47 protein-coding genes and 2 tRNA genes (1 of these 49 only partly in view) are annotated in these 57,671 nt (G+C 35.6%); 27 read left to right on the forward strand and 22 right to left on the reverse strand.

Features of this window, described 5'->3' with window-relative positions; translation table 11 throughout:
• Positions 1–40 precede the first annotated feature (40 nt).
• Entirely contained in the window at positions 41–379 is a 339-nt protein-coding gene (locus KO502_RS02955) for a YggL family protein (RefSeq protein WP_216021065.1), read from the reverse strand.
• 196 nt (positions 380–575) lie between these two features.
• Here KO502_RS02955 and mutY point away from each other — a divergent pair, with 196 nt between their 5' ends.
• The 8 genes from mutY to KO502_RS02995 all read left to right on the forward strand — a co-directional run bounded on the left by mutY (position 576) and on the right by KO502_RS02995 (position 8,594).
• Complete coding sequence (gene mutY, locus KO502_RS02960; RefSeq protein ID WP_216021066.1) at positions 576–1,676, forward strand: A/G-specific adenine glycosylase; 1,101 nt, start codon at positions 576–578, stop codon at positions 1,674–1,676.
• Positions 1,677–1,771: 95 nt separating this feature from the next.
• On the forward strand, positions 1,772–2,044 hold the full coding sequence (locus tag KO502_RS02965) for an oxidative damage protection protein (RefSeq protein ID WP_216021067.1): 273 nt from the start codon (positions 1,772–1,774) through the stop codon (positions 2,042–2,044).
• A 235-nt stretch (positions 2,045–2,279) separates the two neighbouring features.
• Positions 2,280–2,355, forward strand: a tRNA-Phe gene (locus KO502_RS02970).
• Positions 2,356–2,464: 109 nt separating this feature from the next.
• A tRNA-Thr gene (locus tag KO502_RS02975) sits at positions 2,465–2,540 on the forward strand.
• 166 nt (positions 2,541–2,706) lie between these two features.
• A complete protein-coding gene (locus KO502_RS02980; RefSeq protein ID WP_216021068.1) occupies positions 2,707–3,726 on the forward strand; it encodes a nucleoid-associated protein in 1,020 nt (339 codons plus the stop codon).
• A complete protein-coding gene (locus tag KO502_RS02985) occupies positions 3,726–4,901 on the forward strand; it encodes a hypothetical protein (RefSeq protein WP_216021069.1) in 1,176 nt (391 codons plus the stop codon). Before KO502_RS02980 ends, KO502_RS02985 begins: the two co-directional genes overlap by 1 nt.
• Positions 4,902–4,917: 16 nt before the next feature.
• Positions 4,918–5,823, forward strand: coding sequence for a restriction endonuclease (locus KO502_RS02990; protein ID WP_216021070.1), 906 nt, complete (start codon positions 4,918–4,920; stop codon positions 5,821–5,823).
• A gap of 14 nt (positions 5,824–5,837) precedes the next feature.
• Positions 5,838–8,594: an AAA domain-containing protein gene (locus KO502_RS02995; RefSeq protein ID WP_216021071.1), complete on the forward strand. Its 2,757-nt coding sequence runs from the start codon at positions 5,838–5,840 to the stop codon at positions 8,592–8,594.
• 505 nt (positions 8,595–9,099) lie between these two features.
• On the opposite strand, the gene KO502_RS03000 is transcribed toward KO502_RS02995, so the two are convergent.
• The 3 genes from KO502_RS03000 to KO502_RS03010 form a co-directional block, all read right to left on the reverse strand.
• On the reverse strand, positions 9,100–10,401 hold the full coding sequence (locus KO502_RS03000; RefSeq protein ID WP_216021072.1) for an FAD-dependent oxidoreductase: 1,302 nt from the start codon (positions 10,399–10,401) through the stop codon (positions 9,100–9,102).
• Between the two features lie 83 nt (positions 10,402–10,484).
• Positions 10,485–10,790, reverse strand: a complete 306-nt coding sequence (locus KO502_RS03005; protein ID WP_216021073.1) for a hypothetical protein — start codon at positions 10,788–10,790, stop codon at positions 10,485–10,487.
• Positions 10,790–11,839, reverse strand: coding sequence for a YHYH protein (locus tag KO502_RS03010; RefSeq protein WP_216021074.1), 1,050 nt, complete (start codon positions 11,837–11,839; stop codon positions 10,790–10,792). Before KO502_RS03010 ends, KO502_RS03005 begins: the two co-directional genes overlap by 1 nt.
• Before the next feature lie 655 nt (positions 11,840–12,494).
• On the opposite strand from KO502_RS03010, the gene KO502_RS03015 reads away from it, so the two are divergent.
• Complete coding sequence (locus KO502_RS03015; RefSeq protein ID WP_216021127.1) at positions 12,495–13,379, forward strand: LysR family transcriptional regulator; 885 nt, start codon at positions 12,495–12,497, stop codon at positions 13,377–13,379.
• A gap of 123 nt (positions 13,380–13,502) precedes the next feature.
• Here the strand turns inward: KO502_RS03015 and KO502_RS03020 are convergent, their stop codons facing one another.
• The gene (locus KO502_RS03020; protein ID WP_252730473.1) at positions 13,503–14,567 is read right to left on the reverse strand and encodes a DUF2955 domain-containing protein; all 1,065 of its coding nucleotides are present in this window, start codon (positions 14,565–14,567) and stop codon (positions 13,503–13,505) included.
• Positions 14,557–15,723, reverse strand: a complete 1,167-nt coding sequence (locus KO502_RS03025; RefSeq protein ID WP_216021075.1) for an HlyD family secretion protein — start codon at positions 15,721–15,723, stop codon at positions 14,557–14,559. Before KO502_RS03025 ends, KO502_RS03020 begins: the two co-directional genes overlap by 11 nt.
• 337 nt (positions 15,724–16,060) lie before the next feature.
• Between KO502_RS03025 and KO502_RS03030 the strand changes: the two genes are divergently transcribed.
• Complete coding sequence (locus KO502_RS03030; protein WP_216021076.1) at positions 16,061–18,223, forward strand: cation:dicarboxylase symporter family transporter; 2,163 nt, start codon at positions 16,061–16,063, stop codon at positions 18,221–18,223.
• Between the two features lie 139 nt (positions 18,224–18,362).
• Here the strand turns inward: KO502_RS03030 and KO502_RS03035 are convergent, their stop codons facing one another.
• Positions 18,363–19,211: an N-formylglutamate amidohydrolase gene (locus KO502_RS03035; RefSeq protein ID WP_216021077.1), complete on the reverse strand. Its 849-nt coding sequence runs from the start codon at positions 19,209–19,211 to the stop codon at positions 18,363–18,365.
• A gap of 299 nt (positions 19,212–19,510) precedes the next feature.
• Between KO502_RS03035 and KO502_RS03040 the strand changes: the two genes are divergently transcribed.
• Positions 19,511–20,236, forward strand: a complete 726-nt coding sequence (locus KO502_RS03040; protein WP_216021078.1) for a YebC/PmpR family DNA-binding transcriptional regulator — start codon at positions 19,511–19,513, stop codon at positions 20,234–20,236.
• Between the two features lie 185 nt (positions 20,237–20,421).
• Here KO502_RS03040 and parC read toward each other — a convergent pair whose 3' ends face one another.
• The 10 genes from parC to KO502_RS03090 all read right to left on the reverse strand — a co-directional run bounded on the left by parC (position 20,422) and on the right by KO502_RS03090 (position 33,248).
• Complete coding sequence (gene parC, locus KO502_RS03045) at positions 20,422–22,725, reverse strand: DNA topoisomerase IV subunit A (RefSeq protein WP_216021079.1); 2,304 nt, start codon at positions 22,723–22,725, stop codon at positions 20,422–20,424.
• 341 nt (positions 22,726–23,066) lie between these two features.
• Complete coding sequence (locus KO502_RS03050; RefSeq protein WP_216021080.1) at positions 23,067–24,413, reverse strand: GGDEF domain-containing protein; 1,347 nt, start codon at positions 24,411–24,413, stop codon at positions 23,067–23,069.
• Positions 24,410–26,323: a tetratricopeptide repeat-containing diguanylate cyclase gene (locus KO502_RS03055; RefSeq protein WP_252730474.1), complete on the reverse strand. Its 1,914-nt coding sequence runs from the start codon at positions 26,321–26,323 to the stop codon at positions 24,410–24,412. The genes KO502_RS03050 and KO502_RS03055 overlap by 4 nt, the downstream gene beginning before the upstream one ends.
• 321 nt (positions 26,324–26,644) lie before the next feature.
• The gene (locus tag KO502_RS03060) at positions 26,645–27,886 is read right to left on the reverse strand and encodes a biotin/lipoyl-binding protein (RefSeq protein ID WP_216021081.1); all 1,242 of its coding nucleotides are present in this window, start codon (positions 27,884–27,886) and stop codon (positions 26,645–26,647) included.
• The gene (locus KO502_RS03065) at positions 27,886–28,350 is read right to left on the reverse strand and encodes a hypothetical protein (RefSeq protein WP_252730475.1); all 465 of its coding nucleotides are present in this window, start codon (positions 28,348–28,350) and stop codon (positions 27,886–27,888) included. The genes KO502_RS03060 and KO502_RS03065 overlap by 1 nt, the downstream gene beginning before the upstream one ends.
• Positions 28,351–28,491: 141 nt before the next feature.
• Complete coding sequence (gene parE / locus KO502_RS03070; protein WP_216021082.1) at positions 28,492–30,384, reverse strand: DNA topoisomerase IV subunit B; 1,893 nt, start codon at positions 30,382–30,384, stop codon at positions 28,492–28,494.
• Positions 30,385–30,446: 62 nt separating this feature from the next.
• Positions 30,447–31,076 carry a YqiA/YcfP family alpha/beta fold hydrolase gene (locus tag KO502_RS03075; RefSeq protein WP_216021083.1) on the reverse strand — a complete coding sequence of 210 codons (630 nt, stop codon included), beginning with the start codon at positions 31,074–31,076 and terminating at the stop codon, positions 30,447–30,449.
• Positions 31,077–31,163: 87 nt separating this feature from the next.
• Positions 31,164–31,979 (reverse strand): metallophosphoesterase, encoded by an 816-nt coding sequence (locus KO502_RS03080; RefSeq protein ID WP_216021084.1) that lies wholly within the window; start codon positions 31,977–31,979, stop codon positions 31,164–31,166.
• A gap of 53 nt (positions 31,980–32,032) precedes the next feature.
• Positions 32,033–32,533 carry a DUF1249 domain-containing protein gene (locus KO502_RS03085; RefSeq protein WP_216021085.1) on the reverse strand — a complete coding sequence of 167 codons (501 nt, stop codon included), beginning with the start codon at positions 32,531–32,533 and terminating at the stop codon, positions 32,033–32,035.
• A gap of 70 nt (positions 32,534–32,603) precedes the next feature.
• Complete coding sequence (locus KO502_RS03090) at positions 32,604–33,248, reverse strand: NUDIX domain-containing protein (RefSeq protein WP_216021086.1); 645 nt, start codon at positions 33,246–33,248, stop codon at positions 32,604–32,606.
• A gap of 145 nt (positions 33,249–33,393) precedes the next feature.
• On the opposite strand from KO502_RS03090, the gene tolC reads away from it, so the two are divergent.
• Positions 33,394–34,746: an outer membrane channel protein TolC gene (tolC, locus tag KO502_RS03095; RefSeq protein ID WP_216021087.1), complete on the forward strand. Its 1,353-nt coding sequence runs from the start codon at positions 33,394–33,396 to the stop codon at positions 34,744–34,746.
• A gap of 147 nt (positions 34,747–34,893) precedes the next feature.
• On the opposite strand, the gene KO502_RS03100 is transcribed toward tolC, so the two are convergent.
• The gene (locus KO502_RS03100; protein WP_216021088.1) at positions 34,894–35,988 is read right to left on the reverse strand and encodes a glycosyltransferase family 4 protein; all 1,095 of its coding nucleotides are present in this window, start codon (positions 35,986–35,988) and stop codon (positions 34,894–34,896) included.
• 186 nt (positions 35,989–36,174) lie between these two features.
• Here KO502_RS03100 and lpxL point away from each other — a divergent pair, with 186 nt between their 5' ends.
• From lpxL to KO502_RS03150, 10 genes are all read left to right on the forward strand, one after another.
• Complete coding sequence (gene lpxL, locus KO502_RS03105) at positions 36,175–37,113, forward strand: LpxL/LpxP family Kdo(2)-lipid IV(A) lauroyl/palmitoleoyl acyltransferase (protein WP_216021089.1); 939 nt, start codon at positions 36,175–36,177, stop codon at positions 37,111–37,113.
• 328 nt (positions 37,114–37,441) lie between these two features.
• On the forward strand, positions 37,442–38,143 hold the full coding sequence (locus tag KO502_RS03110; protein ID WP_216021090.1) for a TcpQ domain-containing protein: 702 nt from the start codon (positions 37,442–37,444) through the stop codon (positions 38,141–38,143).
• Positions 38,144–38,898: 755 nt separating this feature from the next.
• Entirely contained in the window at positions 38,899–39,891 is a 993-nt protein-coding gene (locus KO502_RS03115; RefSeq protein WP_216021091.1) for a hypothetical protein, read from the forward strand.
• Between the two features lie 24 nt (positions 39,892–39,915).
• Positions 39,916–40,830: a DUF350 domain-containing protein gene (locus KO502_RS03120; RefSeq protein ID WP_216021092.1), complete on the forward strand. Its 915-nt coding sequence runs from the start codon at positions 39,916–39,918 to the stop codon at positions 40,828–40,830.
• 202 nt (positions 40,831–41,032) lie between these two features.
• Positions 41,033–42,724 (forward strand): polyamine aminopropyltransferase, encoded by a 1,692-nt coding sequence (locus KO502_RS03125; RefSeq protein WP_252730476.1) that lies wholly within the window; start codon positions 41,033–41,035, stop codon positions 42,722–42,724.
• Between the two features lie 268 nt (positions 42,725–42,992).
• Positions 42,993–43,406 carry a DUF2170 family protein gene (locus KO502_RS03130; RefSeq protein WP_216021094.1) on the forward strand — a complete coding sequence of 138 codons (414 nt, stop codon included), beginning with the start codon at positions 42,993–42,995 and terminating at the stop codon, positions 43,404–43,406.
• A 61-nt stretch (positions 43,407–43,467) separates the two neighbouring features.
• Positions 43,468–44,163: a PspA/IM30 family protein gene (locus tag KO502_RS03135; RefSeq protein ID WP_216021095.1), complete on the forward strand. Its 696-nt coding sequence runs from the start codon at positions 43,468–43,470 to the stop codon at positions 44,161–44,163.
• 113 nt (positions 44,164–44,276) lie between these two features.
• The gene (locus KO502_RS03140) at positions 44,277–44,918 is read left to right on the forward strand and encodes a hypothetical protein (protein ID WP_216021096.1); all 642 of its coding nucleotides are present in this window, start codon (positions 44,277–44,279) and stop codon (positions 44,916–44,918) included.
• A 106-nt stretch (positions 44,919–45,024) separates the two neighbouring features.
• Positions 45,025–45,345, forward strand: coding sequence for a hypothetical protein (locus tag KO502_RS03145; RefSeq protein ID WP_216021097.1), 321 nt, complete (start codon positions 45,025–45,027; stop codon positions 45,343–45,345).
• Between the two features lie 372 nt (positions 45,346–45,717).
• Positions 45,718–45,975, forward strand: coding sequence for an Lpp/OprI family alanine-zipper lipoprotein (locus KO502_RS03150; protein ID WP_216021098.1), 258 nt, complete (start codon positions 45,718–45,720; stop codon positions 45,973–45,975).
• A gap of 85 nt (positions 45,976–46,060) precedes the next feature.
• Here KO502_RS03150 and KO502_RS03155 read toward each other — a convergent pair whose 3' ends face one another.
• Together KO502_RS03155 and KO502_RS03160 are read right to left on the reverse strand one after the other, a co-directional pair.
• Positions 46,061–46,984 (reverse strand): L,D-transpeptidase family protein, encoded by a 924-nt coding sequence (locus KO502_RS03155; protein WP_216021099.1) that lies wholly within the window; start codon positions 46,982–46,984, stop codon positions 46,061–46,063.
• Positions 46,985–47,063: 79 nt separating this feature from the next.
• Positions 47,064–48,797 (reverse strand): CYTH domain-containing protein, encoded by a 1,734-nt coding sequence (locus tag KO502_RS03160; RefSeq protein ID WP_216021100.1) that lies wholly within the window; start codon positions 48,795–48,797, stop codon positions 47,064–47,066.
• Positions 48,798–49,057: 260 nt separating this feature from the next.
• On the opposite strand from KO502_RS03160, the gene KO502_RS03165 reads away from it, so the two are divergent.
• The gene (locus KO502_RS03165) at positions 49,058–49,666 is read left to right on the forward strand and encodes a TIGR04211 family SH3 domain-containing protein (protein ID WP_216021101.1); all 609 of its coding nucleotides are present in this window, start codon (positions 49,058–49,060) and stop codon (positions 49,664–49,666) included.
• 129 nt (positions 49,667–49,795) lie between these two features.
• On the opposite strand, the gene KO502_RS03170 is transcribed toward KO502_RS03165, so the two are convergent.
• Both KO502_RS03170 and KO502_RS03175 read right to left on the reverse strand, forming a co-directional pair.
• Positions 49,796–50,902, reverse strand: coding sequence for a glycosyltransferase (locus KO502_RS03170; RefSeq protein ID WP_252730477.1), 1,107 nt, complete (start codon positions 50,900–50,902; stop codon positions 49,796–49,798).
• Positions 50,903–50,920: 18 nt separating this feature from the next.
• Complete coding sequence (locus tag KO502_RS03175) at positions 50,921–51,985, reverse strand: hypothetical protein (protein WP_216021102.1); 1,065 nt, start codon at positions 51,983–51,985, stop codon at positions 50,921–50,923.
• A gap of 360 nt (positions 51,986–52,345) precedes the next feature.
• Here KO502_RS03175 and KO502_RS03180 point away from each other — a divergent pair, with 360 nt between their 5' ends.
• The 4 genes from KO502_RS03180 to leuC all read left to right on the forward strand — a co-directional run.
• Complete coding sequence (locus tag KO502_RS03180) at positions 52,346–53,896, forward strand: capsule assembly Wzi family protein (RefSeq protein ID WP_216021103.1); 1,551 nt, start codon at positions 52,346–52,348, stop codon at positions 53,894–53,896.
• 455 nt (positions 53,897–54,351) lie between these two features.
• Positions 54,352–56,019, forward strand: coding sequence for a 2-isopropylmalate synthase (gene leuA / locus KO502_RS03185; RefSeq protein WP_252730478.1), 1,668 nt, complete (start codon positions 54,352–54,354; stop codon positions 56,017–56,019).
• Positions 56,020–56,100: 81 nt separating this feature from the next.
• Complete coding sequence (leuB, locus tag KO502_RS03190) at positions 56,101–57,189, forward strand: 3-isopropylmalate dehydrogenase (protein WP_216021104.1); 1,089 nt, start codon at positions 56,101–56,103, stop codon at positions 57,187–57,189.
• Positions 57,190–57,291: 102 nt separating this feature from the next.
• Positions 57,292–57,671, forward strand: the start of a protein-coding gene (gene leuC / locus KO502_RS03195; RefSeq protein ID WP_216021105.1) for a 3-isopropylmalate dehydratase large subunit. It continues 1,036 nt past the right edge of the window; only the first 380 of its 1,416 coding nucleotides appear in the window; its start codon is at positions 57,292–57,294; the stop codon falls past the right edge of the window.

The following is a 57,671-nucleotide window of genomic DNA, read 5'->3' on the forward strand; positions in this document are numbered from 1 at the left end:
TTACTTAACGCAGTAAAAATGATTATAAAACGCTCAAAAGTTATTCAGCCCACCATACATCGTATAATTCGCTCACTGCTACTGACGTTGCACCGTTGTCAGTCAACCATTTCTCAACCGCTGCTCTATGCTCTTCAGTACATGAGCCTAATGCTTGCGTACAAATAAGACCGTGCCATAAAGTATCGCCTTCACCACCAAAACCTAACTTATTTGGTTGAATAACTTCTTCAAAAAATTTACTGATAAAAGCATCAAGCTCTTCACCATCAATACCATCTTTTAATTTCCAAGCTACATCAAAACCTAGCTCTTGAAACTCATCAACACGTAATTTTTTACGTAAACGGGTGCTACGATTCTTTGCATCTATTTTCATGGTAAAGCCTTATATTTTCTTAATGTCGCATGTAAATATGAAGCAACATTGAGTGAAGCGAATTTTAAAGGCGATATTATATACTTGTTCCCGTTTAAAAGGTAGTTTTGAAAAAGTAGAACTTACTACGCATTCTCCCTGTAAATAATAATATAGTTAATTGAGCTACCCCTTTAATTTAGTTACACTGCGCGCTATGAATGATTCTATAGTAATATCAGCCAACTCGGCTAAAAAATTTGGTCAGCAAGTAGTAAGCTGGTATCACCAACAAGGTAGAAAACATCTACCTTGGCAACAAAATAAAACACCTTATCGCGTGTGGATATCTGAGATCATGTTACAGCAAACTCAAGTTGCAACGGTTATCCCTTATTATCAACGTTTTATGGAAAGCTTTCCGACCATTACTGACTTAGCAAATGCTGATGAAGACGTGGTATTACACCATTGGACTGGTCTAGGTTATTACGCAAGAGCTCGCAACTTACATAAAGCTGCAAAAATAATGGCTGAAAACTATGCGGGTAATTTTCCGGTAGATATAGATGAAGTTATTGCATTACCAGGTATTGGCCGCTCAACCGCTGGGGCTATTTTAAGTTTATCACTCAAGCAACATCACCCAATTTTAGACGGTAACGTAAAACGTGTATTAGCACGTAGCTATCTAGTTGAAGGTTATAACGGCTTAAGTAAATTTGATAAAGCCTTATGGAGTTTAAGCGAACAATTAACACCGGTGATTGAAACTGATAGTTTTAATCAAGCAATGATGGATTTAGGCGCAACCGTTTGTACCCGTAGTAAACCTACTTGTAACTTATGCCCTGTTGAAAAAAGCTGTTTAGCACAAGCAAGCGATCAACAAATGAATTTTCCGCAGAAGAAACCAAAAAAGAAAATTCCTGAAAAGAAAACCATTATGGTGATCCCGCGTATTAGTAATGAAAAAGCCAAGAAAGTTCTAATGGAAAAAAGACCACCTGCTGGTATTTGGGGCGGATTATGGTGTTTTCATGAAGTTGACAATGAAGATGAGATAGACAGCTTAATGACCAAGTTGTCACTTAAAGCTCTTTCTTTAGAGCAGCATGAAGAATTTAGACATACCTTTAGTCATTTTCATTTAGACATCACCCCTGTTGTCGTTGATTGTAGAGAACTAGAGCATGCAGAAGTAGACACAACAAAAATAAACGAACCCAATCAACATAAATGGTATGATTTACATTTAGGTGAAAGTGTCGGCTTAGCCGCTTCTACGCAAAAGCTAATTGCCTTATTGAGTGATTAACATAGAGTAGTGATATATCTATTAACGAATACTAAAATTTACAAATATTAAACTTACGAATACTAAACTTACGAATACTAAACAGAGAAATAATTATGAGTCGCACTGTATTTTGTCAACATTTAAACAAAGAAGCCGAAGGCTTAGGTTTTCAACTTTATCCTGGTGAAGTAGGAAAACGTATTTTTGATAATATTTCTAAAGAAGCATGGACAATCTGGCAAAAAAAACAAACCATGATCATTAACGAAAAGAAAATGAACATGATGAACCCAGACGATCGTGCTTTTTTAGAATCAGCCATGGTTGATTTCTTATTTGAAGGTAAAGAGCCAGAAATTGAAGGTTACGTACCACCAAGTAAATAATTATTTTACGCAAAGTGAACATTTGACAGATTTAGGCCTCTGTTCACTTTATAACTCGTTAATGCTTACAAAATCTGCATAAAAAACAGATGTGCTGTAAAAAACAGCAAACAAACACTTTTTATTAAAAAGATTTAAAAAAAGTGTTGACGAGTTAACAGAAAAACAGTTTAATACCGCCCGTCTTAACGAGGCAGCGAAATCGCCCAAGTATTAATACTTAGTTAAGCAAGTTGCCCCGATAGCTCAGTTGGTAGAGCAGAGGATTGAAAATCCTCGTGTCCCTGGTTCAAATCCGGGTCGGGGCACCATTTAAAGAAGTGGTGCTCATATATTGTTAATTAATAATATTAAGTATTACTTCGGTGCCAGAGTATTGAATAGTAAATAACTTTTTAATACTGCACACGTTCTTCGTGTGCCGACTTAGCTCAGTTGGTAGAGCAACTGACTTGTAATCAGTAGGTCGCCAGTTCGATTCCGGCAGTCGGCACCATTTATTCTCTTATGAGAAGAAACGAAACCTTAACAGAAATGTTAAGGTTTTTTTTCGTCTGGATTTTATTGAAATAACTATTCTAATTATTTGATTTTAACTTATATAGTTTTTAGCCTGCGGCTGTTATATTAACTTCAAAATAATATGAAAAAGGAATTTATCTATGCAGATTCTAAATGCAATAGTCCATGAAGTAAAAAAAGAAGAGGACTCTACCGCAGTTGAAGTAATATTTAGACAAGATGAGAATGAAATTGACTCTCATGCAGTTGATTTGAGTAAGCAATTAACAGGTTTATTTAAAAAAACAGGCCTAAACTCTGGTGGTTTTACCCAACCAAAAGAAGATGAGCAACAACCGCAATTTGTAAACCTATTAAATATATACCTTAATAAGCTATCCTTTACTGATTTTGTTAAATTTACACAATCCGCAACAAAAGAATTTCAACAACAATTATTTAAAGCGCCTACAGCAAAAGGAGGATGTCTTTGGTTTAATCATTATGAACATAATGAAGAACACTTTTTATCTGTGGTTTTATTGAGAAAAAAAGCAGGTTTAGCATTATCTGAAAACCTTACACTTGCTCAAATAGAGCAGATTGACCTTGATAAACTTCACATGGCTTCAAGAATAAATTTATCAAGTTGGAGCGAAGGAAACTCTAATAGATATATTTCATTTAGAATTGGCAAAAATGCTAAAGACGTAACTGATTATTTTGCTAAGTTTATTGGGTGTAAAGAATTTACAAGAGCTAGAATCGATACTCAAAATCTAGTAGCCGTTACAAAAGAATATTGTCAAACTAACGATTTCGATGATACTGCTACGGAAAATATCAAACAGTTTGTTTTCGACAGATGTATAGAATGGTTAGCAAATGATGAAGCTATATTACTAGAAAATATTTCTACTGCTCTAGATGCATGTTTTCTACCTGAAAATAAAGGTACATTTCTCGAAATTTCACAAAATGAACCATACAGCTTAAATAATGAAATGTCCGTAGAAAAAGCAGCACTAAGATCACTCACTAGATATATTGGCAAAAGTAAAGACCTATCCATCAGTTTCTCTAGTGATTTACTAAATGTTTCTGTTTTTTATGATCCAAAAAATAAGTCACTTAAAATTACAGATATACCACAGTCTTTGATTGATCAGTTGCCAAGCTAATGTCTGCCGAAATATACCTTTCATTACAACAACTCTCTGAAAAGTACCCACTAGAGATTGACGGCCAGTTTTTATCAATTGAACTTGAAGTAACAGACGACTGTTGGACAAAACTACCTGAGAGTTTAAAAATTGATTCGGTTAAAGTTAATAATCTATATATTGATCTAAGTGAACTTCAAAAACACAAAGGTAAAATTGCTTTAATAAAGTTTGTTAAGCCCCAAGGAATATTTCACTCATGGAAAGAATTCCTAGATTTTAAGCCAAATTTAATTAAATGCCCCGAGACTTTCTTTTTGTTAGATGACAATGTCATATACCCTACAAATGTCATTGAAGGTGAAACAAAACATTATCTAAGTATTATAAAATTAGTAGAGATATTAATAGAGCATGCAGATCATACTGAGAATTTATCTGATCTTGTTGTCGACAAGGTAACTTATTTGCATAAGTCCAGAATTGATATTCAAATGCTATTTGATAAACATGACTTAGTTGATTCACTAGATGGCATAACTGCGATTTGTTCATATTTCGATGATAATAGCCATAAAGAGCAAAAAATAAGTATTTTAAAAGAAGCTTTGTTTGGGCTAGGTATAGCTAATAACTCAGAAAATAAGCTGTCATATTTGATTAAAAACTTCGGAGAATTTTCGAAAAGGTTTATAGAAAATTATAATTTATTTGTAAGTGAGTTTTCGTTCGATGAAGTAAGAAAAGAGTATGAAGAGAAAAAGCGGGACTATTTTATAAAGTTAGACGAAATATTCTCTTCAGTCCAATCTAAAATGCTAGGCATCCCAATTTCATTGGCTTTAGCATCATTTAAATTAAGTACTATTGTCGATGAAAAATCATTTTGGGCCAATTTATTTCTGAGCATTTCTATCATTGTGTACTCGGCAATGATGATAATGTTGATTAAGAATCAAAAACACTCTTTGAAAGCATTGAAATCAGAATTCACTAGTCAAATGAACCGATTAAAACATCAATACAGTGAGCAGTATGAAAAAATTCAAGACATGATAACCGACTTAGATAATAGGCATGATTATCAAAAATCATGTTTAAATTGGTTTTATGTCATGTGCTGCACCTTATTTATAATTGTAATCGCTCTTTTTCTTTGGCACTTACCATGGAAGTTAATTTTAGGAATTTAGTAGGAGCAGTTGTAACGTGCCTAAAAGAACTAACGAATATCAAAAGCTTGTACTTGCTATCAATAAGCACTTAGCATCATCTAATGCAATTGTTACAGAGTCAAAAATGTTGTATGACCCTGTTTCCGAGCAAGACCGAGAAATAGACATATTAATTGAAGATAACTCAGGACTTTATAAACTTACAATCGGTATAGAATGCACGGCTAAATCACGCCCAATTGGTGTGCCAGTAATTGAACAGTTAATTACTAAACATAAAAATGTCGGGATCCAAAAAATAGTAATTGTTTCAAAATCAGGATTTACTATATCTGCACAAAAATTTGCAAAAAAAATGCAAATTGACGCTATATCTTTTGGTCAAGCATTAAGCCAGTCATGGCCATCATTCTTAAATAAAGCTAGAGATGTGAGGTTAATACTCAATTCAATAACAATTGACGATATAGACTTCAATGTAACCTTTCTAGAAGATACTGAAAAAGTTGAATATACGCTAGAAACCACAGTTTTAACTTATACAAATGAGAGATTGTTAATTTCAGATTTTGTTTATGATTTAATTTCATCACCTTCAACCCAAAATATTAAAGAAAGCAACGTAGTTGATGTTGAAGTGACAAATGATGGCTCTAAACATAATAGTGAATGGACATTTGAGCATGAAATAATAATTACCGATAAGAACGGAGTAAAAGCTAAATGCACTAAGATGTCAGCCAACTATACTGTTGTGCGTTCTTTATCACCAGAGCAGCTGAGCTATGAAGATTTTAATAATAAACCTATAATATACGGTTCAAGTGATAACTTAGGAGCTAAGAAAGATATTAATATAACTGTTACAGCAACAGGTAATAATGAAGGGGTTTCTATGGCTTTTAATATCAGTTCTCGTTCAGGATTAAATTTAAGGTAATATTTTAACTAATCATGGATGAGATCAAATTTTTAATATTAATATTCCAATCGAACAGCTGGCTGGATAAAACAAAAGAAATTTCTTCAATTGTCGAAAATGGAAATAAATACGAAGTTTATTTTGGCAAAAGCGATAAGATGTACGCTTATAATAAAGATAAAGTACAATATTTTGATCAACCTAAAACAATTGAACTGAATAAAGATCTCGTCCGTATTAAGAGTAAAGGTACCTCTAAGTGGAGTTTTGCACTCTATTTTGGAGTTTATGTGTGTTTATTTAGTGATAAAGAGAAAAGAATAGAACTAACAGAAAACATCGAATTAATCCCCAATATTGCAGAACATGAAGATACAAAAAAATTAATTGATTACTACTACTTTTTAGCTAAATCACTTGAAAATAAAACACCACATTTAAATTTATTTTACGATAAAAAATTAGGTGCCATTCAACCTGAATGTGTCATTAGTAATTTTGTTATGCTGACGCCACCCAAGCATGAAAAAATCACAACCTATCCCATATTTCCTTTCGGTATAAATCCTTCACAACAAAGAGCAGTTATTAATGCCTTGGAAAGTCAAATTAGCCTGATACAAGGCCCTCCCGGCACAGGAAAAACGCAAACTATTCTCAACATAATTACCAACATAATCATGCAAGGAAAAAATGTTGCTGTGGTGGCAGGTAACAATTCCGCAATTGATAATGTTTTTGAGAAATTAGAGAAAGAGCAAATAAGCTTTATCTCTGCAAGGCTAGGTAATAAGGGCTCACAAAAGCAATTTTTTAGTGTTAAAGGAGAGCTACCTGAACTTAAAGGTTGGTCAATGAACAGCAACACTGTTTATCTCCTTAGAAATCAATTAAACCAAATAAGTAGTCAAATAACTCAGTTACTAGAAGCTAACAATGCATTGGCAGTTCTTAAAGAAACTCTAGTTCGACTAGATATAGAAAAACAATATTTCGATAAACATTTTGATATTCGACCTTTAAACATCAAACGTTTTTCATTTATGACTAAATGGAATACCCCTAATCTTTTAAATTTTTTAGCAGATTTTAAGTATCACTCTCAATTTGTAAAATTAAGCTGGTTAACAAAATTTAAATGGTTATATAGATATAAAATCTACAAATTTGATGATTTGAGACTATTAAACGAAAATATCTTTAAAGGCATCATTAGCGAATATTATCAACGCAAAGCAATTGAACTAAATCAAGAAATAAATGGCTTAGAGCAGCTTCTTATTAATGACAATTTTGAAAGCCTTTTACAAAAGCAAACACAACTATCTAACACCTTATTAAAATCGTTTATCGCACAAAAATACCAGTCTATCAAAGATACCAATTTTGACGAAAAATCTTATAAAAGAAGCCAAGAAGCATTTGAAGAATTTGTTAATCGATACCCTGTTGTGCTTAGTACAACAGATTCAATTATTAATAACAAAAGTGAATCCGAGTTATTTGATTATTTGATTGTTGATGAAGCATCGCAGGTAGATTTATTAACTGGCTTTTTATCGATGTCATGTGCCAAAAATATTGTCGTTGTTGGTGATTTACAACAACTTCCACATATTCCAGATGGCTCATTAAATGACTCAATAGATCAACAGTTCAATGTAATGAATGGCTATAGTTACTTTCACGAAAGTTTATTGTCTTCGCTAGATAAACTGTTCCCTTTGGCACCTAAGACACTTTTAAAAGAACATTATCGTTGCCACCCTAGAATTATTGATTTTTGTAATCAAAAGTATTACGACGGTCAGTTAATTACAATGACATCTTCATCGACTGACCCTTTCAAAGTCATCAAAACGGAAAAAGGTAACCACGCGAGAAAGCCACCTTCCGGTAGTGGTTTTATTAATATTAGAGAGTTAGATGTTATCAATAATGAAGTTTTAAGTAATGAATTAAAATTGTCAGAGGTTAATGAAATAGGTTTTATTTCTCCTTATAGGGCACAGGCAGATCAAGCTTCATCACGGCTTGCAATAGCAAATATTGCAGCCGATACAGTACATAAATTTCAAGGTAGAGAAAAGGAAAGTATAATTTTTAGTGCTACAGCAAACACATTAACTGCATATATGGATAAACCAAACCTTTTAAATGTAGCTGTTTCTAGAGCTAAAAAACGATTCACCTTGGTAACCTCTCAAAACGTACTTAAAAAACAAGGTTCGAATATCGGTGACTTGCTGCGACATATTGAGTATCAATCATTATCACCCTGCATTTTTGAAAGTAAAACTATTTCTATTTTCGACTGTTTATACAAAGAATATTCAAATGCTTTAACTGCATTTAGACACAAAGTAAAAAGTAATTCTGACTATCTATCTGAAGATCTTATGTCCTCCTTGTTAGATGAAATTTTAAACCAAAACCTATATAGATCCTTTTCATATCGGAGAAATTACACGTTAGGCTTATTAATTAGTAATTTTTCAATATTCGACACAGAAGAGAGAAAGTTTGCTAAACACCCGAATACCCACATTGATTTCTTATTATTCAATAAACTCGATATGCAACCAATATTAGCAATAGAAGTTGATGGCTATAGATTTCATGAGCTTAATGAAAAACAAAAAGTTAGGGACAACCACAAAAACAATATATTAAACAAAATATCGCTTCCACTGCTACGTTTATCGACTATTGAAAGTGGTGAGCGAGCAAAAATTGAATCCACACTCAATATTATACTTGAAATACCTATTGATGAAGCGGAGTATTAACAGGAGCATACGATTTAATAAGAAAAACCCCAAGTTATTGAGCTAGGGTAAATTTTGAATAATCATCGATATTTTGATCAACAGGTCGAATTATCAAAACCACTAAAAATGCAGCGCGCTAATTTTGTTGATGAATTTCAAAAAACTTAAGCACAACTTTTTATTTAGTTTGAACTGGAAAACACACATTAATCATACAATTAGTGTAATAAACAGGGGTTGAAAACAGATAGGGCTATTATTCTATTTTAACATATTATTCATAGTGTTAACCTGCATAAATAGTGACTCCTTATATACCAAGCCGATAACTTGTAATCAGCCAAGCAGTTCGATCGGGCAGTCGGCACCATTCATTTTCTCTAAAAGAGATGAAGAAACGAAACCTTAACAGCAATGTTAAGGTTTTTTTTTCGTCTGGAGTTTATTGAAGCCACATATGAGATTAAATAAACTAGAAGGCGAAATTGACAAGGTTGACGATTAAAGTTCAACACCAAAATCGCTACACTTCAAAATGATTAGAAGTTTTATCAATAAATGGCTCTAATGAAATATTTCTGGTACTTTTATAGTTCTCAAGTTTATGACCTACAGACTTAAAAATTTGTTTTACGAGATGCTCTGACGTTGCCCGATAAACCGTTAATTTACCGCCATACAAAGCAAAATATCCGGGGTATTGTGTAGATGCCAAAATACGTGTTTCTCTAGATAAACTATTGGTATCTCCCTCGCCGCGAAGCAAGGTTCGCACGCCGGAAAACACCTCAACTATGTTATCTTGGCTAATGTTTTTACTAGGAAAGTAACACTGTACAAAACGTAGTAAATAAGCAATTTCTTCATCAGATGCCGCACAACTGCTTGCGCTAGCAGTTAATATCGTTTCAGTAGTACCAATAAGGGTTTTCCCTTGCCAAGGTAATATAAATACAGCGCGACCATCATCAGGTGATTCACCGTAATAACACGACTCTGAAATTCGACAATCCACCACAATATGCACACCTTGCACTAACTCAATAGCTAACATTTCTACTGCAGGTATAAATAATCTTGAGAGTTGATTAACCCAAGGACCTGCAGCATTAACAAGTGACTTAGCATAAAAGGCTTCTAAGTTTTCAGTCGTGTTATTTTGAAGCTTGCTATTTTTTTGATTATCAATATTCTGCTTTTTAGCGACAGTAACTTTATATTCACCGTTAGCGAAGTTTATCGAACGTACTTGCACGTCAAAGTGAAATTGTGCGCCAAGCTGTTGTGCCGACTTTGAAATCGCTTTCGTTAAATATTGATCGTGCGTTTGCGAGTCTTGATAATAAAAGACTGCTTTTAAATTGTCTGTATTAAGAGCATCTAAACTTTGCCAATTGGCTTTTTTGATACAGCCAACACTACGCCCTAGCCAATCACCATCTAACAATGCGTATAAACGTAACCCACAATAAACCATTAAACGTGAGCGTTTTGAGGTTTTATAAATAGGGATATAAAAGCGGTTAACATGAACTAAACTTGGGGCGTTTTTTAATAACAGACGGCGCTCTTTTAAGCACTCTTTAACGAGCGAAAAACTAAAGGTTTCTAAATAACGCAAGCCGCCATGAATCAGCTTAGTGCTGTTACTTGAAGTTTCTAAACCTGGCGCTGCATTACTTTCTAACACTTGAACACTTAAACCGTTATGCGCTGTAGCTTGTGCAATGCCACAACCTTGTACGCCAGCACCAATAACAATAACATCGCTGCAATTATTTTCTATTATATTACTTCTGTGACAGTTACTAGCGGCATTATTCAATGCTTTACTCACAAACAAGAAAGGAATAAATAAAGCATTGCACAATTAAATTATTTAGCCACTTACTAAGTACATTGATTAACTTAATGATGAATGGCAGCAGTACCACTACTTTCGACTTTTAATGTTTGAGATTTAGGTTGTCCTTTAAACTGAGGTTTAGCATAAACAATAGGTTGATTTCTCACACACATTAACGACTCACTAAACACTTGGCAGCTACCTCTAAATAAGTCACCATTGCCATTTTCATATGAACATTGTGCAGCTTTATTTTTCGTTTCACAGGCCTGCCAAGGAGCGCTATGCGTATGAGAATCGTGAGCAAACGCTGTAAAATTAATTACAATACCAGCTAGGAATATGATTAATATTTTACAAAACATCATTATTGGGCAACCTCACCAGAAAAGCAGCCAATAAATAAGTTTTCACCTGCGCCCGCAGAATGATAATGATAGCCACAAACATCGTCAGTATGGCCTCGACAACTATCTAAGTCTGTCGCTTCTTCATTATTTTCATCTAACATACTGTAAATAGCATAACCATCCATAGCATAACCAAATGCGCCGCCATGACCATCAGCCTCAAAAGCGATTGCTGGGCATGTTCCTTCACCATGGTTAGCACCATGATAATGATAACCTGCAAATGGGTTTACATGGCCAACACAATCGTCAAATGCGGCAATAGTGTAAGCCCCTAAAATAGCTTCGGTAGGTGCTGCGGCATCTAAGGTTACGCCATTAAAAGCCACGCCAACATTACCTCGGCCTACAGAGCCTGCACTAGTACGCGGTACAGGTATTGTAGGAATTAAATAGGTAGACGAGATCCCTTCTCCTGTACTGCCACTGTAGTAACTAATTTCACATTGCACACAGAAATTATTATATTGCGCATCAATATTAGGTCTAGCGGCTGCTTCACAAGCTACTTGTGTGTCAGTAATGTTAACTTCACCTGTAGTTTTGTCGTAAAGATTCCACGTACTGTCACCATAAAAAAGCCCTAAATTGGTAATGAACTCCCCAGTTAAATCATATAGCACGCCATCATCAAACCATTTACCTGCATCAACTGCGGTTGTCGACGTTGTTTGTGGACAAAAAGGGCCAAGCTCCGTTCGGTCTGACGGAAATCCACTAATAGTAACTGAGTAACATGTTGAGGCTTGACCATTAGATAAAGTACAAGCCACTTCTGATACGGAGCCTGAAGTACCTAAGTCAAATTTTGATGAGTCTACTGCATAACTGTTGCTTTCGTTAACTTCTGTAATGTTCGTATTGTCTTGAGTGTCTACATCACTCTCTAAACCGCTTGATGTTTCATCGCTAACATTACAACTACAAAGCATCAATAACGCTAACACAGGAGTTACCTTAATGACCTGAGTATAACGTTTAGCTATTTGGGGTATAGCAGATTTCATTTTATATTCTCGCTTTAAATATGACTTTATTTTGATAACTTACTGCAGTGCTTGAAATACAAAAAAGTAACAAGGTTAAGTCTAATGTAAAATTGTGCAAGAACTGTGGAAACAATAAGTAAATAATATAAACAAGATAATTTCATCCATTGGGTTAAATTATCTCGTTTGCCGAACCTTTCGCAAAAACTTATGATAGCTTTGTTCCTTGAATCTCCCCGATTCTTATTGTAACGCTTAATGTATTGTTATTTATTTTGACAGGACATCTTACGGTGTCCTTTTTTTTATATACATTTTAATCAGTGGGCTTTCACACAACTAATACAAGTCCGTTAAATTATTGAATACCTGTACGGCTTAACATAAGTAAATCCTGCGCTGCTCAATCAAGCACCTTGTCTTTAAATATTTTTATTGCATGCAGCTAGGCCAGAAACTTATCGGAATTAGTATAAGGATAAAATATAATCTTTTAAAAACATGCTTCAATACATACAAACAAACCAAAATAGTGCAAACAAGCCAAAATAGTGCAAAAACAGCAAGGTAACCAATCACCAATACAACTTAATAATTTAAAATCAATAACTTACTTGGTGGCGCAAGTTTTGCTTAATACCTTACTTTACTCTTATCTTAATTATCTATGCCTATTCAAACACCTATACGCGGCCTACGCTCATTTTGCGTTGCATCAAAATGTCTCAGCTTTAAACATGCAGCTGCACAATTATTTTTAACACCTTCAGCCGTTAGTCATCAAATTAAACAACTTGAAGCACAATTAGGTTTTCCTTTGTTTAAAAGAAATGTTCGATCTATTGAATTAACCAGCTCTGGCAAACAGTTTTATCAATCTGTACAGCCTATAATTCATCAATTAGAAGCAACCATCAGTGAGTTTACTCACAACCAACAGAACAAAACGATTGTTATCAGTTTGCCTGAGTTTTTTGCCAGTGAGTTATTTGTGCCTCATTTAAACGAGTGGTGTGAACAAAACCCTAGCATTAACCTTCAACTTGAGACTGTAAAGTCAGGTAGTGAGCCATCAAATATTGCCGATTTATCTATTGTATTAGCTAATGGCAAGCCCAACGCAAGTATTATCGAAGAACTATTTCAAGTGCGATACGTTGCCGCGTGTAATAAAAAGCTCTATATAAAGTTGAAAAATTCTGGCTTAAAAGCTTTAAATAATACGCCACTTATTTTACATAGAGCTCGACCTTGGTCTTGGCACCAATGGGCTGAAAAATCTGGCGTTGATGATTTTGATCCGAAGCAAATTATACAATTTGATAGCATGTTTGGTGTAGCTCGCGCCGCACAACAAGGCATGGGAATAGCGCTAGTACCACTACCTATGAGCAAGACTTGGTTTAGCGAACGTTTATTAGTTAAATTATTTGATGAAGAGCTGTATACCAACGATAGATATTACTTAATTCAGCATGAAAATATGGAAAGCAAAACAGAGTTAACTTTATTTGCTAATTGGGTAAAAGAAACTTTTGTAGGTGATCGCCATCTATAACGCACAATAACGTCCTGTTCTCTGGTTTTAATTACAAAGCAGAGCCTGTGATATGTAATTGGTTACTTGAATAGGCGATAACGCCGTATAAATTTATTGTTACGTACTGTTTAAATAGAATAACTATTTCGGCTCGCTACTTTGTGACTTGAAGAAATAGCATTCTAATATCTTTAATACGCTAACGATGTAAAGAATAGCGGCTGATATCAATAGAATACGCTGTAAGAAAATGGCGTTAAAGTTAGAGTCGGCAGCCATCGCACTATTAATGATCACCAATAACGCAATAAAGCCTGAGCTATAATATTTTGCCATGGCAGATCCCGAAAATATATTTTTTGCAAAAAATAGCGTTGTGCTCAATAGTAACAAAAGATAAAAGTTAAATTGTGGTACCGCAACAATCAACCAATAGAAAAACCATGCAAACAAACCACCTAACATGGTAGACAACAATGAATTTCGACCTGCCTCTTTACCTTGTGTTAAATCAGGCTTTAAAATAAATATCGCGGAAAAAGTCATAACCAATATAAAATCGACTAAACCATAAGTAATAAAAACAGCTGCAATGGGAAAAACAACTAAAGTACTTTTAAGGGCAAGCTGAGCAGCCACTTTTGAGTAACCACTTTGGTATTTAGGCTTAACAGGAAATTTCGTAAAGCTTGGATCAGGAAAGAAAAAATGGCCTAGCCAGATCACCCCAATAGTTAACCAACTTGAATAAACAAAACCAACCGAAAAACCAATCGCTAATCCTTCGTGACTATTAGCTATCATAGGTAGCACTAAAATAGCGATCATCGACATTAGAGTAAACCAAAAAGATCCACCTCGGTTTAGATAGTAATACAAATGAAATAACACTAAAGCGAGAACAATAAGGTAAGCAATTGGATATTGTAAAAAGAATAATGAAAATACTAGACCTAAAGCAAAAGCTTTTAATGTGCTAAACATATTATTTAAACTGGCTTTAACCGAAGGCTTAGGCAATGGCATAGCTAAAATAAGCGCAGTAAAAATAGGCATTAAAAAAGCTAATGGCCAAGTAATTCCGTATGCTATCGCACAAGCAAAAGTAACACCAAAAACAAAACGCAAAATACGCATACTTTTGATGTCACTATAAATACTTATATTCATTGCCTTTTGAGCGTCTTTATTTTCATTAATATACATAAGACAATAAGCTTAATACGCGGATCCAAACCCAACCTATAGAATTAACAAACCAGTTATCGCCCGTATATATTTGTACATCGGCTTGCCCACCTAAACGACGCTTACCTTTAGTGCTGTCATCATCAAAGGTTATCATCACCGGAAAACGCTGCGCATCTCTTAACCAACCGGTTTTAGACTCAACCGTTGCTAAACTTCCTACGGCACTTGTTGAAGCGGTATCAACCGCAAAACCTATACTACTTACTTTTCCTTTATAAATAGTACCAGGATTAACATCTAAAGCGATTTCAACTTCATTACCTATTGCTAAATTCGCTAGGTTATTTTCACGTAAATTTACTTGTACCCAAGCATTATCTCCTTCAATAAAAGTCATAGCGGCGGCACCAGCTTTCGCATAAAAACCCGCATCAATTTGCAAATTAGTAATACCACCTAAAGAGGGTGCTAAAATAATTGTACGGCTTAAATCTAATTGAGCTTTTTTCAATTGTGCTAAGGCAGCTCTAATTCTAGGGTTTTCATTACCTTCTTTACCAAGTGCTTGCTTAGCTTTATCTAAGTTAGCTTTGGCGCTAACTACTTCGGCTTTACTTTGTTTGATAGCAGCACGTGCTTTGTCACCATCAGAATGAGAAAGTACGTCTTTTTTCTCCATTTCAAATACACGAGCACTTTGTGCATTTACATGTTCAACATTAGTTTCGGCAACAACAAGTTGCGCTTGCGCTGTTACCACAGCCGCCATACCAGCGCCAATTTCTTGGCCGGCTAATTCTAGTGACGCCTCCGCATTTTCTATCGCGAGTTGATAATCACTAGGATCTATTTTAAATAAGACATCGCCCGGCTGAACGATTTGATCTTGTTCAACCAAAACCTCAGTTACTCGACCAGACACTTGCGGCACAATAGGAATAACATAGGTTTTGACTCGCGCTTGATCAGACCAAGGAGCATGTCTATCGGCAATAACATACCAAACAAAAACCAACGCAGTGATAAGTAGAGCATACTTGGTTATTTTTCTAACTGGATCTTGTTGTTCAGTCGCTTTGTCTGACGAGTTAACTGCGTTTTCACTAGAGCTTTCTTGTGTTTGGCTCTGTGCTGCTTGTTGCTGTACTTGTTGTTCTTTTTTATCGGACATGTTATTTGTTCTTCCGTTTAAAGGGGGAATACGAAATCTAGTAAATTATTGAGTATCTGTACTGGGTAACGATTAGTTCTACCTTAATAATCAATTAGGTAATTATCCTGATAATAATTATCGTTAAGTTATCTCAGTTTTTATAATGTCAGAAAGTATGACACAACTTAATAACTAAAGTTACTTTGTTAAAGTACTTAAATAAACATTAAATAACTGTATTCATAACATTCAAGCTTGAATAACCTTTTAGAAAAGCGATAATAACGCCCATTTATAATATTAAGATGTAATTCATTAATTTAATGATTGGTCCCATATTTTCTGCGGAGATAAAATGCCTTTGGTAAACTTTTATACTAAATTAAGTCCTTTTCAACGAGTAATTATTGCCTTAATACTTGGTATATTTACCGGTATATTTGTTGGTGAGCCCGCAGGTCATATAGGGGTTGTTGGCGATGTATATATCCGTTTATTGCAAATGACTGTTCTACCTTATGTATTGGTGTCAATCATTGGTGGTTTAGGGCGATTAGATAGTGCGATGGCAAGCCGTATTGGTATGCGAGCCGTTAAAGTGATCTTCATCATGTGGTCTGCGGTAATGGCAACATTATTATTACTGCCCCTCGCTTACCCTAATTGGGAAACCGCAGGCTTTTTCAGTAGTAGCATGGTGGCAGAAGCTGCTCCGTTTAACTTTATAGACTTATATATTCCAAGTAATATTTTTGCTTCTTTATCCGAGACTATAGTACCTGCCGTAGTACTTTTTTCATTGTTAATGGGTATAGCATTAATTCAAGTACCTAACAAAGACACCTTAATTACCTTAACCACTAACATTGGTGACAGTTTAATGAAGGTAGCGTCTTATGTTGCTAAATTGGCGCCTTTAGGTATTTTTGCTATTTCAGCATCTGCAGCCGGTACTTTAGAAGTTTCGGAATTAGGACGTTTGCAAGTGTTTTTATGGGTATATATTGCTGCTGCCGCTTTGCTTGGTTTTGTATTTTTACCATTACTCATTCATTGGGCAACCCCATTTTCCTATCGTGAGATACTTTCAACAGCCGGCGAAGCGGTAATTACAGCATTAGCAACTGGCACGGTATTAGTTGTACTACCCATGATTATTGAGCGCTGTAAGGAGTTACTAGATAAACATGGGATGGAGTGCGAAGAAACAGACTCCACCGTTGATGTATTAGTACCTACGGCTTATAGTTTTCCGAGTACGGGAACACTGCTAGGCTTAGGTTTTATCTTATTTTCAGCTTGGTATGTTGGTGCACCTTTAGGTTTTGATCAGTATATTTCGTTTGTTGTTTTAGGTGCTTTAACTGCATTTGGCAGCATGGCTGTTGCTATTCCTTTTTTACTTAATTTTTTCGATTTACCCGCCGATCAATTTCAATTATATTTATTAGGTAGTGTTATTACCGCTCGTTTTGCTACGGGTTTAGCTGCATTACATGGTTTTGTTGTTACTTTACTTGTTGCTTCAGCAGTCATCAAAAAGTTGAAATGGCACAGATTAATGCAAGCGATCTTTGTACACTTAGCGGTAACTTTTGGTGTAATGATTGCAGTAGGCATAACCTTAAAAACGCTAATACCTTATCAATACGAAGGTATTCATACTTTTGAGTCAATGAAGACAATGAACAAGCCAGTTAAATTAGTTTCTTATAATGAGCTTACCCCATTAACTGCTGAAGAACTTGCTCAACCTCGCCTTAAAATAATACGCGAACGTAAAAATATTCGTGTTGGTTATAACAATGTTAGCTTGCCTTATGCCTTTAGAAATACCGTTGGTGATGTAGTCGGTTTTGATGTTGAATTAATCAATCAATTTGCCAAAGATTTAGGTATAAGCTTATCAATAATACGCATTGAAGAAGATGCTAATGAGGCGGAGCTATTATCTAACGGTAGTCTCGATATAATTATTGGTGGTCACTTAATTACACCAAAGCGTGCATTAGCGGTAACCTTTTCAAATTCTTACGCATATCATACTGCTGGCGTACTTGTAAAAGACTCACGACGTGATGAGTTTTCAAGTTTAACGGCAATAAAAGCAATAGAAACATTAAACTTAGGAATAGGTAGTAGTGAATATTATCAAGACATCGTAAAAGAATATTTACCGAATGTTAAGTTAACTGAAATTAATAATGTGCGAGACTTTCTCAAAGGAAAACATGAAGGCGTAGATGCATTAATTTACTCCACAGAGGCTGGCTCGGCATGGACTATGCTTTACCCTGATTTTGCTGCGGTTATCCCTAGAGAATTAAAATTAAAAGCTCCTATTGCCTTTTTGTTACCTCAAGGACAGCTTGATTACGCTCAATACGTAAATACTTGGCTGAATCTGAATAAAGAGAATGGTTTTCAAGAAAAGGTATATCACTTTTGGATTTTAGGCGAAAACCCTGAAGCTAAGCAACCTCGCTGGTCAATCATGAAAGACGTATTAGCGTGGTAGTTTCGGTTGATTGTTAATTACTGATAAGCATTACAAATATTATCAGCCATAAAAAAGCACCTGTTGGTGCTTTTTATTCACAAGCTATCTTAACTAGGTATCACTATGGGTAAACTATGAATTAATTATTAATTATTAATTATGCTTTATGATAATTATTAATATACCACTGTGTATGTTGAGTCATAGTATCATTATAAACCTGCTGTAATGAGGGTAAAATAACCGCATCAGGCTCGCCTGTTAACTCATCCATAAATACTTTCTTAGTTTCAGTCGCTAGCACTAAAACATTGTCATATTTACTGTGACAAAAGCCTGCTAATCGTCCTTTACCATAAAAAATATCGTTTTCGGCTGCACTAACCTCAAGCCCTGCTACCTTCATATTTTTTAAAGCGCTAAGCCAACTATCTATAATTGGTCGCCATTGCTCACCGGTTACAGTACTTGTACCCAAGTTAATTACCGGTAAATCTTTACGCTCATGACGTTTATAATTGTACGAATGATTGTCATAAACAATACATTGAGCAAAATCTTCAAGTAAAGCTTCAACCACAGCCGCAACAATACGATAAAACTGCGAGTGTTTTTCCTTACTTTTAGCAATCATTACATCACTAAGAGGGGTTTTCCATATTTCTTTTCCCCATGCGGTTTCATATACACACTCATCACTACCACGGTTTAAGTCGTATTCATAACGAGAATCATGGGCAATTAACGTAATCGGTTGCTGAGCAATAAAAGTGCCTGTGTATGGGTCTTCTTCATAATAACGGGCCGCTTTATCAAGTAAGCAATTATCTTCAAGCTCGGCTCTAAAGTTAGCGCCGTCATGAATTGCTGCCGCAAGTATTGGCAAATACTTATCAATCTTTAAAGTAAAAGCGCCACCTGTAATAGTTGCCGTAAAACATTGACGTTGTTTTATTTTATTAATAATTTCTTGCTCTGTTAACTGCTCTAATGTGCTTATTGCCACAGTAAGTTCCCTACGTAAAATAATAAAAACAATACAATTAAAAGCTCAATATTACATCAAGCGTAATAACGATTAATATAAAATCTTTTATATCATATAGTTAAGCTTAATTTTCGATGCTTTTTTTGTTAAATATATCATCATGATTGTGCGCTTAAATTATATAACTTAATACAAAAAAAACGTTAATTTATTGATAATTTATCTTATTGAACACTAGTCAACGCCCCTGTGCGGCTGATAGAATCTAGCTCTATATATTTTTTGAACATAAATAAACAAAATAAGAAGACATTGAGATGGGCAGAGCTTACCAAAACCGCAAATTATCTATGGCTAAAACCGCAGGTGCCAAAACTAAAGTTTACTCTAAGTACGGTAAAGCAATTTACGTTTGTGCTAAAAATGGCGGCATTGACCCCGATGGTAACTTGGCTCTACGCGGTTTAATTGACCGCGCTAAAAAAGATCAAGTGCCAACTCACGTTATTGAGAATGCTATAAAAAAAGCATCTGGTGCTGGCGGCGAAGATTTTGTTGAAGCGCGTTATGAAGGTTATGGCCCTGGTAACTGCATGGTTATTATTGACTGCTTAACCGATAATGGTAACCGTACCATTAAAGATGTTCGTCAGTGCTTTACTAAAACAAACTCTAAAATTGGTACTACCGGTTCTGTTTCTCATATGTTTGACCAACAAGCGGTTTTTGCTTTTAAAGGCGAAGATGATGAGAGTGTTTTAGAAACCTTAATGATGGCTGATATCGACGTTACAGATGTTGAGTTAGAAGACGGAATTATTACCGTTTATGCACCGCATACCGAGTTTTTTAAGATTAAAACAGAGTTTGCTAACTCAATGCCTGAATATGATTTAGAAGTTGAAGAGATTTCTTGGATCCCACAAACCTACATTGATGTTGAAGGTGAAGAAAACTTAGCAAATTTTGAGAAGTTTATTGCGATGTTAGATGACTGTGATGACGTACAAAATGTTTATCACAATGCTGAAGTGAAAGACTAGGCTACATTTAGGCTTGATAAATAGCTCCTAACCTATAGTTAATGTAACTAAAAACTTCAGTGTAAGCGAATAAAAAACATAAAAAGCCTTCTCATTAATATTTTAATGAGGAGGCTTTTTTGTATCGGTAATTAATATTTACGTAATATAAAAAGGCATAGCCTGACAAGATAACTTTATAGCAGTTACTCTCCGCTTATTTCAGTTATTTCTTCAACGTTCTCGTCGTCTAGCTCGATGGGCTCTACTTCTATCCCTGAAACACGTTGTAAACCTCTAGGCAACTTATTGCCTCGACGACCACGTTCTCCTTTGTAATGTTCAATATCAACAGCTTTCAGTGTCAATTTACGCTTACCTGCGTGCAAGGTAATTGCCGCGCCATCAGGTACTATGCATAACAAGTTAACAAACTCTTCACGTGTTTTTGCGCGCGCAGTCGGTATGTTGATAATTTTATTACCTTTACCTTTGGCAAGTACGGGTAAGTTTTTCACCGGAAAAACTAACATTCGCCCTTCACTCGTTATGGTAAGGCAGTGATCTTTATCTAAGTTATCAATGCGTTGCGGAGGCATAACTTTAGCAGATTCTGGCAAGGTGATTAACGCTTTACCATTTTTATTACGACTCACCATATCGGAAAATTTACTAACAAAACCATAACCAGCATCACTAACCATTAAATATTTATCGTCGTCATCAGACATAAGGCTATGGACAAAATTATTACCCGTTGCCAGATTAAAACGGCCAGTTAATGGCTCACCTTGCGAGCGAGCTGTTGGTAAAGTATGTGCATCTGTTGTAAATGCGCGGCCGCCTGAGTCAATAAACACCACTGGATTATTACTACGCCCTTTTGCCGAACACAAATAACTATCACCGGCCTTATAACTTAAACTGCCAGGGTCAATATCATGGCCTTTAGCGCAACGCGCCCAACCTTTATCAGAGATAACAACCGTTACTGGCTCACTTGGCACTAAATCTTTTTCGGTTAACGCTTTTGATTCTGCACGTTCAACTAATTGAGAGCGACGATCATCTCCGAATTCTTTAGCCGCTTCTAGAATTTCTTTTTTCATTAGCGTATTCATGCGTGCTTTTGAATTAAGAATTTTTTCTAAGTAATCACGTTCAATCGCTAATTCATCTTGTTCAGCACGAATTTTAATTTCTTCAAGCTTTGCTAATTGACGTAATTTAATTTCTAGAATTGAATGTGCTTGTAAGTCAGACAATGCAAAACGTGACATCAACTCGGCTTTTGGATCGTCATAGCCGCGGATAATTTCAATAACTTCATCAATGTTTAAATAAGCAATCAATAAACCATCAAGAATATGTAAACGAGCCAAGACTTTATCTAAACGGTACTGAAGTCTTCTACGTACTGTTTCGCGGCGATATTCCAGCCATTCAGATAAAATAACTTGTAAGTTTTTAACTGCTGGTAAGTTATCTAAACCTATCATGTTGATATTAACGCGATAGCTTTTTTCTAAATCTGTACTGGCAAATAAATGCTGCATTAACTGCTCAACATCAACACGATTTGAGCGCGGTACAACAACCAAACGTACAGGGTTTTCATGATCGGATTCATCACGAAGGTCAATAACCATAGGTAATTTTTTGGCGGTCATTTGCCCTGCAATTTGTTCTAATATTTTTCCGCCTGAGGCTTGATGAGGTAGTGCAGTAATAACAATATCGCCCTGCTCTACGTCATAAACCGCACGCATTTTTATACTACCACGGCCTGTTTGGTATATTTTTTCAATATCCGCTTTTGAGGTAATAATCTCGGCGTCGGTCGGGTAATCAGGTCCTTTTACAAATTCAAGTAATTCGCTAACTTCAGCTTTAGGGTTTTCTATTAAATGTACACAGGCATCTGCAACTTCACGCACGTTATGTGGGGGAATATCAGTTGCCATACCTACCGCAATACCGGTAATACCGTTAAGTAAAATATGAGGAAGACGAGACGGTAAGGTCATTGGCTCTTTCATGGTACCATCGAAGTTTGGCTGCCATTCAACGGTTCCTTGACCTAATTCAGCCAATAATATTTCGCTGAATTTAGATAGTCTTGATTCGGTGTAACGCATTGCCGCAAATGACTTTGGATCATCTGGAGCCCCCCAGTTTCCTTGTCCGTCTACCAATGGGTAACGATAAGAAAAAGGTTGTGCCATCAATACCATGGCTTCATAACAGGCACTGTCACCATGCGGGTGAAACTTACCTAACACGTCACCTACGGTACGTGCAGATTTTTTATACTTAGCCGCCGCCGATAAACCAAGCTCTGACATGGCATAAACTATGCGTCTTTGTACTGGTTTTAAACCATCACCAATATGTGGTAAGGCTCTATCCATAATTACGTACATTGAATAGTTTAAATAAGCTTCTTCAGTAAAACGTTTTAATGGAACTTGTTCTACTCCATCGAGACTATATTCGAGCACATCTGACATGAATTTATTTCCTGATATTTCGAGGGCTAATTATTATTTTAATTCTTTTAAGACGCTGTCTGTAAACTTATTTACTTTAAGCGCTTTATTATAAGTACATACTGTAAGTGACATATAAACGTTATCTATTAAAAACCTATTACCCATATAATTTTTATAAGATATTTACCATAGTATCTAGCTTAGCTGATTATATAGTTATACAAAATAGTTAAATGTTAAAACTACGAAGATACAAAGGATTTTAGCTATTTTCTGCTAACTAACCTGAGCTCGGTTAACTATTTACTCGTAATATTTAGCCACTTCAAATACCTTGCTAGTAATCACTTTACATTATCTTAAAAACGCCAAGAGGAATCGAGTTCTATAGCGTTATTTTCTGTTCGCCTTTCTTGCGATGCGGCAATATTTTGATAACATACAGCAGTATTTCGACCTTGCTCTTTCGCTTGATACATTGCTAAGTCAGCACAGTGTAATAAATCTTCAAATTTCATTTTATTATTCGCTAATGTTGCCACACCAATACTCATGGTTATATGACGTTGTGACATCAGTAATGAAAAATTATATTCGGCTATTTTTTCATTAATATGCTTTGCAATAGCTTTCGCTTTATGAATATCAGCGTAAGGTAGTATCGCTACAAACTCTTCTCCGCCTAAGCGGGATAATAAATCACGTGAACGCATTGTTTCATTGATTAGCTTAGCAACTGTCATTAATACTTTGTCACCAACATTATGGCCAAAACGATCATTAATTACTTTAAAATGATCTAAATCTAATAATAAAACCGATAGCTGTTCAGGCTGACTATCAAATTGCTTTACCATTTTATTGCCTGACTCAAATAATGCACTACGATTTGCTAAACCTGTTAATTCATCTGTTAACGTTAAACGAACAAGCTTATTACGAACGATTAATTGCTTAAAGAAAAGTAGAACAAATACAACCGCAGTACCAAGGATTAACGTAAAGTTATATTGCTGTATTAATTGCTCTTCTTTGACATCTGCAACTCGACGGACTTTTAATTCGTTTTGACTCTTAAGTAATGCTGTTGTAGATTTTTTATCCTGCATTTCAAATGATTTCTCTAAAGAAGCAATCATTGCTAAACGTTTATTTTGACGATAGACATGGTACTTTTCTAAGTAAGATTTTTTTTCCAAATAGGCTAAATCATAATTATCTTGATTTTTATAGTGATCGGCTAAAATCAAATGTAATAGCAAAAAATTAGGCTGTACTAATTGAGCTTCAGAAATTTGTGTTGATAACATTTCTGCTCGTTCTAATAGTTCAACTACGTTATCTTTACTGCTTATTTTGTTGTGAATAATCTCTGATTTATTTGCCAAATGAATAGATTCTAACTTCTCTTTTACTAAAGCTTGTATTACCAAGAGTAAATATTGCTCGGCTGCATTGAGCGTTTTTTTTGATAGTGTTACTTTGATCAATAACATTTCGATTTGATACCGATCAACGGATGATTGATTTAACTCGAACAACAACTCGGTTAAATCTGGACTCACCGGTAAAATATTAGTAACAGAGGCGCTTTTATAACTTTTAATATTCGTCGTATTAATAGCGTCATTGGCTAAACAGTGTGTAACTAAAAAGCCGCCGATAATTAATAAGGTATTTAGCCATTTTCGAACATAAAATATCATTCGCCACACACCTTATTTCGACCCAAGCTTTTCGCTTGATACAGTTGTTCATCCGCTTTTTTTACTAACGTAATTAGATTTTTTTCGTCGGTTAAACTGACCACACCGATGCTGACACTGACTTTATTAAGGTCGCTAATTTGCCAAGCATGTTCATAAATACTTACTCTAATGCGCTCAGCGATATTCATTGCTGACTTAAAGTTAGTATTAGGTAAGCAAATCAAAAACTCTTCACCACCATAACGACCAAAAATATCACTTTTTCGCATAATTTTACTGCTAATAAAAGCAATCTTGGCCAATACCTGATCACCAACACTGTGCCCTAAAGTATCATTAACTTTTTTAAAGTGGTCAGCATCTATCATTAGTAGGCTTAATTGATGGTTCTTTATTTTGGCGGCCTCAAAAGCTTCTTGAGATTTATTCATTAGACTACGTCTATTAGCAACACCTGTAAGAGCATCTATATTAGACACAATGGTTAGTCTCTTTTGACTTTGAATAAGACGAACAAGAACCCAAGCAAAAGCTAATGCAACCAAAGCTCCAAACAGTAGGTAAACACGCTGTTTTTCATTATTTAAACTAGCTTCTTTTAAACTTTCTTCATATAAAAGTTGCTGGTTATACAATAATTTATTTTCTTTGTCTGCTTGCTCTGCTTCTAATTTAAGACGGACCTGAGTAATAGAGCTATTATCTTCATTCTCATATTCTTTATTGGTTAACTTGATGAGTTGGGATTGCGTGTCAAAAGCTTTTTTAAACTTCCCTTGTTTATGATAAATACTCCCTTTAAGGTCTATCATATTCAAATAGTTTTTTGTGTTTAACTTTGACATTTCATTAAGCTTATCCAGTATAGCATTAACATTATTTATGCTAATTAACGCTTCATCAAAACGCTCTAAGGCAAACAAGATATAAGCTTCATCGATAAAAAATTGTAAATGATTACCTTTTTTTTCACTGAGAAGTAAATACCCTTTGGCCTTTAGTAAGTATTTATAAGCCTCTTCAGGATTACTCTGCTCCTGCTTTAGATGAGCCCAAGCCATATTTAAATAGACAACAAACATACGGTCATTTGCCGTTTCATTATTAGATTCAGCAATGATTGTTTTTAAAACATTTATAGCATTTAAGTAGTTGTTATTAGAAATATGGGTTGTAGCCATATTATTTAAACTATTATGAGCGGCTAGCAACATACCTGCCTTTTTAAAGTGCAAATAAGATTGCTGGTAATAGCCCATTGATTGCTCATCTTGCTGTAAGTGAGAATAAAGAATACCAAGTACACTATTAGCGCGACCTTTAAGTGCGTCATTATCAGTCTGGCTGGCAATATTATAGGCATCGTTAAGCAAGATTAACGCACGTTTAAAGTCTTCCTTAAGATAAGAAATTGTTCCTAAGTTAATTAAGCCTGCAGCGATGTTTACCTTGTTATGTAGGGATTCAGCAACTTCTAAACCTTTTTTATACTCTTTTGTCGCTTGATTAAGATCACCTAAACTCTCAAATGCAAAACCTTTTAAATATAATAATTCAGTAATAAAAAGACTGGGGCTTGAAAGCTTTCTTGCTATGGTTAAACCTTTATTAGCCGTATCTTTGGCCGCAGTGTATTGGTTCTGCTCTATTTGGACTTCAGATAATAATTTAAAGTACTTTAGATTTTGTTCGATAGAGAGTAAGTTTAGTTTTTTTTCAAAAGAAGTCAGTTGCGTAAGTGCTTCAGCTATATTGCTCTTTTTAAGTTGCGTCACTTGTTCTGCAACTCGGTCGAAAAGCACTTGCTCATTGCCCTCTTGTGCACTGATAAGTAAAGAGTTAAGACAAAGAAAAATACTCATCGATAAGAGGAGCGATTGAATATTTTTTTGTGAAAGACGCAACAAAGTAGTTCCTTAATACTTAAGCTTTAACTTAACTCTTATTAACATTTTTTCATATCACTTATGACTTATGTCTTAGTTAAAATAATTTAAACTAAAATCTAAGTTAAAAAACTAAACTCAGAAGTACGGATTAACAATTAACTCATATACAGAATAATTCGTAGTATAAAAATTTTATTTAAGTATTAAGCCATAATATTTCGTTATGTTCCTAATAAAAAGTCCTCGTAAACAGAGGACTTTATAACCACCTAATAAAATGATTACTTAATGATGTGATACAACTAAAGCCATAAAAACAAAGTTATATCACTAAAGTATTTAATGTCCTGAAAAAACTAATACCTGTATTGGCAATAATAAAGCCTGCAAACGCAAAATAATGGCATGCACAAGGCCTACTGTATCAACCATATGGTAATACAATGTATCTGCAGTACTGAGTGTTCCACTTTCAATTAACGCGTGATGGTAACTATAGGCATTTGCTAAACAGCGAGTTCCTGGAATGATACCGTCAAGACCACCTTCATATAAAGGCACTAATTTAACCGTTAACGTTCCTGGCTTTGCTCTCTCTTGCAAGTCTAACAAGGTGTCTGTTGTTCGTACTTGGCCCGAAGAAATAACACTTTGTACAGTAGCGACTTTCATTGGAATAACGGTAAAAGGTTTAGATAAACAGGTAATTTCAGCAAAAGTTCCTTCACTAATGACATTACCTGCTAATTGATTAAAACCGGCTTGAACAGCATCTTTTCCTGACGCATAACCAGTACTTGGCACTATCATACCAGCAGAGCGAAACATTGGATTGACAAAGTCACCCTCTTGTAAAGCAAACTGTTGTAATTCACCATCAATGTGCGCGTAAATAGTACGCTTATTTTCATCAACGATAGCTTTGTCTAATCGCTTAACCGCAGCAGTTCTTTTAGCTGGTAAAACATTATCTATCATCGCTTGTGCTGAGGTTTGATTCGCTTTAGCTGATGCAACTGCAGCTTTGTTCATCGCGACTGTTTCAGCTAAACGTTGAACCTCGTTTTCACTGATAATGTTTTGACCTTTAGTTGATAACGCTTTTTTGCGATCATACTCATTTTTAGCTCGTCTAAAGGCACTTTCCGCCTTTTCTACTCCACTAGCCGCCGCCGTAAGTTGTGCTTGTGCAGTATAGAATTCAGATTCGACCTGTTGAACATTCGCTTTAGCTTCTTCAATAAGCGCTAATTGCGATTCGTCAAACATACTAAAAAGCGGCGTACCTGCTTTTACTGTTTGACCGTTTTCTACAAACACGTGTTCAACTCTACCACTTTGCTCCGGCATGATAGACACCACTCTAAACATAGGTGATGCGTTACTAGTCGACGGGTGATAATAAAAAATTAAAGTAACAAGTGAAATAGATAAAATAGCGCAGGCAGAGATACCCCAACGTAATTCATACCACACGGTAAAGAAATTTATTTCTTTACCCCAGCTTTTTCCTTGACGGAATTTACGAAATAAATAATCAGGTAAAATGGTAATTAATGAGCAAAATATTACTTCAAACATTAGTTATTCTCCTTGGTGATAACTGATGTATCGGTATGTTTTAATTCGCTATTGGTTACTTCGTTAGTGCTAGCAACATTATCTGATTTATTATCTGATTCATTACTTGTTGAAGTGGTCGGTTGTACGATAGAGCTACTCTTTTCACTATTAGCTAACACAGCTAAAGATTTCGCAATAGATCTCAAAGGGGTAAGAAAATCTGGTAGTTTTACCACCGCAAGTATCAGTGCGGCAACCCATAAAGTACCGTTATGAGTAAATAAAGCTAACAGTGTTAATACTGTGATCAACTGTATTTGGGTATGGTCTTTGCCATGAGCAATATGATCTGGCACTGCATGTAATTTAAAATATAAAACACCAATAACTAAAACCAATAGCACCAAAACCACAAGCATTACTGTCATTAAAGGGTCACTATTTGCGCCCGCTAAATACCCAGGAACGTTTTCTACACTCATTATAAAAATCTCTTATTCTTATTGAATTGACTGATTAACATTTAAGTCTTACCAACACTTCTGTGAGCTTATTCGACTCAAATAACAACTAAAACTTATCTTAAATTAAAAAAAGATAAGTTAAATAAATCAAGTTGAAGATTACACTTCTAGCTGTACTTCATCACCTTTGCTTTGTAGCCATATTTTTCTATCGGGACTACGTTTTTTCGATAATAACATGTCCATTAATTCCATAGTTTCGCTATGATCATCAACCGTTAGTTGCACTAAACGACGAGTGTTTGGATCCATTGTCGTTTCACGCAGTTGTAATGGATTCATCTCACCTAGACCCTTGAAACGTTGTACGTTAACTTTACCGCGCTTTTTCTCAGCTTCAATACGATCTAATATCGCATCTTTTTCTGCCTCATCTAATGCGTAATAAACTTCTTTTCCAATATCAATACGATATAACGGCGGCATTGCTACATAAATGTGACCTGCTTCAACTAGAGGTAAAAAGTGTTGTGTGAATAAAGCACACAACAAGGTGGCAATATGTAATCCGTCGGAATCAGCATCCGCTAAAATACAAATTTTACCATAACGTAATTCTGATAAATCGGCACTGTCAGGGTCAATACCTAGTGCGACAGAAATATCATGTACCTCTTGGGAAGCGAGGATTTGTCCTGAGTCAACTTCCCAAGTATTAAGAATTTTACCGCGTAGTGGCATAATCGCTTGAAATTCTCGATCTCTTGCTTGCTTTGCACTACCGCCAGCAGAGTCACCTTCTACTAAAAACAATTCTGTGCGAGCTAAATCTTGACTACCACAATCGGTTAATTTTCCTGGCAATGCCGGCCCTTGGGTAATTTTTTTACGCACGACTTTTTTGCTGGCTCGCATACGTTTTTGTGCATTATTAATACAAAAATCAGCTAGCGCTTCAGCTTTGTCTGTGTGCTCGTTTAACCAAAGACTAAACGCGTCTTTAACAACACCTGCAACAAAAGCAGCACATTGACGCGAGGATAAACGTTCTTTAGTTTGTCCGGCAAATTGTGGATCTTGCATTTTAATCGATAAGATATAGCTACATCTATCCCAAATATCATCTGGTGTTAGTTTAACGCCACGAGGGATCAGGTTGCGAAATTCACAAAACTCCCGCATCGACTCAAGTAAGCCTTGGCGTAAACCATTAACATGAGTACCACCTGCAATAGTAGGAATTAAGTTTACATAGCTTTCGCCAATACTATCGCCACCTTCAGGTAACCAAGTTACCGCCCAATCTGCGGCTTCAAGTTGTGAGGAAAAACTACCAACAAAAGGATTTTCAGGTAGCGAAACATAATCTTTTACTGAGTCTTTTAAGTAGTCGGTAAGTCCGTCTTCGTAACACCATTGATATTTTTTATCTTCATTTTTATCATGAAATTTAATCGTTAAACCTGGACATAAAACCGCTTTGGCTTTAAGTAAGTGAGTAAGGTGTCTAATTGAAAACTTAGCGGTATCAAAATAACTAGCATCAGGCCAAAACTTAACACTCGTACCAGTATTGCGTTTTCCTACTGTGCCGGTTTCTCGTAATTCTTCAACTTTATCACCATTTTCAAAAGCCATTTCATAGACTTTACTGTCACGTCTAACGGTAACATCAACACGTGTTGATAAAGCGTTAACGACCGAAATACCAACACCGTGCAAACCACCTGAAAATTGATAGTTTTTATTGGAAAACTTACCGCCGGCATGTAGTTTACAAAAGATAAGTTCAACACCTGATACGCCTTCTTCAGGATGAATATCTGTTGGCATACCCCGACCGTCATCAATAATTTCAAGTGACTGATCTTTATCTAAAATAACTTGAATATTTTGTGCGTACCCAGCCAGCGCTTCATCAACGGAGTTATCAATAACTTCTTGACCCAAGTGGTTTGGACGAGTGGTGTCTGTGTACATACCAGGGCGTCGGCGCACTGGCTCTAAGCCACTAAGTACTTCAATGGAGTCGGAGTTGTATTGATCTGTCATTTAAAACTCTATGTATAGTTATTGTAAGTTATGAGCTAACGGTTGTTAGAAACATTCTTGATTTAGCATGCATCCAATTGAAAAAATTGGCAAATACTTGGTAGGCAATGTTCAAAGTTTACAAAGCTATGATCGCCCCCCGCTTGTACTATTAATCGACAATGTTGATATTTTTCTTCTGCTTGTCGGTAATTTAACACTTCATCACCTGTTTGTAACATAACTAGGTAATTATTTTTTTGTTTACTATCTATTGTTGGTGCACTTTGTTCAAGTAATTTCAGTTGTTGAATATGATCTTCAGTGACTTGGTAAACTTCTTCGGTGTAAGGATTAACTTGCTCACCCAAATAGTCGTGCAATAACTCATAAGGTTTTACCGCTGGGTTCACTAACACAGCTAAACAATTATATTTTTCTGATAAATAACTAGCAAAGTAACCACCCAATGAAGAGCCGATGAAATACCATTGTGAAGTCTCTGTATTAGCAACACTTGAGTCTGTTGTGTTTAATTGTTCGCTAATAATAGTTTCTAATTGGAGAATAGCTGCATCAGGACTAGAAGCTAATTGCGGACAGTAAAAGCCAACCTCAGGAAAGTGTTTTTTAATGTATTGTCGTGTTTGCTCAGCTTTAGCTGATAAAGGTGAAGAGTTAAAACCATGAATGTGCAGAATGTTTTTTTTCATTTTAGTTTTTTTATTTTAATTCTTTAATTTATTCCAATAACAATAACCAAATTTGTTAGTAATACTCGCTTTAGCATTAGCTTTACATCAGCAATTAACAACATCACTATGCAGATTACCGTCAGCGTTTAACGTAAAAATACGATACGCAGGTCCATCATCTAATACGCCAACACCTGCAACATTGGGATCAAATTGCATTGAGGTGGCAGGGCAAGTATATACAGTAACTAGAGACTTATGCTCGACTGTGTTTTGCGCTTGTTTACTGTTGTTAATTCCTGGCGTTACCGACACAGATAATTCCATAGCGCCATGAACATGACCGCAGGCAATCGCTTTAATATTATTGAAACGATGCACAGTCTGCCAAAAATCAGCTTTATTTTGCAAGCCATGTTTATCAATAAAATATCCTACATCAATTGGATGGTGGTGCATTAACAAAAATTGATATTTATCTTGCTCTATGGTGCTTTGCAAGCTCGTTAATGCTTGGCCGCTAACCAAACCTGCAGGCGTGTCACTTTTACTATCAAGTAACTGAATTTGCCACTTTTCAGTAGTAATCACTTTGTCTGCGATAAAAGGAGATTGAGCAAAGTATTTATCTAGCAAGCCTGGCTCATCATGATTACCCGCTAAGTAATAGATTGGGATTATAACGCCACAAGCATGCACACAATCGACAAAGTTTTGATATGACTGCTCGCTATGATCTTGAGTTAAATCACCAGTAAAAATAATGGCGTGTATTTGTGGGTTATCAACAATACTCAACAACACCTTTTTCAAGTTATTGAAAACATGGTGACCGTGATGCAAACCATCTAATGACGCAAACAAATGGCTATCTGTTATCTGTGCTAAAACTAAAGGGTTATGAGGTAACATATTTTCCATAAAGTTCACTCGCTGTGTATAGAGGTACCGATTATTTATCTGTTAATAATTGATTATGACGGCAGCTTTATGTTGACTTGACCTAACTGTAAACATAAATGTAACCATTCATTGAGGAATTGATTGGTTTGTTGTTTTTCATCTTGTTGATGCATTTGACTATTAGGGTAGCCATAACGTGGTTTAACTTGTCTAATATCTTGAGTTGCGAGTACTTCGGCCATACGCGCATCATGGTACAAACGTATACTCATACGTGGATGTAGACCATTAGCAACGACTTTTGGAATATTATCCAGTGACAACTTTAAGCTTTCTTGTTCAAAACTTATCACCGACGTATAACGAGTAACTTCTTTTATCGTGACCGTATAAGATAAAAAATCACTAATAAAAAATTGTCGAGTTTCTCCCGCAGCTTTATTATTCGCCAATACTTTTAGTAATAACATATAGTTATTGGCACACAAGGTCATCAAACTAACTAAATTAGGACGATAGTTAGTTTGATACTTTTGTTTTGTAGGTAATGCGCGATTCGGAAAAAAACTCATTTATTATTTATCTTTAAAACCTATATTTTCAACCAGCGTTAGTTATTTAATTATTTATTTAGTTATTTAGTTATTTAGTCGTCAATGATGCATAATTCATTGCTAGCCATTGTAACCCGATAATAGTTGCGGCGTTAGTAATTTTCCCTTGAGCCAATAAATTTAACGCCTGACTGCGGCTAACAAGGTGCAATATAATATCTTCATTTTCTTCAGGTAAACCATATACAGCACCATTTTCAACTGTACTACTATCAAAATGTGCCAAGTAAAGATGAATGCGTTCACTTATACCACCAGGGCTAGACAAGTATTGCATAATAGGCACTAAATCATTTGCACAAAGTGTTATATTAGCTTCTTCTTTAGCTTCTCGAATAGCTACTTCTATAGGGCTTTCGTTTTCATCAAACATACCCGCAATAAATTCTAATAACCATGGACTATCTTTACCGTTGAGTGCCCCAACCCTAAACTGTTCAATTAGAAGTACTTTGTCTTTTTGTACATCATATGGCACCACCACCACAGCGTCACCACGCTCAAAGACTTCCCTAGTGAATTTTTCACTAACTTCTCCTGAATACAGTTGGTGCTGTAACTCATATTCATTTATTTTAAAAAAGCCTTGATATTTTGTTACAAGTGAGTGAACGGAAACATCTTTGTGACCATACTTTTGTATGTTTAAAAGAGTATTTTTTTTAGTTTGCATCTCTTATCCTTTTTTTTAAAAAATTTGTTACACTAAATGACTGATATTTTATTTGGTTATTGACAAAATCCCTGTAGGATACATCCTATCAAATAATATCAACATATAGATAATAAGAGTAATACAGCTAAGGAATTTCTTACTCATGAAGAAAAAATTCAGCACGCTCATCATTGCACTAACAACCGTGATGAGCAGTACACAAGTTCAAGCAGATGATCTTTTAACAGTTTATCAACAAGCACTATTAAATGATCCTACAATACTTATCTCTCAAGCACAGTATATGAGTGTTAAAGAAAATATTGAGCAAGTACGTTCAACATTATTACCACAGATCAACCTAACCGGTGGCTATACTATAGGTGAGCAAGATTCTTATTCGGCATTGACTAATACTATAACCAATAGTGAATACACAAGTTTAACTTATGGCGGTAATCTCAATATGCAGATTTATCACCACGATAGTTGGTTGAGTTTAAATAACGCTAAAAAAGCAGCCCACCAAAGTGATTTACAATACCAAGTATCGAAACAAGATTTAATTACTCGTGTTACGCAGGTGTATTTTAATTTACTCAGCTCTAAAGACGATTTAGTTTTTGCTAATGCCGAGAAAAAAGCCATTGAGCGACAATTAGAGCAAACCAAGCAACGATTTTCTGTGGGTTTAACAGCCATTACTGATGTTTATGAAGCGCAAGCTCAATATGATAATGCTGTTACCGAAGCCATTCGCGCCGAAAATGCAATTTTACAAGCTGAAGAAGCGGTACGTTTAATTACTAATGTTTACCCTAAAAATGTAAGCGTTTTAAATACCGACCGCTTTAGTACGAGTAAACCAGTCCCTAGCAGCGCCGATGAATGGCAAACTACCGCTGAAGCAAAAAATTTAGATTTAATTACCGCTAAAGTTGGGATTGATATTGCACAAGATCAAATCAGTATTGCGCGTGCAGGCCATTACCCTACTTTAGATTTTGCTGCTAACTACAATGCTGCCGATACAGACTCTGCATATAATAACCAACCAGAAATTAATGAACCTAATGTTGATGGCTATTACCTCGGCGTAAACTTAAATATACCTATTTACTCTGGTGGTGCTATTCAAAGTTCAGTGCGCCAAGCCCAAAATAACTTTGTTATTGCCAGCCAAGAGCTGTCATTAACGCATCGTGAAGTTGTTCGTACTACACGTAATGCCTACAATACGGTTATTACTGCCATATCAGCAATTAAGGCGCTTGAGCAGTCAGTATTAAGTGCAACCAAATCGCTTGAAGCGACAGAAGCTGGCTTTGAGGTAGGTACGCGTACCATTGTTGATGTATTAGATAGTACACGTAATTTATATGGTGTTAAACGTAATTTATCCTCAACACGCTATGCTTATATCCAAAACGTTTTATTATTAAAACGTGCCGCAGGTACAATTACTGATGAAGATATTACAGCAATAAACTCAGGTTTAGTGGCAGCAAATAACTAACATTCATAAAATTTTACCAACAAAGCCTATGTTAACTTAGCTGACATTATTGATATAAAAAAGCCGTAAACAACCTAATTGTTTACGGCTTTTTATTGATAATTAATCTCAATATCACACTAGACAGAACACTTGAGCTATAAGTCATTATTCCAATGTTTTTAAGAAGGTGGTTAATTCCATAGCTTCACGCTCAACAGAGTAAAATTCTTCAACACGTTGACGTCCTGAAATACCCATTTGAGCAAGTTTTTGCTGATCACTTAACAGTAACGCCATCTTAGCTTTTACTGCATCTAAATCATTTACAGGTACTACATAACCATCAATACCTTGACGAATAATTTCAGGCCAAGCACCAGCCTCACTAGCTAATACAGCTGCACCACTACTCATAGCTTCAAGTACAGTTAAGCCAAAGCCTTCATTTTTACTTAATGCAACAACCATAGATAGACTACTAAATATTTTTGGAATATCCGTAAAATGTTGTTCACCCACAAAAACAATACGCTCAGACAATCCTGCCTTATTAATTTGACTACGCAATTGCTGTTCGTATTTCATATGTTTAGCTGCGGTACTACCAACAATGACCGCGGTATAATCAGGATAATCAGCTAATAGCGCAATACAGCTTTTTACAAAAAGATGAACACCTTTTTGCTCTCTAACACGGCCTAAGATGGCAATACCATGTTTGCCTTTTTTTTGTGTTACAGGTAATAAATCAAGTGCTTGCCAAGCCTGCTCTTTATTCGCAGCGCCTTTATATGTGTTGATATTAACACCATGATAAATAACTGTGCTAGGTGGAGTTTCAAGATAATTAGCTGAGGCATTACACATGGCGATAACCGCATCCATTTTACTTGTTAACCAATAAGTAAATCGAGCACGCTTACGTTGTGCTGCAGAGCTAAAAACCAATTTTAGTTTAGCTCTAAAAAGGTACTTTAATAATACCCCTTGAATCATTTCATCTACGCGTCTTGCATGAAAAATACGGTATTTACCATTGGAGAGGGGCTTCTGACACATTTTCACCACTTGCCAAAAGCTAATTGCTAGGTGAGTATCTGTTAAGTTGCTTTTTCCCATAACACGCAACGGAATCATCTCTTTCTGATAAGAGATTACTTGCAACATGCTTGAAGTTATACCTGAAAAGTTCCGTTTTGAATTTCCAACAATAAGCTCTATTTCTCTATTACTTATCTCTGGGCTTACCATTGTATCCATCAAAAATCTCTAAACACCAATTAATTGTCTACTTCTCGTTATTCTACTGCAAAATAGACCTAAGGTGGTAACTATCTATGAATTTGGCTTCGGAATAAATAACTTAATTGTGTAAAGTTAACTATCTTGGGTATAATCTTGGATATAATCAAGCCTAGTTAAAATATCGTTTTTCTGGAGAATGTATTGAGCAAAAATAAAGTGTTACAGCCTAATTTTACGTTATCATTTTTATTACCAAAATATTGGTTAACATGGGTTGGTGTATTTATTCTTTATAGTATTTCCTGGTTACCTTTCAAACTACAACTTGCTATGGGGCGAGTTATAGGTAGGTTGTTTCTTAAATTTGCATCAAAACGTAAACATGTAGCGCTAACCAATTTACAGTTATGTTTTCCGGAAAAAAGCGAGCAAGAATTACAGCACCTTTTAACAAAGAACTTTGAAAATACGGGCATAGCTTTATTTGAAACAGGTATGGGCTGGTGGTGGCCAAATTGGCGTATCAATAGAAAAGTAAAAGTAGATGGCGCACATTATATTACAGCCGCACAAAAGGAAGGTAATGGTGTTCTCGTATTAGGGATGCATAACCTCAGCTTAGAAATATGTGCTCGTGGTGCCGGAATTAGTAACCCATTAGTGGTATTTTATCGACCTCATAACAATCGATTAATGGAGTTTTTTCAGCATCGCGGTAGAGCTCGCTCAAATAAGTATATGTTAGGCAAACGTGACGTTAAAGGCTTATTGCGAGCACTTAATGATAAAGACGCATGTGCTTATTTACCTGATCAAGATTATGGTCGCAATAAAAGTTTATTCGTCCCCTTCTTTGCGGTAAAAGAAACAGCAACAACAACAGGTACACTTATTTTTGCGAGTAAGAAAAACACTAAAACACTGATGATGATCCCACGTAGAAATGCCGATGACAGTGGTTATACTGTTGAAGTAACACCACCGTTTGAAAATTTTCCTTCCGGCAATGACGAGCAAGATGTAACAACAATAAACCAAAGGTTAGAAGAAGCAATACTTGTTCAACCAGAGCAATATATGTGGTTACATCGTCGTTTTAAAACGAGACCCAATGAAAGTGATCCCTCTTTATACAAATAAGTATAAATAACATATATTTCGTAGATAAAAATATCTACCTGCTCACAATGTTATGATTTTATCTATACCGTATATCAGTATGGAGAAAATCATAACAAGAAGCAGTCATCGGCAATAATTAGTACTCTTCATCTTAATCCCTTACTTCAAAATATTTATTATCTGTTTTTTAAAATACCTAAACTAAAAATACTTTAACTCAGCTACCTAACCTCAAATAATTAAACCCAAGTATAGATATATTCACTGTTTATTTGTATAACAATAATTCTTTGAGTAAAGTAATAACAACCCTAACAAAAAAATAACAGAAAGGTATTGATTAACAATGGGCTTTTGGTTGCGTAATCTTATATTAGGTCTTTTTCTTGCTATCTTAGCTTGGGGGTTTATTTCCAATAAAGATTTATTACTTTCTTTAGCTGGCTCATTAGAATCAGAGGACAACGCACAGGCTCAGATTATCGATGAAACACCAGCTACTATTGCAACCGCCCAAAAAACAACAACAGTTAACAAGCCACAGCAAAGTATAGGTTCGAGTAATGCAGCGGCAATTGGTTTATCTAAATTTTATGCCAACTTACACGGAGATATGGATGGCAAGGGGCCTAAAATCCGTAATAACATTGTTTACTTATCAGACCCTCAAGGTAATTTAGTTGAATTATTACAAGCAAGAGAAAGAATCGTTCGTCCTTATCGAAAAAATTGGCAAGGGAGTGTTGAATCACGTCCTTTCAGACCTGGCGAAACATTAAACCAAAAACTAGCGGAATATACAGAAGCTCAAGGAGTTGAGTTAATTTGGTGGTTAAACCGTGATTACGTGGTAAAAGACTCGTTTAGAATTGAACAAGATTTATTAAAAACAAGCTTTCAAGTTGCTAAAGCTGTCGCCGGCCACTTTCCTTCAGGGCTCTCTACTTTCTTCTGTTATAAACAACGCGCTATTGTGGTGATTGAAAGTGAACCTCATGATTTTTTAGATAATGAGTGTACTTTACTGCAAAGTAATCAATCATATTAACAATTATTGACATACCACACATGATACTTATCCCCATCACACTTCAAGGTGCAGGTTCAGAGCTAAGATAAGATAACAAGTCAATGCACGTTACGCAGATAATGGTTACTCCTTTATCAAATATCGCAACGCAGAACTGATGTTCTAGCTTAGTTCCCTACGGGCAAGGCAATAAAGATCATCTACGGCGTTATTGATTTAGAAAATAGAATAACTATTATCTTCAATCAATGCCTTGTACCTAACCCTTTTTCGACTTGCTGAAATAAGCATATTAAGGTGTGATAGGTATATAAATAACGCTGTAGTTAGTGGTTTTAGCTCGTATAAATGATCACTTAGTTTGTGAGATTGGTATTATTAAGCTTGGGTTAAGAACAACTAAAATAATTAATATTATTTGATACCTTTTTGTTTTTATAATCGCTTGTTGTAGACATAATATGGCGTAAATGTTATTACTTATCGCTGTTTTATATTAATTAACTTGAACTCGGTTTAAGAAAAACTTAAGTAACTGAAATAATTTCGTTTTTTAAATAATTGAAATAGCATATCAGGTTGCTCTTTAACTTGGTAATTTATTTACTTATGTTCGTAAAATAAACAAGGAAAATTTCGCGTCTATGACTGGTCGATTGCAAGTAAATTTAACGATTAAGTTAGAGAAAATAAAGACTAGAGAAAGGTATATTCAACCAAACTCAAGTTACTTAATAAGATAATACTGTATTTTTAAGGAGATAAAGGCAGAAATGCATCTACTAAAATCCCCGATTTCATTGTTTTTTATCGTGGTTACCACACTCAGCTTAATAGGCTGTGGCGATCCAGTAAAAGAACAAATTGAACAACAATTACCAATAACTGAGCAACGTGTTGCTCAGCTTGGCCAAGCATTAACTAATGGGCAAGTACGTAATGCGACTTTAATTAATCAATATGCCGATAAGGTTATTGTTAATAAGCGAAACTTAGCACCATTAATTAATGAATTTCGTAAAGATGCCACAACTGATGGACCTATGTATAGGGCCTTATTAGATAGAGTTAATACGGTTAAAACACAACCACAGATGTTTGAATCTTCACAAGATCGTTATAACGAATTACTTAATATCTACCAAGCAGCAGACCCTGTACTTTTTTCAGACGCATTAAGTGATCCTCTTAACGTTTTAGCTGATATGTCCGATGGTCAATTACCGCGCATTAACTCTTTATCAAAAAGCCAAAGTCAACAAGCAAACAACGCGCAAGATTTTGGCACTGGTGAACAGTTAATAGGTAACCCAAGCTACGGTAGTTGGCAAACAGGCAGTAATGGTATGTCATTTTGGGCCTGGTATGGCATGTACTCTATGATGGGCGATCTTTTTGGTCGACGCACTTATTATAACGACTGGGGAAGCCGTCGTAATTATAGCTATTACAATGACTATGGTCGCACACGCTACAGTTCGCCAAGCCAATTAAAGCAACAGTCAGCACTCGATACTCGTACTAAAAAATCATTTAGTAATAGCGGTAAACGATTTACTAGCCCTTATAGTAAAAACCGAGCTGGCTCTTCAAGCTTATCAAGCCAAAGTAAAACAGCACAAACAAGCTCTAATCGATTTCGCAGTAATAGCATTAAACAAAGCAGTTACTCGAGTAAATCGAAAAGTAGTTACGCTAAAAGTAAAACCTCTAGTTTTAGAAACTCAAGCACCAATACCTCACGCGGTTTCAGACGCGGCAAGTAATAAATAAGGAATAGGACAGGAATTATGAATACATTTATCGAACTCATTGGTGTTGATCCCAGCTTTAATTATAGATTATTAACTATTTTAGCTATTGATGTTTCCATTGCTATTTTATTACTTGGTGCTATGCGTTTTCTTTCTGGATTAAGCGCAAAAGTAAATAGCACGGAAGAATTAGCTAAAGAAGATAATTTTGCTTTTGGTATTAGTGTTGCTGGTAGCATATTAGCTTTAGGAATAGTACTTACTGGCGCAATTTCAGGTGAAGCTGCCCCCAATTACGCTATGGAAGCTATTGGCATGTTAGCTTATGGTGGCTATGGTTTAATACTGATTAAAGTTGGTCGTTTTATTCACGATAAAGTAGCTTTGCAGCACTTAGATAAAAATGCCTTAATTAAAGAGAAGAACCTAACTATTGGTATCATTGACGCCGCTGGTGCTATTGCCACTGCAATTGTTATTCGCGCGGTATTATTGTGGGTTGATGGGCTTAATTTAAATACTTTCATCGCTATTACTAGCGGCTTCATTGTAGCTCAAACCATGTTACTTATTGTGACACGTATTCGTGAAAAACAATATGCTAGTAATAACCAAGAAGACTGTTTACAAGAAGCATTAAGTAAAGGTCAGCTTGCATTGGCTATTCGTTACAGTGGTCAAGCTATTAGTACAGCCCTAGCAGTAACAGCGGCTAGTTACTTTTTAACTTATGATCCAGACACATTAGTTATGAACCTACTTGGCTGGTTAATTATTGGCGTGATTATGACCTTATTAGTGGCCATTCTTACCGCTATCGCAAAATGGATAGTACTTTGGGGTATCAATCTCGTTGAAGAAGTAGATCAACAACATAACATTGGTGTTGCTAGTATTGAAATGGCAACCAGTATTGCTATTGCAATGATCTTAACGGCATTGATGACTTAAAACAGTCAGCTTTCCTTACTGATTAAACTTTAAGTACCGTAAGCGTTAATTTTAAAAATTAACCATAATGATTTAACAACTAAAATCACCGCCTCGTGTTTATTAACTCAGGCGGTGATTTATTTTAAGCATTACCGACATAGATTCACAATGACAAAAAACGGCTTTTACACTCGCACCACTCAATATGATTAATAACAACATGCCTCAAAAAAATAACCATTTAATCGACGACATATTACTCATCCTAACTATGGCTGTGCTTGCAGGTTGTGGCCTTATTTATGAGTATTTACTGTCTCATTATGCTGGTCGCGTTTTAGGAGTGATGGAAAGTACTATCTACACCATGATTGGTTTAATGATAGTGTCGATGGGCTTAGGTGCATTTGCCGCCAGAAAAGTTCGCTGTGCGTATAATGGTTTTGTTTGGCTTGAGCTCATTATTGCCTTAATTGGTAGCTCTGCCATTTTGATTATTGGTGGTTTAATCGCTATTACCCAAATATTTCCACAATTAATTGCTGACATGCTCTCAATACCACCTGACATGAAACCACAGGGTGGCGTATTTAAACAATTAAGTTGGTTAGCTTTTAATAGCCCTTATTTTTTCGGAGTCATTTTAGGCTTTTTTATTGGTATGGAAATTCCTCTTATTGCACGGATTCGAGAACATATTCATCAAGCCCATCTAGCCAATAACTTAGGTACTATTTATGGTGCTGATTATGTTGGAGCCGGTATTGGCGCTGCAATTTGGGTTATATTTTTACTCAGTATTGATATTAGTAAAGCGGCGGCACTAACGGCGAGCTTGAACCTTATTGCCGGTGCTTTTTTTATTATTCGTTATTGGTCAAAACTAACTTGGCGAAAAACATTTGTCGCCTTACATTTAACATTAGCGCTCATTATTGTCTTAATGTTTAATTATGGCAATCAATGGCTTAACCAAATGAACAGCCTTCTTTATTTAGATAAAGTAGTGCATACCGACAAAACTCGTTATCAACAACTTACTTTTACTGAACGTCATATGGGGCTTGAGCAAGATAATATTATTAACTTTTACTTAAATGGCCGCTTACAGTTTTCATCAATTGACGAACATATTTATCATGACTACCTTGTTGCTCCGGTTATGGCCGGCTCAGCCAGACATGACAACATACTCATTATTGGTGGTGGTGATGGTTTAGCTTTACGTGACGTACTAAATTATAATCCTAAAAACGTTACATTAATTGATTTAGACAACGAATTAATAGAAATTTTTAAACTGCCTGAAAACTCTGTAAATTCACGTTTAGCACATCAAATACAAGCATTAAATAAAGGTAGTTTACAAGATGATCGCGTTAATATACTTACCGCCGATGCCTTTATTGCTATTAATGATTTGTTAAAAAACAGGCAAGTATTCGACGCCATTATTGTTGATTTACCCGATCCAAGCCACCCTGATCTAAATAAACTTTACTCTGTTAACTTTTATGCTCGCCTTAACTTATTACTTGCTGGTGATGGATTAATTGCCATTCAGTCAACCAGTCCTTATCACGCTAAAGACTCTTTCATTGCTATTGGTAAAACGTTAGCCGCTTCAGACTTTTCTCATGTAGAGCAATATCACGATAACGTCCCAAGTTTTGGTGAATGGGGTTGGACTATCGCCTCTAAAAGCGGCGCAAGCCCATTAGCTCGTTTAAATAAATTAAAAGAGCTACCAGTTAAGCACCAATGGTTAAACTTACCTATATTAAAGGCAGCGTTTATTTTCCCTAATAACTTTTACGACAACAAAGCAGATATTGACATAAATATTTTAGGCAGCCACACAATCTATCAATTACATCAAAGTGCCTGGCAAGACCAACAAGGTTTAAACTAGTTACTTAACCTGAACTTACTCATAGTAATACTTGGGCTATTAATAAAAATACTTGAATATGGCTATTTGAATACCAATTAATCATACGGGCAGAGTTTATAATCATTACACATAACGGATAATACTGTTAACACAACTAGCAGTAACAATTGATCACACTTGGTTTATAAAAACACCTTGACATAATATGTCAAGGTGTTAAATTTAGCTTCAGACGACATAATATGTCATCTGCATTTTACTTAAAGAAAGGAAGGATAGGAAATACATGAATATTCATACTATAGCCGATCACTTAAACAGCTTGGCAGATAATTCAGACACCGGAATGAGCTTTGATTGCCAACCAATTTCAGGCGAAGTTGACGTTTTACAAATTAGCATTTTAGGGCGTGAAGAGTTACCTATTTTTGTTTCGGTAACCGAAGATCAAATAATCTGCATCACCTATTTATGGGATGTCGAAGAAGTTAAACCTGACAGTTTAAGTGCAATGCATGAAAGCATGTTAGAAATGAATATCCCTATGCCATTATCATCATTTTCAAAGATTGGTGATAAATACGTAGTGTTCGGCGCATTATCGATTAATTCAAGTTTTGACGATGTTGAACATGAATTAGCGGTATTAAGTAATAATGCTGTAGAAGTCATTGATGATATGAGTGATTACTTACTTTAGTAACTAAGAAATACATAGTCACTACTGAGCAATCACTAAATACCCAAGTTAGGAGTTAATAATGAGTATATTTAAAAAAATTATGACCGCGATTCGCGGCGGCGCATCAGAAGCTGGTGAAGCTATTATAGATGCTAATGCTACCCGTATTTTTGAACAAGAAATTCGTGATGCTGAAAATCACTTAACCAAAGCGAAGCGTGATTTAACTGGCGTTATGGCTGAGCAAATGGCAGCAAAGCGTGAAATAGACCGTGTAACTCGTGAAATTACAGAGCACGAAGGTTATGTTGCACAGGCACTAGAAAAAGGCGATGAAACATTAGCATTAGCCGTAGCAGAAAAAATTGCTACCTTAGAAAGTGCTTTAGCTGATCAACAACAAGCACATGATAGCTTTAGTGGCAGTGCTACTCGCTTGAAAGAGCTAGTTAAAAAGAGTGAGCGTCAAGTTGCTGAACATAAACGTCAACTTTCTATGGTTAAAACCACAGAAAGTGTACAAAAAGCAACCTCAGCTATCACTGATAACTTTTCATCAAGCAACTCTAAGCTATTGAGTGCTAAAGATTCTTTAGAACGCATTAAAGCTAAACAGCAAAAATTTGATGATAAAATGAAAGCAGGTGAATTACTTGCTGCAGAAGATTCTGATACCTCATTACAAGCACAATTAAAAGCAGCGGGTATCGGCGCACAAGACAATAGTGCTAACTCAGTATTAGAGCGTTTAAAAGCGAAACAAGCACAAAAATAGTAAGAATAATTGATTACTAAGCCAGTTAATTAGTTTAACTGGCTTTTTCATTTGTATTTAAAAGCTATCCCTTTACCAACAACCTCTTAATACTTTCATGCAAAAGGTACCTTATGAGTTTTTTTAAGAAAATATTTTCTAAATCAGCTGATGCACCAAGAAAACTAACAAAAGTTTCTCAATTACTCATTGGTGATATTGTTGTACTAACCGATAGCTTTGCTTTACCTGAGTCATTACGTGGGCAACAGTTTCAAGTAAAAGCGATTAACAGCTACGAATTTGAACATAGAGTGCAAACTGAATGGGCATTACTTGGCAGCAATGATCTTGAGATATTTTTATCTCTCGAAGTAGATGATATTACCGAGCTTAAATTGTCGTTAAAAATTCAACATGAAGATGTAGAAACTTTATTTGATTTAGATGAGTTTTCTCAAATTTTTGATGAGCCGGGCGAAGCTTTTTTAGATAAACAAGCAGACTCAGCATTGACCACTATGTGGAGTAGCGAGCAATACCAACAAAGTGCATTTGCCACTGTTGGTTTTTTTCATCGTAAAGATCATCGCAGTGAAAACTTATCCGCCTATGAAGGTAAAGATAGTGGTGAGCAATTTGAGCTATACACTCTTTATAATGAAGATCAAAGTAAAGGTGTTGATGTCGAAGTTTGGCAAGACGGTGATACCGAGGTTTGCTTAACTTTATTTAGACCTTTGAGCGATATTGTTGATATGTACCCAGGTAGTTAGCTATAAGTTAAGTTAAAGAGTAATTATAAACACCAAACTAATTAACGCATCACTCACATAAAATATAATTTAGAGAAAACACAAACGTTACTGTAGCGAGAAAAACATGGCTAGAAAGATACCTGACAAATGGCAATCATCAGTAAAAGCGATAAAAGCGGTACAAGTTGCTTTTGATATGGATGAGAAAATTCAATTATCAATTCGTAAACAGGCACTAGAAGCAGGTTTAAGTCCATCAGATCAAATACGTGATATTTTAGGCTTGCCAATTAATAAAAAACCGAAACGTCCACGTTTAACGGTAAGTTTAGCACCTAGTGATTATGAAATTCTTGCCCAAAAGTACCAGTTACAAGCCGAAGATCAGCTAGAAATTAAACGAAAACTTATGGATGATCTTATCTCTCATATTAACGGAGCATAATCCGTTAAGTATAAATCATAAAAATATATAGTATTTTCAATAACTAACCTTAATTCGGTTTAAGATATTTTTAATCTATTGAAATAATTTACAATATTATTTTATCTCTCACTCTAGCTTGATAGTTTCTTTGAGTACCTTGGTAAAATAAGCAAGGAAAATTTCGCGTCAATAGCTGGTCTATTACAGGTAAATTTAACGATGAAATGAGAGAGAATAGCTGCTAGAGAAAGATTTATGAAACCGAGATCAGGTTAATTAACATAGGGAGTTAATACTTATTTAAAATTTAACTGTAACTACTTTGTTATAGTTTTTTTTTATGGCATACTGCTATAAACCAATAAAACTAACTTCTCTAGGGATATTATTATGTTAAAAAAAATTACAGCGCTTTCATTAGTATTAGCATTAACAGCTTGTGCAAACACTGACTCTCTTGATGCTAACATCAGCAAATTAACTAACAAAGTTGATGCCTTATCAGCTCAAGTTTCTGATTTAGAAGCACAACAAAAATCAGCATCAGCTGACGCAGCAGCAGCTAAATCTGCCGCTGAAGACGCAGCTCAAAGTGCTAAAGCAGCTAACACACGTATTGATAACGTTGTAGCTTCTTACAAAAAATAATCTTTATTAATTATTGATTTTCAATAGTGAATAAATAAAAAGCACCCTAGGGTGCTTTTTTATATCTCTGCTTTTATTCAAATACTTAATTTGTTAACTCAATAACCAAACCTTGGGGTTGATCTAACACTGGAATTAACTGTTGCCAGTGCTCACGCTTAGTACCAACAAAACGTTGTAAAGCACGCGTTAAAATAACTTTGTCTTTAGTCTCTTCTTTTTCATCAGTAAGCGGTTGATGAATTTCAATTAATTGCTTACCACCCTTTTCATAAGACATTTTTACTGGTTGGTTAATTATTCTTACCTTCGTTTTTTCAGGCACGTTATTAAATAACCACTCAATATCATCGTCATACATACGGATACAACCTGAGCTAGCACGCATGCCTATACCGAAACGTTTATTTGAACCATGAATTAAATATTCGCTCGTATCTAAGCGTATTGCATATTTACCAAACGGGTTGTCTGGTCCTGAAGGTACTTCTTTTGGTAGGTACTCACCATGTTCTTCAAAATGACGTTCTTGCATTTCTTTAGTTGGTCGCCAAACCGGATTTTTACGTTTTTCACCGACAACAGTATTTGTTAATGGTGTCGTTAAACCTTCACGTCCAATACCTACAGGAAAAACATGTACTTTGTTTTCAGTGGGTGAAAAGTAATATAAGCGTAACTCAGGTAAGTTAATAACTATACCTACATGTGGAGCATAAGGTAATAACATCTGGTTAGGAATAACCACCTCAGCCCCCTCCTCTAATAAAAAAGGGTCGAGTGTTGGGTTTGCGGCAATAAGTGCTAAAAAGCCGACATTGTAATCTTCAGCTAGTTGTTGAAAGTAATCTCCTTCTACAACAGTATGAATGATAGGTTCGCCGATTAAGCGGTTCTTAATATTACTGAGATCATAAACCGTTGCCATTATTGGTTTACTCGCGATCAGTAAACTAAATAATCCAAACGAGATAGAAAGTAAGCGAAATTTTTTAGAGATTTTCTTCATAATTTTAATTAATACTGTTGTTGATCAACTAAGCTGTTTTAATGCTGTAATGCAAAATACATTCTTACTTAAATTCAAGTTACCAATATGGTTGCATTGCTAAAGCTTGTACTGATGACTGTTTGATTTCGATACAAAGGTGTGTGCATTTATTTTCTATTAAGGCGCTTAACTGTTTTTCTTCTAAAGGCTCTTGCTGTGTATTCGCAAATTTCAACTGCAATTCAGTTAAGCACTGTAACTCTTTTAAGTTACTACGAATATCGAGTAAGGGAGAGTTAAACGTCTCTATTATATCATTTTCATTATCTGTAAATACACTGCTAAACCAACTGATTGTTGATAACGCTTTATTCAATAAAACCTCTATATTTTGATAGTTATTAAGGAATAATGATGGCTCTATTTTTGATAGGTTAATCAGCTCGTTATTAACCCTCTCAATATTATGAGTAAGTTGCTTTGCAGCAAAATTATTCAATGTATATGGAGCTTGCTTTTGCTTAACGTCATGTTGATTTTCGCTGTCTTTTAAAAATAATATCAATAACTTCAATTGTAATTGATTAAACCGTTCGCTATGTAAAACGGTGAGTGCTGCTGAATTGGACAAGCAGACTGGTTCGTCAACTTGCTCGAACTCGATTGTAGAACTTAATGATTGTGGTAATTGCTCTAACAAGTTTTGAGAAAATACTCGGTTATAAAGCTGTGGCTCAACCCAAACTAAGGTATCGATAAAATAACTTAACTCTGCAGCGATCACCTTTTCATCTTCAAAAGTAATCTCATCAAATAAGTAAAAACCATGTCTCATCAGTAAAAGTTGGCTTTTTATCTTCTGCAATTCAATTAATTGTGATGAAGACAACATTTGTGCTTTATTGATAATATCTGTATCAGCATTACAGCTACTAACATACGCATCAACATTTAATTGTAATTGCGTTAACCTTGTTGATAAGCCATGAATAAAAGCGTCCCTTAGTGAAGGTGAAACACCTTTTGCTAAATCGACGCTTGAGTTAATGATTGGGTTAAAACTAGAATTAAAGCTGGTGTTAATAGCACTTACGGTAACAGGTTGATTTACTTCTGTTATATTATCAACTTGATTATCATTGTTAGTGGCAATGCTTTCTCGATATAAAGCATAACCTCGCGCCGCTTTAGTTAACTGACCGGGGCGTAATGCTAACTGACTAAACAATATTTCAGTTAAGGTAAATAACGAATCCCTAGTGCCGCTCACCAATTCCAACTCTATTTCAAAAATACGCGGTTTTTCCCCATATCCCGAACAAGCGATTTCACCACAATCAAAAGCAACTTCAATTTGCGTATCACCTTGATTGTCACCTGGAGTACTTGGCATAGTGACCAACCAAGTATTACGAGTAAAGTTAGTCGAAAACAATTCTATAACTTGTTGCTGTAACTGATTTACATCAGTATCTGTTTGCCAAACTTCTGTAGGAAACAAGGCAAGTACTGGTTTTGCATTATCAATATCTACGTTATATTCAGGCCTTTGATGTAAACCCGCAACGACAGTTCCTGATTTTTTAATTGTTTGTTCAAAACGTTCATTTTCACCTGCACTTTTAGTACCTCGAGTGCGTAATGCTATACGTTGTTTTCGCAGTGTGAACTCAGGAGTATCAAAATAATAATTACTTAAATGCTTTTCTTGTTGAACAAAAGTAAGTTGCTGCTCGGTAAATAATTGACTTATAACCGTATTAATTTGTTCAGATGTTGTTAGCTTTGGGTTTTCAAGTAAGGAATACTTTAATTCTATTTCAGTAACCATTTTATCCTAATTAATATTTTTAATAACCTGTAGTTTGTAAGTAAGGATACCGTTAGTATCCCAATATGCCAATAGCATAGTCGCTTTAATTGCCTGTCCACACACGTAAAAAAAAAGTAAAAATACTGATACAAAAAGTTAATTTAATTATTGGTTTTAGCGCTATTTTCTCATAACTATAAAATTCTTAGCTTGCGATCAAAGCAGCAAACACATAATATCTTCTCTTCTTTGATTTAATTTACTACATTGGTTTTTCTATGAATAACGTTATTACTGTTATAACAATGATTGTTATCACTTTCTCTAGCTCACTTTTTTTATCGGCAACTCATGCTGCAGAAAACAAATATAAGCCAGGGTATATATCTGATGACTTATTCATATACATGCATACGGGCCCTGGTACCAACTACAGAATTTTAGGAACAATTACAGCTGGCTCTGAAATCAAGATAACCGGAGCGAGCGATAATAACTATAGTGAAATTATCGATGAACAAAACCGCACCGCTTGGGTTGAAAGCAAATATGTCACAACTCAGGCCGGACTACGTTTTGTGGTTGCTGATCTTAATAAACAAATAGCTGATAGCACTAACTTTACTAGTAAGCTTGATGGTGAAGTAAATGAATTAAATAGTAAGCTTAATTTATTAACAAATGAGAAAGCGAACCTTACCACTGAGCTTACCGAATTAACGAAGACATTAGAAAGAACGCAAGCCAAGATCAAAGACCAAGATACTAACATTAAAAAGCAATGGTTTTTTAATGGCGCATTAGTATTAGGTATTGGTTTAATATTAGGTTTAGTTTTACCAAAACTATTCGCTCGTCGTCGTGGCTCTATGGATAGCTGGTCTTAGTAGCAACTGTATATTATGAACGTGTTTCAATAGTTAATTGGAACACGATAACGCTATTAAACACTACTTCTTATATTTTAAAAGCCCAAAAAAGCTAAAAACTTTAATAGCATATTGATAAGTAATTATTTACGACGTTATTAAATTTAAATACTGCTTAGCAATGTCGCTTGCTCGTACTTTGCTAAGTATTTCTGCCTCATTCAATTCAAAGTCGGTAACTAAAACCCTATCAAGCACTTTCGCTAATGCTTTTACGTCTCTTCTTGGCACTAAAAAATCAGCTAAATTACTCGTTAAAATTTCATCCGGTCCGTGTGGACAAGCGGTACTGAGCACCTTAGTACCAAGGGCAATAGCTTCGACCAAAACATTACCAAAACCTTCGTAATCAGAGCTAAGCACAAGTGCTTTTGCCTGCTTTATCCAGTTATATGGATTTTCTTGAAAACCAGGTAAAATTAATCGTTGAGCAACACCGTACTTTCTAGCTAACTTTAATGCTTTATCTGGCTTATTACACAATAACACCAATTTAGCATCGGTTGATGCTTGCGCTAATGCAGCAAATAAAATGTCGTGACGTTTTTGTTTTGCAAGCCTACCAACATGAATAATATAGGGCTCTTGAGGGATCTCGCTATTACCTTGTAACGCTTGCTGCTGAATATCCTCTAGATCGAACGGATTATAAATAGTGCGAATGCTATTCGGTGTGATTATACTTCCCTGCACTATCTCCCGTTCAATTCCTTTAGAAACCGATATTAAGTTTTTTCCAGATAAGTTTTTTTTCGAGGCTAATAAATACCAATAAGCAAAAGGACCTAATTTTTTTTGACGCTGTAACTCTTCCTCCACACTGTTATGGATAATATAATAAACATTTTCAACATTACTCTGAGCAAGTAAATTGTTACTACGATCTAAGTTAGATAACACCAAATGAAAAGGGTTATTTGGTTTATTATTGTTAGTAAACCAGGCTTCTAATTTGTTAACACTGTCTTTAATTCGCCAAAATCGATCAACTTTACTGGCTTTATCATCAAACAAAAAATGTACATCAATGCCTTCAGGAATAACATAATCGCAACGGTTACCAAGTGATAAAAGCATAACACTATGACCTTGCTTTACCATTTCAGCGGCTAAACTTAGCATCACTCGCTCAGCACCACCGCCAGTCAAGCCGTCAATAACTATAGTTACATTTTTCATTTCACTATTTTTCATTTATTACCTTAAGGCTATTTATTTTGCTGCAAACAGTGAAGCGATATCACCTGTGATTATTGCTAAAGCATTCTTGGCTGAGCTGCTTTTTAAATGATGAGTCATAGCGTCATATTTGGCTTTATCGAGCATAAGAGTAGCTTGTGCTTCTAAACTATTAACCGTAGCCTTTGCTGAAAAAACTAAACCTTCTTGCTCGCACGTCTTTAAACGCGAAGGTTGATCAGGTGAAACAGGCGCTGCCACACAAGGTTTTTGTAGGGCAATACATTGTAATAATGAATCACCCGCGCTAAGTACACACCCGCGGGCATTGAGTAATAGAGTAATAAAGTCCTTATTATCAATACTTTCTATACAAGTTATATGTTCATTTACAGGTAATGGTTTTGGGTAATTACTGCCAAATAACACAATACATTTTTGTGCGGTTTGTTGTTGCAACTTTTGCGCTGCTTGATAATAAATATCTGTCGCTAACTCATTATCAATTTTATGTCCGCCAGAGCCCGCGTTAAAAATAAAGTAATTATTTTTTGTAAGTGATAGTTGTGCTAATAGCGCTACTTGTTCATTTTTTTCACTTAACTCAAATACTGCACCAACATTTTCAGGAACTTTTTTATTAAATACCTTTAACTTAAAACGCTGCCAATAATTAAGCGGCTTAATACAAAAGTCAGGTTGTACCACCCAATGGATGTCAGTATTAAATAGTCGGTTTAATTTTAATCCACGGCTGCGTTTTTTATTATGTTGTGAAATAAAGGCGACTTTTGCTCCAACCGCTTTTGCCTGTTTAAACTGGGAAGCACGCCCTGAAGCATCAAAAATAACTAAATCAGGTTTAATATTTTTCATCACCTCATTCACTTTTTTGGAATGTTTTGTTGGCGAGCCATTGCAGGTGTGAACGGTAAAAGGACAATCATCAATATAAGAAACTTGTGTATTCAAAATAAAATGTATATTTGTTGTCGGCCAACGTTGCTGTAATGCTGTAGCTATAATCATTGAACGCATATATTCACCAATACCAGAAGGTGAAGAAACAGGAATAAATAATATACAGTTCGGTTGCATAAGCACATACCTAGATAAAATAGCAGAAGACATTAAGTGAAAGTGCTTACGCTCCCACTAAAGACAAGATAACTATAAAGACTGAAACCCTGTACTTTACCTGAAAACAAAAGCCTGTAACAATACTTTCCGCTAATACCTATTGTAGTTTTTTGCGTTTATTATTTTAACTCCAAACAATTAATGAGTTAAATTAATAACACTGCTACAATCTCAACAATTTTAAGCGTTTAAATCTTATTTTATAATGTTTATGAATACTATTTTCATAGCATCGGTGTACGCTCTTCTAGCTAATAATTATTATTTTACTGGTTCATTTTTTAGGATATTTCAATGTTGTTAAAGCCGCTTTGGGTCATGTTAATTATATTAACGTGTTTAAATATAAGTGTTGCCGCTCCCTGGATAGAGCCCGATGATCTTGCCCTACGTAATGATATCCAATTACTTGCTGATGCCGGTATTATCACCGCGCCAGTAACAACCTATCCATTAATGTGGAACGCCATCAAGAGCGATATTTTGTCTGCAAATACCTCATTACTCAATGATGCTCAATTACAAGCGCTTAACCATGTAAGATATAACTTTAAATATGCCTCTAATAACGAAAACATAGCAAAACAATCAGTATCTTTAACAACAAGCCAAAAACGTTTTACCAGTTATGGTAACGCCGATTTCGACAAAGGCGGCATTGAAACATCAGATGAATTTTTTATTGGTAATTTTGCAGGAAAACTTCAAGTTAACTATCGACTTGGTTTAGATGATAACCCAGAATTAAAGCAAGGTAGTGATATTAACCTTGATGGCAGTTACCTTGCTTATAAAATAGGGAACTGGGCATTAACCGCAGGAGCTATTGACCGCTGGTGGGGACCTGGGATTGATACCAACTTAGTCATGACCACAAATGCTAGACCATTACCGGCAATAAGTATTACGCGTGACAACTCTGAGGCGTTTAAAACGCCTTGGTTGAGTTGGATAGGTCCTTGGACATTAACGGCACAAATGGCACAACTTGAAGAAGACAGAGCTATTTCTGAAGCATTAATGTGGAGCACCCGCGCTACAATTAGACCTTTTAGAGGCTTAGAATTGGGGGCATCTTGGTCTTTTCAATGGGCTGGAGAAGAGCAACCTGATTCCATTAAAGACTTTTTCGATATACTTACTGGCAGTAAAGAATGTGCCAATAATGAACCCACCTGTGATCCTTCACAAACCACCTTTCAAGCTAATCACTTAGCCGGTTATGATATCCGTTGGTCAGATACGATCTTTGATTTGCCTTACGCGTTGTATTTTCAAACCTTAGGTGAAGATGGTTCGCCAAATGCTGGGGTTATTACAGATAAAGCAGATATGTTCGGTATAGAAACACGTTTTTCTTTATTTAATCAACGAGTATTCGCTAATATTGAGTACACTGATACTCAAGTACCTTGTTTTAATATTGAAGCTTTTGACGAAAACGATCTCAATTGTTTTTATGAACACCGTACTTATAAGAGTGGCTACCATTATTATACCCGCACCATAGGCTCAACTTATGATAATGATGCAAAATCAATAGTTGCTACCTTTTTAATGCAAACCAAAGCAGGTAATAGTTGGCAACTCAAATTTAGAAAAGTTGATTTAAATACCGATAACATAGACCTATACCCTAATGATATTAACTTAGGTAACACAATATCAAAAGTTGCTGAAGATATTTTACAATTTGATGGCCAGTATAAGTTTATCGCGCTAGACTCACGTTTCACCCTTGGCGTTTTAGTAACTAACTCTGATTACGGTGATAACGTTAATACTTTTGGTAATACAACAAGTGGCGATCTTATTTATGAAAACGGTACAGATGTTGATGCTTACATAAAGTGGGAATATCTATACTAAGTTAAACATACTAAGTTAAACGCAAATTAAGGTAGTCAAAAACAGCTTTATTCACGCAAAACGTAAAGTTACTTACAATATTATATTTAAGTAAAACAACCATTGACAGCCAATAACTAAATACGTTATTAATAGCTTACTGAATACATTTATTTAACGAGTGATTTTTATCGGTATTTTCCGTATAATCTCGCCAGCGCAAAAAGAACATCACAATGATAAAAATGATTAAGCACATTAACACTAACCTCCTCCTCGCATTCATTATGCGCGGCTAGGTTTTATTGCTTATTCAAAACTAAATTATTATTGAATAAAAGTAGAAATAAATTAAAACCCGCGCTAATTACCGCGGGTTTTTTTATGTCTGCGGTTAGTTAAATATATTAGTTAAAAAACAGTTAGCTAAAAATTAAAACAGCAGACATCAGCAAAGATTTACAAGGATAAGACAAATGAGCAATTCTCAAGTGAACAATGACCAAGTTATTATTTTTGACACCACCTTACGTGATGGTGAACAAGCTTTAAACGCCAGCTTATCAGTACATGAAAAATTACAAATTGCCTTAGCCATTGAACGCTTAGGTGTTGATGTAATGGAAGTAGGCTTTCCTGTTTCTTCTCCTGGTGACTTTGAATCAGTACAACAAATTGCTCGCGCCGTAAAAAATGCGACAGTTTGTGGTTTAGCCCGTGCCGTTGAAGCTGATATTGATGCTTGTGGTCAAGCATTAGGTGTTGCCGAAAACTTTCGAATCCATACCTTTATTTCAACCTCTGACGTGCATGTTCAGCAAAAATTGAAAAAAGAATTCAGCGATGTTGAGGCCATGGCAATACACGCAGTAAAACATGCACGTAAATATACTGACGACGTAGAATTCTCTTGTGAAGATGCTGGTCGTACACCAATCGACAACTTATGTCGTATGGTTGAAAGTGCGATAAAAGCCGGTGCTACTACGGTAAATATTCCAGATACTGTTGGCTATACTTTACCGTTTGAATTCCAAGGTATTATCACTAACTTATTCAATCGTGTACCAAATATCGACCAAGCGGTTATTTCAGTGCATTGTCATAACGATTTAGGTTTAGCCGTTGCTAACTCTATGGCTGCAGTACAAGCCGGTGCTCGTCAAATAGAATGTACCGTTAACGGTATTGGTGAACGTGCCGGTAACTGTTCGTTAGAAGAAGTGGCGATGATCATGCAAACACGCCAAGCATTATTAGGTGTTAACACTAACATCAACCATCAAGAAATCGCGCGTGTTTCAAAATTAGTGAGCACGGTTTGTAATATGCCAGTGCAATTAAACAAAGCTATTGTTGGTGGCAATGCTTTTAGTCACTCTTCAGGTATTCATCAAGACGGCATGTTAAAAGCAAGCAACACTTATGAGATAATGACACCTGAAAGTGTCGGCATTGCTAAAACCAAATTGAACTTAACGTCACGTAGTGGTCGTCATGTAATTAAACACCGCATGGAAAGTTTAGGTTATAAAGAAGCTGACTATGAAATTGAAGAGTTATACGCTGACTTCTTAGCGTTAGCCGACAAAAAAGGTCAAGTTTTTGATGATGATTTAGAAGCCTTAGTTTTTAAATTACAGCAAAAAGATTTGAAAGACTTTTTTCAGCTAGAGAAGATCAATGTACAATGTGGCGATGGTGATTTTGCTACGGCCAGCATTAAACTTAGATTAGGTGAAAAAGCCGTAACTGAAGTTGATTCAGAAGAAGCAGTTGAAGATAATGTTATCGTTCATGCAGCAACAGGTAACGGTCCAGTTGATGCGTTGTATCAAGCAATTAAGCAAAGTGTTGATATTGAATTTGAAGTAAGTGACTACACTATTTCAAACAAAGGCTCAGGCGAAGATGGTTTAGGTCAAGCCGATTTAATCATTACGTGGCAAGGTAGAAATTTCCACGGTTACGGCTTAGAAACAGATGTTATTGAAGCTTCTGGTCAAGCCTTGATTAATGCATTAAACAGTATTCATCGCGCTATCACTATTGCCAATTTAAAATCAGCAAACAACACTGAAAATAGTGCCGCAACTATTGCTGAAAATAATGCACGTGAACAGTTAAAACATAACGCTGTGTAAAGTACTGTGCGTTAGTTCTGATTAAATATTAATAGTTAAATTATACACAATTAAAGAATTCTAAAGAGAAAGAGAAACAAAATGTCTAACATAGCAGTTTTAGCCGGTGACGGTATCGGCCCAGAAGTAATGGTTGAAGCGAAGAAAGTTTTAACCACAATTGCAGAAAAATTTAACTTAGAAATAAACACTAAAGATTACGACATTGGCGGCGCAGCTATTGATAATCACGGTAACGCTTTGCCAGATTCAACAATGGCTGGCTGTGAAGCAAGCGATGCTATTTTATTTGGTAGTGTTGGCGGTCCTAAATGGGCTAATTTACCACCAACTGAACAACCTGAGCGTTGTGCGTTATTAGGTTTACGTGGCCATTTTGATTTATTCTGTAATATGCGTCCTGCGACATTACAGCCGGCTCTTTCTTCACTTTCTACCTTGCGTAGCGATATTTCGTCACAAGGTTTTGACGTATTAGTTATTCGTGAATTAACAGGCGACATTTACTTTGGCGAGCCAAAAGGCCGTAAAGGCGAAGGCGAAGAAGAAACAGGCTTTGATTCAATGTTTTATTCACGTCGTGAAATTAAACGTATTTCTCACTTAGCTTTCCAAGCCGCTAAAAAACGTAATAACAAAGTAACTTCAGTTGATAAAGCTAACGTATTAGCTACAAGCCAATTATGGCGTCAAGTGGTTGAAGAAGTTGCCGTTGAATACCCAGAAGTTGAATTAGAACACCTTTATGTTGATAACGCCGCGATGCAGTTAGTGCGTGATCCTAATCAGTTTGATGTAATGCTTTGCCCTAACCTTTTCGGTGATATTTTATCTGATATTTGCGCGATGATCACTGGCTCAATGGGCTTATTACCATCAGCAAGTTTAAATGAGCAAGGCTTTGGTATGTACGAGCCAGCAGGTGGCAGCGCGCCAGATATCGCAGGCATGGGCATTGCTAACCCAATAGCACAAATTTTATCTGCCGCATTAATGCTGCGCTACAGCCTTAACCAAGATGCAGCAGCAAAAGCGATTGAAGATGCTGTTGGTAGCGCTTTAGATAACGGCATATTAACTGCTGATTTATTACCAGCAAGCGAAAGAGCAAATGCAAAATCTACGAGTGAAGTAGGTGATTATATTTGCCAGCAAATTATTGCCCAGTAAATTATTGCTCAATAAGCTGTATAGCAATCGGCAGGCTTAATTATGCAAAATATTGCCGATAAGCCTGCAAAATAAAGAATTTAAGAAAAGAGAGAGCGAACAATGACAACGTCTACCCCGCAAACCATGTATGAAAAATTATGGCAAACGCATTTAGTTGAAGACGCTAAAGGCGAAACTCCATTACTTTACGTTGATCGTCATTTAATTCATGAAGTGACATCACCTCAAGCATTTGCCAATTTACGTTTTCATAACCGCCCAGTACGTCATCCAGAACGTACTATCGCGACTATGGATCATAATATTTCTACCCGCTCAATTAAAATTGATGCTGCCGGTACAGGTGCCGCGAACCAATTACGCGCATTACAAAAAAACTGTAAAGAGTTTGGTATCGAGCTTTTTGGTATGGGTCATAAAAACCAAGGTATTGCTCACGTAATGGGACCTGAATTAGGTTTAACTTTACCGGGTACTAT

It is taken from the genome of Colwellia sp. E2M01 (assembly GCF_018860585.1).
In the GTDB taxonomy this organism is placed as follows: Bacteria; Pseudomonadota; Gammaproteobacteria; order Enterobacterales; family Alteromonadaceae; genus Colwellia.

Excerpts from the sequence above, each read along its gene's own strand:
- KO502_RS03010 (WP_216021074.1), bottom strand. The coding sequence starts at position 11,839 with ATGAAATCTGCTATACCCCAAATAGCTAAACGTTATACTCAGGTCATT.
- leuA (WP_252730478.1), top strand. The coding sequence starts at position 54,352 with ATGAGCAATTCTCAAGTGAACAATGACCAAGTTATTATTTTTGACACC.
- KO502_RS03135 (WP_216021095.1), top strand. The coding sequence starts at position 43,468 with ATGAGTATATTTAAAAAAATTATGACCGCGATTCGCGGCGGCGCATCA.
- KO502_RS03040 (WP_216021078.1), top strand. The coding sequence starts at position 19,511 with ATGGGCAGAGCTTACCAAAACCGCAAATTATCTATGGCTAAAACCGCA.
- KO502_RS03090 (WP_216021086.1), bottom strand. The coding sequence starts at position 33,248 with ATGCAAACTAAAAAAAATACTCTTTTAAACATACAAAAGTATGGTCAC.
- KO502_RS03160 (WP_216021100.1), bottom strand. The coding sequence starts at position 48,797 with ATGGTTACTGAAATAGAATTAAAGTATTCCTTACTTGAAAACCCAAAG.
- KO502_RS03165 (WP_216021101.1), top strand. The coding sequence starts at position 49,058 with ATGAATAACGTTATTACTGTTATAACAATGATTGTTATCACTTTCTCT.
- KO502_RS02995 (WP_216021071.1), top strand. The coding sequence starts at position 5,838 with ATGGATGAGATCAAATTTTTAATATTAATATTCCAATCGAACAGCTGG.
- KO502_RS03065 (WP_252730475.1), bottom strand. The coding sequence starts at position 28,350 with ATGAGTGTAGAAAACGTTCCTGGGTATTTAGCGGGCGCAAATAGTGAC.
- KO502_RS03150 (WP_216021098.1), top strand. The coding sequence starts at position 45,718 with ATGTTAAAAAAAATTACAGCGCTTTCATTAGTATTAGCATTAACAGCT.
- parE (WP_216021082.1), bottom strand. The coding sequence starts at position 30,384 with ATGACAGATCAATACAACTCCGACTCCATTGAAGTACTTAGTGGCTTA.
- KO502_RS03080 (WP_216021084.1), bottom strand. The coding sequence starts at position 31,979 with ATGGAAAATATGTTACCTCATAACCCTTTAGTTTTAGCACAGATAACA.
- KO502_RS03115 (WP_216021091.1), top strand. The coding sequence starts at position 38,899 with ATGCATCTACTAAAATCCCCGATTTCATTGTTTTTTATCGTGGTTACC.
- KO502_RS03060 (WP_216021081.1), bottom strand. The coding sequence starts at position 27,886 with ATGTTTGAAGTAATATTTTGCTCATTAATTACCATTTTACCTGATTAT.
- KO502_RS03030 (WP_216021076.1), top strand. The coding sequence starts at position 16,061 with ATGCCTTTGGTAAACTTTTATACTAAATTAAGTCCTTTTCAACGAGTA.
- KO502_RS03155 (WP_216021099.1), bottom strand. The coding sequence starts at position 46,984 with ATGAAGAAAATCTCTAAAAAATTTCGCTTACTTTCTATCTCGTTTGGA.
- KO502_RS02985 (WP_216021069.1), top strand. The coding sequence starts at position 3,726 with ATGTCTGCCGAAATATACCTTTCATTACAACAACTCTCTGAAAAGTAC.
- KO502_RS02955 (WP_216021065.1), bottom strand. The coding sequence starts at position 379 with ATGAAAATAGATGCAAAGAATCGTAGCACCCGTTTACGTAAAAAATTA.
- KO502_RS03120 (WP_216021092.1), top strand. The coding sequence starts at position 39,916 with ATGAATACATTTATCGAACTCATTGGTGTTGATCCCAGCTTTAATTAT.
- KO502_RS03145 (WP_216021097.1), top strand. The coding sequence starts at position 45,025 with ATGGCTAGAAAGATACCTGACAAATGGCAATCATCAGTAAAAGCGATA.
- KO502_RS03170 (WP_252730477.1), bottom strand. The coding sequence starts at position 50,902 with ATGAAAAATAGTGAAATGAAAAATGTAACTATAGTTATTGACGGCTTG.
- KO502_RS03140 (WP_216021096.1), top strand. The coding sequence starts at position 44,277 with ATGAGTTTTTTTAAGAAAATATTTTCTAAATCAGCTGATGCACCAAGA.
- KO502_RS03025 (WP_216021075.1), bottom strand. The coding sequence starts at position 15,723 with ATGTCCGATAAAAAAGAACAACAAGTACAGCAACAAGCAGCACAGAGC.
- mutY (WP_216021066.1), top strand. The coding sequence starts at position 576 with ATGAATGATTCTATAGTAATATCAGCCAACTCGGCTAAAAAATTTGGT.
- parC (WP_216021079.1), bottom strand. The coding sequence starts at position 22,725 with ATGTCAGATGTGCTCGAATATAGTCTCGATGGAGTAGAACAAGTTCCA.
- leuB (WP_216021104.1), top strand. The coding sequence starts at position 56,101 with ATGTCTAACATAGCAGTTTTAGCCGGTGACGGTATCGGCCCAGAAGTA.
- KO502_RS03075 (WP_216021083.1), bottom strand. The coding sequence starts at position 31,076 with ATGAAAAAAAACATTCTGCACATTCATGGTTTTAACTCTTCACCTTTA.
- KO502_RS03180 (WP_216021103.1), top strand. The coding sequence starts at position 52,346 with ATGTTAATTATATTAACGTGTTTAAATATAAGTGTTGCCGCTCCCTGG.
- tolC (WP_216021087.1), top strand. The coding sequence starts at position 33,394 with ATGAAGAAAAAATTCAGCACGCTCATCATTGCACTAACAACCGTGATG.
- KO502_RS03020 (WP_252730473.1), bottom strand. The coding sequence starts at position 14,567 with ATGTATATTAATGAAAATAAAGACGCTCAAAAGGCAATGAATATAAGT.
- KO502_RS02965 (WP_216021067.1), top strand. The coding sequence starts at position 1,772 with ATGAGTCGCACTGTATTTTGTCAACATTTAAACAAAGAAGCCGAAGGC.
- KO502_RS03130 (WP_216021094.1), top strand. The coding sequence starts at position 42,993 with ATGAATATTCATACTATAGCCGATCACTTAAACAGCTTGGCAGATAAT.
- KO502_RS03110 (WP_216021090.1), top strand. The coding sequence starts at position 37,442 with ATGGGCTTTTGGTTGCGTAATCTTATATTAGGTCTTTTTCTTGCTATC.
- KO502_RS03005 (WP_216021073.1), bottom strand. The coding sequence starts at position 10,790 with ATGATGTTTTGTAAAATATTAATCATATTCCTAGCTGGTATTGTAATT.
- KO502_RS03100 (WP_216021088.1), bottom strand. The coding sequence starts at position 35,988 with ATGGATACAATGGTAAGCCCAGAGATAAGTAATAGAGAAATAGAGCTT.
- KO502_RS03085 (WP_216021085.1), bottom strand. The coding sequence starts at position 32,533 with ATGAGTTTTTTTCCGAATCGCGCATTACCTACAAAACAAAAGTATCAA.
- KO502_RS03175 (WP_216021102.1), bottom strand. The coding sequence starts at position 51,985 with ATGCAACCGAACTGTATATTATTTATTCCTGTTTCTTCACCTTCTGGT.
- KO502_RS03125 (WP_252730476.1), top strand. The coding sequence starts at position 41,033 with ATGCCTCAAAAAAATAACCATTTAATCGACGACATATTACTCATCCTA.
- KO502_RS02980 (WP_216021068.1), top strand. The coding sequence starts at position 2,707 with ATGCAGATTCTAAATGCAATAGTCCATGAAGTAAAAAAAGAAGAGGAC.
- KO502_RS03050 (WP_216021080.1), bottom strand. The coding sequence starts at position 24,413 with ATGATATTTTATGTTCGAAAATGGCTAAATACCTTATTAATTATCGGC.